The following is a 57,671-nucleotide window of genomic DNA, read 5'->3' as shown; positions in this document are numbered from 1 at the left end:
TCCGAGAGACGAAGCCATAAAGCTTATGCAGGAAATGGGCGAGGACTACAAGGTTGAGCTTATAAGAGACCTTCCTGAAGACTCTGTAATTTCTTTCTACAAGCAGGGCGAGTTTGTAGACCTTTGCAGAGGACCGCACCTTCCTTCCACTAAAAAAGTAAAGGCATTCAAGTTGCTTAGCATTGCCGGAGCATACTGGAGAGGCGACGAGAAAAACAAGATGCTCCAGAGAATATACGGAACATCCTTTGAGAAGAAAAAAGACCTCGACGACTACCTCAACATGCTTGAGGAGGCGAAAAAGAGAGACCACAGAAAGCTCGGCAAGGAACTTGACCTGTTCATGATTTCAGAGCTTGGACCGGGCTTCCCGTTCTTCCTTCCAAAAGGCACTGTGCTTAAAAACAAGCTGCTGGAATACTGGAGAGAAATGCACAGAAAAGCAGGCTATGTAGAGATAGAGACTCCTATGATACTCAGCAAGACTCTATGGGAAACTTCAGGGCACTGGTACCACTACAAGGAGAATATGTACACTCTAAGCATAGACGAAGAGGATTACGCCATAAAACCTATGAACTGCCCTGGCGGAATGATTGAATACAAGTCTAGGATGCATTCATACAGGGACTTCCCAATAAGAGTAGGCGAGATAGGCAGGGTCCATAGACACGAGCTTTCAGGAGCGCTTCACGGCCTTATGAGGGCAAGAGCTTTCACTCAGGATGATGCCCACATATTTATGCTTCCTGAGCAGATAAAGGACGAGATAAAGGGCGTTGCAAAATTAATAGACGATATTTATAAGACTTTCGGCTTCAAATACCATGTGGAGCTTTCAACAAGACCTGAGGACTCCATGGGAACAGACGAGGAGTGGGAAATCGCAGAAAACGGCCTCAGGGAAGCCCTTGAGGAAATGGGGCTTGAATACAAGCTCAACGCGGGAGACGGCGCCTTCTATGGGCCTAAGATAGATTTTCACCTTCAGGATTGCATAGGCAGAACATGGCAGTGTGGCACAATACAGCTCGACATGCAGCTTCCTCAAAGATTCGACCTGACATACGTGGGAAGCGACGGCGAAAAGCACAGGCCTGTAATGATACACAGGGTTGCCTTCGGAAGCATCGAAAGATTCATTGGTATACTGATAGAGCACTTTGCAGGCAAATTCCCTGTATGGATAGCTCCTGTTCAGGTAAAGATACTTCCTATATCAGACAAGTTCATGGAATACGCCCAAAAGCTTCGTGATGACATGTTTGCACAAGGCATAAGAGTAGAGATAGATAGCAGGGCTGAAAAGATAGGCTACAAAATTAGAGAGGCGCAGCTTGAAAAGGTGCCGTACATGCTTATCGTAGGTGAGAAGGAAGCTGAATCTGGCAATGTGTCCGTACGTTCAAGAGACAAGGGTGAGCTTGGAGCAATGGAAACTGCAGACTTCGTAGAAATGGTTCAGGAAGAGGATAGAAGCAAGACAATGAACGAGTAGAAGACATGCATTAATTTGATTATTGCGTTTACTAAGTGTTGACAATGCGTGATAATGATGATATGATTATAAATGTTGAAAAACAAAGTAGGAGCTTCCGCTTCTCACCTTGCACCAAGGGCAGCAGGGTTAATACACAAGCTTGGATTATTTTGCCTGCGGTATCATGTGATTGCTGCAATGGTTGAATTTTGTGTATATGCGGATAGCTTTTGCTATCCGCTTTTATATTTCATGGATATATATTGAAAATCGGGGGTGTTCATTATCAAGGATCTACAAATCAATGAACAGATAAGAGAAAAGGAAGTAAGGCTCATATCTGAAACTGGCGAGCAACTAGGCATAGTGGCAACAAAAGAGGCACAGAGAATTGCAAGCGAAAAGAATCTGGATCTTGTAAAAGTCGCGCCTGGAGCGAAGCCTCCGGTTTGTAAGCTTATTGATTACGGCAAGTATAAATACGAGCTTGCTAAGAAAGAGAAAGAATCTAAGAAGCATCAGAAGATTATAACAGTTAAGGAAATAAGACTCAGACCGAGAATTGAAGGGCACGATCTTGAAACCAAGGCTAAGATGGCCGCCAAGTTCCTTGAAAAGGGTGATAAGGTGAAGGTTGTTGTTAGGTTCAGAGGAAGAGAGCTTGGCCATAGAGAGCATGGTATGGAAATAGTTGAGAAATTTGCTGAAATGCTATCTGATTTTGGTGTTTATGAAAGTAAGCCAAAATTTGAAGGAAATAATCTGGTTGCAGTGCTTGAACCAAAAAATCAGTAAGACAATTGAGAGGAGGAAATTAGCATGCCAAAGATGAAAACTCATAGAGGAGCAGCTAAGAGATTTAAAAAGACAGGAACTGGTAAACTCAAGAGAAATAAAGCTTTCAAGAGACATATCCTTACAAAAAAATCTGCTAAGACTAAGAGAAACCTTAGAAAAGCTGGCATAGTAAGCGACGGCGACATGAAGAGAATAGCTGTTCTATTACCTTATCTTTAATATTAGTTTTTAAAAAGGAGTGAGAAAGACATGGCAAGAGTTAAAAGAGGAGTTAACGCTCGTAGAAGACATAAAAAAATACTAAAGCTTGCAAAAGGATTTAAAGGTGCTAGAAGCAAACTCTTCAGACCAGCAAACGAGTTTGTACTTAAGGCGCTTAGACATGCTTATGTAGGCAGAAAGCTTAAGAAAAGAGATTTCAGAAAGCTTTGGATAACAAGAATAAATGCTGCAACAAGAATGAACGGAATGTCGTATTCTAGATTCATAAGCGGCCTGAAGCTTGCTGATGTTAACATAAACAGAAAAATGCTTTCTGAAATGGCTATACACGATCCAGAAGGATTCAAGCAGCTTGTTGAAGCTGCAAAGCAAAAGCTTAACGCATAAATAAAATATGCAAGCCTCTTAAACAAAACGGGGGCTTGTTTTTTATTTATTAAATTGTGGTAAATACAACAGTATAGTGATAACATCTATTATGGGAAGTCGTTTTAAAGTTGAACTAAGTTTAATCGTGAGATTTTCAATCTGATGCAATATCTCTGTGACAATTAAGAGGTGAAATAATTGGCGAGCATAATAAAAAAAAGGGAGAAAAAAGCAAGTGCGCTTTCCCCGGCACAGATAGTTGTAGTTGGATTCGCCGTGACTATACTAGTGGGAGCAATGCTTTTAAATCTTCCCTTTGCAAGCAAGAGTGGTGAGAGTGTGGGGTTCATAAACGCACTGTTTACTGCCACATCGGCCACATGCGTAACGGGACTTGTAGTTGTCGATACAGGTACATATTGGACAAATTTTGGAAAAGTAGTAATAATAGGACTCATACAGGTCGGCGGACTGGGCTTCATGTCCATGGCGACCCTTTTTTCGATGCTTATAGGCAAGAAGATATCTCTTCGTGAGAGACTGATAATACAAGAGTCTCTCAACCAAAACGATCTTGCAGGACTCGTCCGCCTTACAAGGCACATACTCATAGGTACATTCATAATAGAAGGTATAGGTGCGCTGCTTCTTTCGAGCGTATTCATACCAGAAAAGGGAATTGCAAAAGGTCTGGCATATGGATTATTCCACTCAATTTCGGCATTTTGCAATGCAGGATTTGATCTTGTTGGAAACGGCAGATCGCTGACTCCTTATGTAGACAATATTACAGTAAATCTTACAATATGTTCACTTATAATACTTGGAGGACTAGGATTTACTGTTATAGCGGATGTTCTCCAAAAAGGAAAGGCCCAGAGGCTGTCACTCCATACGAAGATAGTGCTGACAATGACTGCGGTTTTGATATTGGCAGGATTTGCGCTATTTTCTCTATTTGAAGCTGGCAATCCATCAACATTAGGCGGACTGTCGGCAAAGGGCAGGGTGCTTGGAGCACTATTCCAGTCAGTAAGTCCAAGGACAGCGGGCTTTAACACCATAGACCTTGCTGCCATGACTGACAGCTCCAAATTCTTGACTATAATACTCATGTTTATAGGAGGCTCGCCGGCATCTACTGCAGGCGGAATAAAGACGTCTACATTCGCGTTGCTTGTTATCGCGATAATAACGCTTATAAAGGGCAGGGAGCATGTGGAGATTTACAAGAGAAGCATACCATATTCCGCTATAACTAAGTCTTTGGCGGTTTTCGGGCTTGCCATGACTCTTGTAGTAACTGTCACTATGATACTCAATATTACTGAAAAATTCGATTTTTTGGACATACTCTTTGAAGCTGTGTCAGCATTTGGAACGGTGGGGCTAACATTGGGAATAACGTCAGGCCTTACGTCAATAGGCAAGCTAGTGCTCATATTTACGATGTTTGCAGGAAGGGTTGGAGCGCTTACTATTCTTATTGCCCTTGCCAGCAGAGAGAAAAAGACTTTGTTAAAATATCCTGAAGGCAAAGTTATAGTAGGGTAGAAAGGGGATAAAGTATGAAAAGGCAGTTTGCAGTAATAGGGTGCGGAAGATTTGGAGCATCATTAGCCAGGACGCTCTATGCGCTAGGGCAGGAAGTTATGGTGGTTGACAGAAGCGAGGAGAGGATTCAAAACATATCTGACTTTGTAACGTATGCAGTCCAGGCCGACGCCACTGATGAGAAGACTCTTAAGTCGCTTGGCATTAGGAATTTCGACACGGCCGTAGTAAGCATAGGCTCGGATATACAGTCATCAATAATGGCTACGCTCATGGCTAAGGAGCTTGGAGTCAAATATGTGCTTTGCAAGGCTCAAAACGAGATGCAGGCAAAGGTACTCTACAAGATTGGAGCCGACAAGGTTGTTTTTCCTGAAAGGGACATGGGAGTTAAGGTTGCCCACAACCTGGTTTCGCAGAACGTACTGGAGTATATTGAGCTGTCCCCGGACTTCTCTATAGTGGAAATAGTATCTCCAAGGGCATGGGTTGGAAAATCAATGAAGGATCTGGACCTTAGAGCCAAGCTCGGCATAAACGTAATGGCAGTAAAGCATCCTAATGGCATAACCATATCACCGCCAGCTGATAAGATTCTCAATGGCGAGGACATTCTGGTAGTAGTAGGCAGGAGCGAAGTCATAAACAAGATAGAGGCTATGGAGTAGATGTACATCGAGATAAAGAGCAAGGACAACGAAAGGTTCAAATACGTAAAATCACTTCTCAAGAAGAAGCATAGAAATCTGGAAAAAAAATTCATAGTCGAGGGACACAGGATAATAAAGCAGGCGCTCGAGGTTGAAGCTGAGGTTGAAACTGTAATGTTCACAGAGGAATATCTCAGGAGTGAAGAGCATGAGCAGCTTCTCCTGAAACTGAGTGGAGCAGGGGTGCGCATTTTCAAAGTGGCAAGACCGTTGCTCGATGAGCTTTCTGACACGCAGCATTCCCAGGGGATAATTGCGGTTGTCAGGTTGAATGAGCATGATCTCGAATCCCAGCTGCCAAATGCAAACTTCATTCTCGTGCTCGATCGTATACAGGATCCGGGCAACATGGGGACGATTATAAGGACTGCTGATGCGGCAGGTGTGGACGCTGTTGTGATGCTCAAGGGCTGCACAGATCCATACAGCTCAAAGGTGCTCAGGTCTACAATGGGCTCTATATTCAATATGAAGCTGTTGCTTGCTGACGAGAGCGAAGCGACATTGAAATTCATCAGGCAAAGCGGCTTTGAATTGGTTTCGAGCATGCTGGAGACGGATACATACTATGATGAAATAGAGTTTAAGAAAAAGACGGCACTTGTAATAGGCAATGAGGGCAGCGGGATAGAGGACTGGATACTGAAGGAGTCCGACGTTCATGTTAAAATACCCATATATGGTAGCGCCGAGTCGCTCAATGCTGCTGTTGCAGCTGGAATCCTAATGTACAGGATAGCAGGATTCATATATTGTAAATAAAAATTCTATATGTTATAATTACAAGAAATTGATAAAATAAATGCCATGAAAAAGAGAGTATCCAATGTGTTTTTGAATAAGAGAGGAGCTGCCACAGGCTGTAAGCACTCCCAAAAAGCATTGGTGAAGTTCGCTTTTGAGCATCAAGGCTGAAAATTCAGTAGGCCTTGGCGTGGGGTGCGCGTTATGCCCGCAGGAGTGGCCCTGATGGAAGAAGTTGCATCGAGGCTATTAGAGTGGTACCGCGAAGAACATAAGCCTTTCGTCTCTAAATTGAGATGAAGGGTTTTTTTATTTGAATACGCATAAAATACTGCGAAAGGGTGAATAAATTGAAGGAAAAACTATTGGCACTTAAGGAAGAATTGGCTTCCAGCATAAAGGGCTGCGTAAGCATCGAAGAAGTGGAGAGCATAAGGATAAACGCTCTGGGCAAGAAAGGAGAAATAACTGCTGTACTTAAGGGAATGAAGGACCTCTCGGATGAAGAAAGACCCCTGATAGGAAAGATTGCCAACGAGGTCAGAGAAGAGCTGGAGGAGCTCATAGCAGCAAAAAAAAGCGAGCTTAAAAATGCGGAAAAGTTAGTGAAACTCTCGGCAGAAACTATTGACGTTACAATGCCATCAAAGCAGATAAGGATAGGCAGAAGGCACCCTATAACTCAGGTTTTCGACGAGCTCAAGTATATATTCACAGGCATGGGCTTCAAGGTGGCTGAAGGCCCGGAAATAGAGACTGTATACAACAATTTCGACGCTCTCAACGCTCCTAAGAACCACCCTTCAAGGGACATGAGTGATACGTTCTATTTCGACGAGAACATGCTGCTCAGGACACAGACATCACCGGTGCAGGTAAGGACCATGCAGGTAATGAAGCCGCCTATAAGGATAATATCTCCGGGAAGGTGCTTCAGATCGGACACTCCTGATGCTACACACTCACCAATGTTCCACCAGCTAGAGGGACTTGTTGTAGACAAGAACGTAACTATGGCTGAGCTTAAGGGAACACTTCAGGCTTTTGCAGAGCTCTTCTTCGGACCGGGCACAAAAATCAAGTTCAGGCCTCACAACTTTCCATTTACAGAGCCAAGTGCGGAGGTAGACGTTACATGCTTCAAATGCGGCGGCAAGGGATGCTCAATGTGCAAGGGCGAAGGCTGGATTGAAATACTTGGGGCCGGAATGGTTCACCCGAATGTACTCAGAAACTGCGGCATAGACCCAGAGGAATACAGCGGCTTTGCATTCGGCATGGGCGTCGACAGGGCAACTATGCTCAAATATGAGATAGACGACATAAGGCTGCTCTTCGAAAACGACATGAGGTTCTTGAACCAGTTCTAAGATTCCATATTAAAGCCAAGGGAGGAAGTTATAAATGTTAGCACCATTAAAGTGGATAAGAAATTATGTTGATATAGATACAGATGTGAAGCAATTGGCGGACATGATGACTATGACAGGCTCGAAGGTTGAAGCTGTAAAGCTGCCTGGAGAAGGGCTTAAAAATGTAGTTGTCGGAAGAATTGAAAGAATAGAGCAGCATCCAAATGCAGACAAGCTTGTAATATGCCAGATTGACGTGGGCAGCGAAATTCTCCAGATAGTAACTGGAGCCAAGAACGTATGTGAAGGCGACTATGTGCCTGTTGCGCTTGACGGGGCGGTACTTGCGGATGGACTCAAGATAAAGACAGGCAAGCTAAGGGGAGAGCTTTCGCAAGGCATGCTGTGCTCAGCTCAGGAGCTTGGAATATCAGAGCACATGATAGAAGAATGCAAAAGAAACGGCATATATATAATTGACTGGGAGGACAAGCTCTCAGAAGGCGACATAGTAGGAAAAGACGCACTTGAGTTCCTTGGAATAAACGATGCAATAATTGAATTCGAGATAACTTCAAACAGGCCGGACTGTCTTTCCATGATTGGAATAGCAAGAGAAGTAGCTGCCACAACTGACAATGTGATGAAATATCCGGAGATTGAAGTGGCTGAAAAGGGCGGGCAGATAAGCTTCAACATAGACATAGAGTCAGACGAACTCTGCCCGAGATACGCAGCCAGAATAGTAAAAGACATAGTTATAAAGCCGTCTCCTTACTGGATGCAAAGAAGCCTTATAGAAGCAGGAATGAGGCCTATAAACAACATAGTAGACATAACCAACTATGTAATGCTTGAGACAGGACAGCCTCTGCATGCCTTCGACAGAGACAAGGTAAGCGGTGATACAATAGTTGTAAGAAAGGCGGCAAGCGGCGAAAGACTTGTGACGCTCGATGACAAGGACAGAGAGCTTGACAGTGATATGCTTGTAATTGCCGACAGGGAAAAGGCGCTTGCACTTGCCGGAGTAATGGGCGGAGCCAATTCGGAAATAGACTCTTCAACAACAACCATACTTATAGAAAGCGCAAATTTCGCAAAAGACAGCATAAGAGCGACATCAAAGAAGCTGGGCCTAAGGTCGGAGGCATCCTCAAGGTTTGAAAAAGGGATAGACCTTGAGAGAGTGGAAATGGCGCTTAACAGGGCTGCACAGCTAATAGAGGAGACTGAATCTGGAGTCGTGCTAAGCGGCTATGCTGACAACTACAAAAATAAGGCCGTGCAGAAGACTATATCGGTTTCGGTTGCCAGGATAAACAAGATACTCGGCGAAGACATAAAGGTGTCTGAAATGGCTCAAATGCTCGAGAAGCTCGAGTTCAAATGCAGCGTGGACGGCGATATGCTTGAAATAACTGTGCCTTACTTCAGGCTCGACATGGACATTGACGCTGACGTGGTTGAAGAAATAGCGAGGATGTACGGCTACGACAACATAAGCTCGAAGATGATATACGGTACAACTACAATGGGCCTTAAAACAGTAGGACAGCGCTTCGAGGACAACATAAAGGATGCACTTACAGGCATGGGCGTCAATGAAATACTGACATATTCGTTTGTAAGCCCAAAAGGCGTGAGAAAGATAAACCTGCCGGAAACATCTATAAAGAACAACTTCATGAAGCTGCTAAATCCTCTGGGAGAAGAGACCAGCGTCATGAGGACAACCCTCGTACCTAACATAATGGAGGTAATAAGCACAAACTACTCCAAGAAGGTAGAGGAGTTCTTCGGCTTTGAGCTCGGTAACACTTTTGCAACAGCAGACGGCGCTTTGCCGGTTGAGAAGAAATCACTGTGTATAGGCGTTTATTCAAAGGACAGCGACTTTTTCGTGCTAAAGGGCATTGTAGAGGGTCTTTTCGAAAAAATAGGACTGGCAAAGTATGAAATAGTTCCTGAAAAGCACCATCCTACATTCCATCCAGGAAGATGTGCTAACGTTCTATTTGGCAGTTACACAATAGGAACATTTGGAGAGCTTCATCCAGATGTCCTTGAAAACTATGGCATAAAGGAGAGAGTGTATATTGCGGAGCTTGATTTCGAGCTAATGCTTGCGCTTTCCAGGGAAGCCAAGACATACTCTCCGCTTCCTAAATATCCTTCAATAGAAAGGGACATAGCGATTGTCGTGGATGAGTCTGTATTTGTCAAGCAGATAGAGGATATAATTCGCGAGAATGCCCAGGGACTCGTAAGAAGCTTCAGGCTCTTTGACGTGTACAGAGGAGAGCAGGTCAAGGAGGGCTCCAAGTCTGTAGCCTATACAATAGTGTACAGAAGCGACGAGAAGACGCTTACTGATGAAGAGGTGGAAAAGGTACACTCGAAGATAGTAAAGGAAATCGAAGCAAGGCTTGATGCAAAGCTTAGGGACTAGAGTCGTCTCAATATTCACAAAAAATATCTGGCATAATGACAATAATGGCTTTAATTTTAAATGGAAATAAAATATAATTAAAGGTATAAGTAGTATATGCCAAGGGGATGATGTAGTGAATAAGGTTTGCATTAAAATAAATGGACACGAGTACAATATGTGCGGCAGCGAAACAAAAGAGCACATGATTAGGATAGGCAGTTTTGTGGATGAAAAGATGCAGGAAGTTATAAGGTCCAACCACAGGCTCAGTACTGCCATGGCTGCTGTCCTTACATCACTTAACATAGCCAACGAGCTTTTCAAGAAAAAGGACGAGCTTGATTCCATAGCCAGTAAAATCAAGGGGCCGCTTGAGGACCTTGAGGCTGCGCAGACTGTTGTTGAAAAAATGGGAGAATCCCTTGACGAGAAGCAACAGACAATAGAAAGGCTTGAGACCGAGATTTCGACGTATGATGAGAAGCTAAAGCAGTATCAGCTCGAAGTCGAACAGCTTCAGCAGGCCAAGCAGCAGCTGCTGGACCAGATGCAGGAAAAGGAAAAGAAGGTATTGGAAGCCGAAGAAATAGTTACTGATTTCCAAAACAGACTCTATCAGCTTCAGATGAAAGTGGTACACTTAGAAAAAGAAGCGTAATAACAGCCTCCAGAATGATTTATATCTTTCTGGAGGTTTTTAGCGTACAAATATTTAATGGGGGTTATAATTTGAAAAAAATCGAGATACTGTCGCCGGCAGGTTCGTTCGAAGCTATGATTGCGGCGGTCCAAAACGGTGCTGACGCTGTATACCTTGGCGGAAGCGAGTTCAGTGCAAGAGCCTTTGCGGGCAATTTCGGAAGGGAAGAGCTTCTAAAGGCCATTGAATACTGTCATATAAGGGGAGTTAAGGTATATTTGACTGTCAACACACTTGTCAAGGAGGCTGAAATAGAAAAATTCATAGAGTACGTTGAGTTTTTGTATGAATCGGACATTGACGCGCTTATACTACAGGACATTGGCATGGCAAGCCTTGTAAGAAGGCATTGGCCGGATTTTGAAATACACGCAAGCACGCAGATGAGCGCACATTCCCTGGAGGATGTAAGGCTCCTTGAAAGCATGGGATTTTCAAGAGTAGTCCTATCAAGGGAACTCTCGATTGAAGAGATCTCGCACATCAGCAAAAACTGTGGCGTGGAGATTGAGATTTTCGTGCATGGCGCCCTGTGCATATGCTACTCGGGGCAATGCCTCATGAGCAGCATGATAGGCGGAAGGTCAGGCAACAGGGGGCGATGTGCACAGCCGTGCAGAAGAGAATACAGCCTGATAAGAGCTGACGGCAGCAAGGTCAATGCAAAGGGTAGCTACCTCATGAGCCCGCAGGACGTTTGCACTGCTGATGAAATTGCAAGGCTTGCCGAGTCTGGAGCGGTATCGCTCAAGATAGAGGGCAGGATGAAAAGGCCGGAGTACGTCGCAGTAGTCACAAAAATATACAAAAAAGCCCTTGAAAGACATGCAAGGGGCGAAAGCATCCTTGCGGACAGGCAGTACATAAAAGACTTATACTCCATATTCAACAGGGGCTTCACAAAGGGATACCTGTTCGGTAAAGTCAATGCCCAGATAATAAATACGCTAAAGCCCAGCAACGCAGGCGTATACTTGGGCGAAGTGGCCTATTACGACAGGCAGAGAAAAAAACTCGGAATAAAGCTAGAGGACGGGCTTTCAAAGGGTGACGGACTCAGCCTTGGAGTAAGCGTGGGCAGGATACTCACGGGCCGCATAATAAAGGATCATGCATATGCAGGCGAGAGCATCGAGATTGACTTTATAGGAGAAGCTGCTGACGGTGAAAAGATATACAAGACCTCGAATGCAAGTCTTCTAAAGAGCGCAGGGCAGTCTTATGAAAACGGCATTGAGTCAGTCAAAATACAATTGAGCGCACGCTTCGAAGCGATGCTGGGCGAATATCCCAAGCTCACGCTCACCGACAGCGACGGAAACAAGGCAAGCGCTCAGGGAAGCAAGGCGGCAGAAAAGGCCCTGAAGGTTAGCCTTTCGGAGCAGAAGGTCAAAGAGCAGCTGGAGAAACTTGGCAATACGCCATACAGCATAAATGACTTCCATATGGCTTTGGAAGAAGGCTTAAGCATGCCTGTCAGCATTATAAACGAGATGAGGCGCGAAGCCGTTGAACAGCTAAACGATATGAGAGCTGTAAGGCACAGGGGGAGAACTTCAAGAGGAGTTTCGGCCATATACGAGGCTGGAGCCAGCGGCGGAAAAGGACTTGGAAAGAACAGCCCTAAGCTCAGAGTGAAGGTCAGAAATGCTGAGCAGCTCAAGGCTGTTCTTGGAAGCACTAACTTTAAAGACATAGAAATGATATATTATGAAAGCATTGAGGAACTGGCAGATGCGATTGAAATTGCCAGTGCTGCCGGAGCAAGGCTTGTGTGTTCGCTGCCAAGGATAATGAGAAACTGGGAATATTCTGGTTTCAAGAGATTAATGGGGTCGGGAATTGCGGATTTCCAGACTGGCAGCCTGGGCCAGCTAAGGGTTGCATGCGAAAACGGCATGACAGCGCACACAGACTACAGCCTCAACGTATTCAATTCATTTTCCGTAAATGTGCTGAGCGGATATGGCGCCAAGACGGTATGTCTGTCTCCTGAGCTTAGGCTGGATGAAATCTCGGAAATAGCAGAGCGCAATGAAGCTGATGCGGAACTCGAGGCGCTGGCATACGGACGAGTCCAGCTCATGATAAGCGAGTACTGTCCTGTTGGTACGCTTGACGGCTCATGCGGGGAATCCAGAAAAAAAGCAGCATGCAAAAATGATTCCACATACCTGCTGGAAGACCAAAAGGGCGAGAGATTTCCGGTTTCAAAGGACGGCTCGTGCAGGAGCATTATATACAATTCCAAGGCGGTATGCATGCTTGACCATCTGGAGGAGATGCACAGCAGCGGCGTAGACGTCTTGAGGATAGACATATCGCTCGAGGAGCCAAAGCTGGCCGCTGAAATAGTCAAGGCCTACGCAAGCACAATAAAAAATGGCTACAGGCTTGATGCAAAGGCTCTTGAAGTATATGCCAGCCTTAAGGAGCAGGGAATAACTAAAGGCCACTATTACAGGGGAGTAGAATAAGCAGCTATAGGGTATATATTAAGCAATAATTTGAAAGGAGATGGAAGAGTTGAATAGATTCAGAAGCAAGCTCATAGGATTCTTATGCGCATCAAGCCTGTTTTTCCAGCCTGGATTTGCAGTGGACGCGGCAGATATCAGCGGCCACTGGGCTGAAGGTGAAATAAGGACATGGCTTGAAAAGGGATACGCGAAGGGATATGATAACGGCGAATTCAAGCCGGATTCATCAGTTACAAGAGCCGAATTTGCGGCTTTCATGAACAGAACGCTGGGACTTAGCGATATAAAGGCAGTGAGTTTCAAGGATGTCGCTGCAGGCGACTGGTTCTACGCTGACATGCTCAAAGCCAATGCCGCAGGCTATATAGCAGGCTACGAGGACAACACCGTAAGGCCTTATGCCCAGATAACAAGGCAGGAGGCGGCGCTCATGATTCAAAGGGCGCTCAAGGTGCAGCAAGAAGGCTATGCAAAAGAGGCAGCCGGATTCAGCGACTACAGGAGCATAGCACCATGGGCTGCAGAGGCTGTGGGATACTGCTTCAAGGAAGGCATAATAAAGGGCTATCCGGATGGCAGTTATATGCCGGAGAGGAGCATCACACGGGCTGAAGCTATAAGCATGCTTGATGCGTGCACAAAAGTCAGAGACAGACTGCGTGAAGAGGAGCAGGAACAGCCGCAAGAGCAGGAACAGGAACAAAACGGAGTACCTGAAAGCTCGACATCTCACAGGGCTTTCTACATCCTTGAAAAGTGGATGTCCGGAGGGGATGCCTACGTGAGATTTGTGGAATACGGTGTGGAAGGAACTTTCAGTGCCAAGGTGAGAAACCTGGAGTACAGTCAGGTAGATGAGGAAAGGCCGTATGTTGCCAGGATTAGAAGCGGAGAGATAGAATTCGTAAAGCCAATAAACTCCAAGCCGTTTGACAGCATATACGGCAAGGTTGTTGAAAAGAGCGGAGACTTCATAAAGTTGGATACGACGCCCGAGAGTACGGATAATGGCGAAGAATTTACAAATATAAGTCTTTCGGGAAGCAGTACGCTTGTATACGAGGAGTCTGGCAGGAAGACATCTGCAGCTGTAGGCAAGGGAGACTTCTTATGGGCAATAACCGAGGATACAATAAGAGCCAGAGTTGTTGAGGTGCTCACCGAGGATGAGATGGAGAGCGACCTGGATACTCCGCCATACAGCGACGGTTACTAATAATACAAATAAACAGTAAACACCTCGCATGCTTATACTGCTGCGAGGTGTTTTTGAACAATCTAGAATGCGTCCTTGCTGCTCAGCAGTTTTGGGCGATTTTTTTCTGAACTACAGCTATTCGGACGCTCTATTACTATGGCAACCTGCCTTGCTGTTATTTCGAGCGAATCGTCAGCGGCAGATTCACTTGCTGAAGGCTCCTGAGTTGCTGGGGCCTGAGCATTTTTAATCTGAATATTTCCAGAAAGATTTGGTTCTGATTCCGGAGAAGCCTTTCTCTTTGGGGAATGCCTGGGATTTTTTCTGTTCATAGCCTCAATTATTATGAAGTCGAACAACATGGCGGAGCCCATGAAAAACACCACGTAAGTGACGTTCCGGGAGCTTTCCATAATCCACGGATTCATTATAAGTGACGCAACAAACAGCGTCACAAGGGAAGCCGTAACGAGGAATATCAAGTTGAAGCCCAATTTGAGTATTCTGCTGCTCCTGCAAAAATCATCTTTGAAGCTGTATATGTATGATAAAAACAAAAAGGGATATATGTAAAAAAACAATTTCAAATATCCGCCAACAGATGAAGGATCAAAGAAATATTTAAAGCTCAAAATTGAGTAGGCGGCAAAGCCTATGAATGCGAATACTCTAAATATAAATCTGGAAAAACTTGTCCGGCTCTGTCGTTTTGCTCTTCTTTTTGAAAAGCCCATTAAAGAGATCCCCTTTCGATGTCTGATTATATATATATTACAACAAAATGCAGTTTTTTTAAATCCCGCTATAGCCTCAAGTTGAAAAATAAGCCGGATTTAGCCGAAAAATGCCTCGGCAGGATATCACGCTTGCCATTGTGATCACGAAAGCGTAAAAAAATTTGAATTCAAATGCCAAAATATGATAGTCTTATGGTGAACTATTAAGCATATACGGAGGAATTTCAGACAATTATGAACAGCAAAGCGTTAAGCGTTTTAGAATACAACAAAATAGTAGGCATGCTAGTGGATAAGACAACATCGTCGCTTGGCGCAAGGCATGCCAGAGAAATAATGCCTTCTTCAGAAATGGAAGAGGTGCTGCACATGCAAAGGGAGACTAGCGAAGCTCAATCCATGATACTAAAAAGCGGCAACATACCGCTTGGAGGCATACACGACATAGAACATCTTGCAAAAAGGGCACAGCTCGGCTCTTCGCTTGATCCAGGCCAGCTGCTGATGGTATGCGACTGCCTGAGGGCCGCAAGGAGGATAAAGGGCTTCATTGCCAAGCACTCCCCGGAGGCGTACGGGCTAATGCACATGCTGGCCCAGGAGCTTTCTGTGTTCAGGGATATTGAAGAGGACATAGAAAACAGCATAGTCGGAGAAAATGAGATTGCTGATACTGCAAGCCATGAGCTCAAGGGCATAAGACGGAGAATAGTCCAAAAAAACGAGGATATACGGTCAAAGCTGCACTCTATTATAACGTCAGCTTCATATCAAAAATATCTTCAGGATGCAATAATCACAATAAGGGGAGACAGATTCGTTGTGCCTGTCAAACAGGAATACAAATCTAGCGTCCAGGGAATAGTCCACGACCAGTCATCCTCGGGGGCTACGTTGTTCATCGAACCCATGTCCATAGTCAATATGAACAACGATCTGCGCGAGCTCAGACTCAAAGAGAAGGAAGAAATAGAACGAATACTACAAGCGCTTTCAAACAGAGTGGGTGAGTTCGCTGACGAGATAGCCGCCAATTCCCACACTTTGGGCAGAATTGACTTCATATTTGCAAAAGGCAAGCTGTCCACTCAAATGCGGGGAATTGAACCGGAAATAACCACTGAAAAATATATCAGAATAAAAAACGGAAGGCATCCGCTCATACCGGGCAACGTAGTTGTGCCTATAAACATATGGCTGGGAAGAGATTTCGACACACTCGTGATCACAGGACCAAACACAGGAGGCAAGACTGTTACGCTAAAGACCGTAGGCCTTTTTTGCCTAATGAGCCAAAGCGGCCTCCATCTGCCGGCAGATTTTGGAACTACAATGGGCGTGTTCGAGCAGGTGTTTGCCGACATTGGTGACGAGCAAAGCATAGAGCAGAGCCTTTCAACGTTCTCGTCACACATGAAAAACATAGTCCAGATACTCGAGAATGTCACTTCGGATTCCCTGGTGCTCTTTGACGAGCTCGGAGCCGGCACGGATCCGGTTGAAGGAGCTGCGCTTGCTATGGCTATACTCGATTTGCTGCATGGTCTGCACGTAAGGACCATAGCTACTACGCACTACAGCGAGCTCAAGCAGTACGCCCTGACAAAAGCCGGAGTTGAGAATGCGTCTGTGGAATTTGACGTTTCAACGCTGAGTCCTACCTACAGGCTGCTGATTGGAGTGCCGGGAAAATCAAATGCATTCGAGATATCAAAGCGGCTCGGCCTTGAGGACTACGTCATACAAAAGGCCAAGGAGCTAATAGACGCAGAAAATATAGAATTCGAGGATCTGCTGCAGGAGATAGAGCAAAAGAGACAGCAAGCCGAAACCGACAGACTCAGGACACTATCGGAAAAACATGAGGCTGAAAGGCTAAAGGAAGAATACCGTCAAAAATACGAGAGCATAAACAGGCAAAAGGAAAAGATAATATCCGATGCCAAGCGCGAGGCCCAAAAGATACTAAAGAGTGCAAAGGAAGATTCAGAGGAGCTTGTAAAAAAACTCAGGGAAATTGAAAAAGCCGGCTATTCAAAGGAAATGAACAGAAGAATAGAGCAGGTTAGAGGGGATATCAAAAAATCCATGGGCAAGCTCCAGACAGGAGTCGATGAGATAATAATCCCCAAAATAGCAAAAAAAGAAATAAAGACGCTAAAGCCTGGAGACGAGGTAAGAGTCATAACACTTAGCCAGAATGGTAATGTCCTTTCGTGCGACGACAGAAAAAAGGAAGCACTGGTCCAGATTGGCATAATGAAGATGACTCTGCCATACGCATCGCTCGAGATGGCAGTGCAAGAGACCGGCGGCAAAGGAAGCACCGGGGCCGGACGGATAATGAAGCGGAAGGCCGAAAGTATAAAAACTGAAATAGACCTGCGCGGGATGAACCTTGAAGAGGCCATATACGAACTGGACAAGTATCTCGACGATGCATATATTTCAGGCCTCGAGAGAGTCACTATAATACACGGAGTGGGCACGGGCGTTTTAAAGTCAGGCATTAAGCAAATGCTAAAAAGGCATGCTCATGTCAAAAGCAGCAGAGATGGAGAATACGGGGAAGGCGGCATGGGAGTCACCGTAGTGACTCTTAAATAAAATTAATTAATAGTATGAAACAAGTATAACTATAGCAATTAAAAATCTGTTAGAATGTCAATATTAAAATTATAAAGGGGGAGAAAATATGGACATGAAGGAAATTAAACAGCTTGCAATAAAGAGGATGAATGGCTTGTGCAATGTATGCAAGGAATGCAACGGTGTTTACTGTGCAGGACAGGTGCCTGGAATGGGCGGAACCGGAACGGGAGATTCATTCAAGAGAAATTTTGAGGCTCTCAAAAATGTCAAGCTGGTGCTGAGGACAATTCATAGTGCTAAGAACCCTGACATGAGTATAGAGGTGCTCGGGGAAAAGCTTGAGCTGCCTCTTATATGTGCTCCGGTTACAGGAAGCGACATAAACATGGGAGGTTATCTTAGCGAGCAGGAGTACTGCGATGCTGTCGTGTTTGGCAGCAAGAAGGCAGGAACAATAGCAATGGTGGGAGACAGCGGCAAGAGCGAGTTCTACGTGGCAGGACTTGACAGCGTGAAGAGAGCCGGAGGCTATGGAGTAGCAATAATTAAGCCAAGAGAAAACGACGAGGTTATAAAAAGGCTTGAAATGGCTCACGAAGCGGGAGTCAAAATGGTGGGCATGGACATAGACGGAGCAGGCCTTGTTACAATGGCACTTTTTGGACAGCCTGTGGGGCCAAAGAGCATGGAAGACATAGCAGCCATCAAAAAGGCCACCAAGCTGCCTTTCATACTCAAGGGAATAATGAGCGCAGACGAGGCCGTGCTTGCAGCTGAGGCTGGAGTGGACGCAATAGTTGTATCAAATCACGGAGGAAGGATACTCAACCATACGCTGGGAGCGGCCGAGGTGCTGCCTTCGATAGCCAGAGCCGTAAAGGGCAGGGTGACTATACTTGCAGACGGCAACGTGAGAGAGGGAGCCGACATACTCAAGTATATTGCGCTGGGAGCGGATGCAGTGCTAGCTGCAAGGCCTATGATATGGGGCGCAGTAGGAGGCGGCGAAGACGGAGTCAAAGCCGTAATAGACAATTTCAAGAGCCAGCTTTACCAGGCAATGCTGCTCACAGGCTGCAACAGCGTTAAAGACATAGACGAGAGCAGGATAGTAAATCTCAACGCAATAAAATAGTTTGGAGAAATGTTTTGATGAAGCAAGGCAGCAGGAGGATTGCAATGATTACAGGTTCAATAAAAAGAGGGATTAAGCAGGGAATTGACACAACGCTGCTGCTTGCAAAAGTTGTAATTCCGGTTTACATGCTAGTCACGGTACTGAGTCACACACCGGTGATGGCAATGATTGCAGAAATATTCAAGCCTCTTATGGCTCTTTTCAATCTGCCGGGTGAAGCAGCAATAGTGCTGGTGCTGGGCAACTGCCTCAATTTTTTTGCGGCGCTAGGAGCGATGAGCGCTATAAACCTCACGGCCCCACAGATAACAACAATAGCACTCATGCTCTCATTCTCGCATGCGCTCTTCATGGAAACGGCTGTAGTGAAAATGCTGGGAGTCAATGAGATAGGAATGACTATAACTAGGCTTGCTATGTCATTTTTAGTTGGCATTATAGCCGGCAACATCGGAGGAGTTCTGCAATGGTTGAAATAGCGAGAGAAGCCGTATTCGGAAGCCTTAGCACAATATTCAAAATAGCTGTCATAGTAATACCGCTCATGGTAGCAATGCAGCTGCTCAAGGACTACAAGATACTAGACAGATTCGCCGATACGCTCAGGCCAATAACAGATTTTTTCGGCATGTCAAAGCAGGCGTCATTTCCCCTGCTTATAGGTCTCGTTTTCGGAATATCATACGGTGCAGGAGCGATAGTACAATCAAGCAGGGAAGGCTCACTTACAAAGCGTGACATAACGCTTGTGGTGCTTTTTCTAGTAAACTGTCATGCGGTAATTGAAGATACGCTTGTTTTCGTGGCAGTAGGAGCAAACGGCTTTATACTTCTTGGGTCGAGGTTGCTTGCAGCAGTAATACTTACATACGTGATGTCAAAGTGGCTTGACAGAACGGATCCGCAGTTCAAGTGAAAATATATGCTCCCGGCTAAACAGGCTGGGAGCGTTTTTTTATAAAAAAATTTTTGAAATAGTATTTGAAACCCTACGGCAGTGGGTATTTAATGATATAAATTCAAAGACAGCAAAGTCGGGGGTGCATGGCATGATAACAATAGAGATTGAACAGATGGCAAAGAGAAAAAGAAGCCATTTCAGAAGAAGGAAGGATTTGCCGGCTGTAATAGAAAGCTTCGGTTGCAGCTCAGTAAAATCCGCAAGGGGAGCGAGAAAACATATAATAGGATTCCTGTTTGTTGCAGCAGGCATTGCAGCAGTCGGCTTCATAAAGCTTAACGGGATCATATAGCAAGCCTGTCCATAGAAATTTTATCTAAAAAAAAAATTATACATATTGACTTGCAAGTTCAAAGCTATTATACTCAGATTCAAAGAACAGCATATCCAAATCTTTTGATTGGAAGAGTAGGCAGGGTGATTGCCAAAGCGAGCCGGAGAAGGTGGAAGTCCGGTGCATAGCCATGTTGAAGCGTATCCATGAAGAGACTGTCTGAAATAGCAGTAGGACAGTACGGTAGCAGCCGTTAAGTGCATCGAGTGAAGGCAGTGATAATCTGTCTTAAGAAGAGTGGTAACGCGGATATAACTTCGTCTCTTGTACAATTAATGTATGAGAACGAAGTTTTTTTTGTGTTCAAATTGCAATTCAAACTAAAAAATGGAAAGGGAAGGTGCAGTATGAAAAAGATGAAAAAAATAGCAGCGCTTCTTGTGGCGCTAATGATGGTATTTTCAATGGTGGGATGTTCGCAAAAGACGTCTCAGGAGCAGGGTGGTTCAAAGGAGCTGAGCAAGCTTGAGCAAATCAAAAAAGATGGCAAGCTTGTAGTTGGAACGAGTGCTTCATACCCTCCATACGAGTTCCACAAGGAAATAGACGGCAAGGACCAGATAGTGGGTTTCGACATCGAGATTGCAAAGGAAATAGCAAAGGACCTTGGTGTAGAGCTTGAAATCAAGGACATGAAGTTCGAAGGACTGCTGGCAGCACTTAACGCCGGAAAGATAGACATCATAATAGCAGGCATGACTCCTACAGAGGAGAGAAAAAAGAGCGTTGATTTCTCAAAGGTATACTATGTGGCAACACAGTCAATAATTGTACAGGCTGACAAAGCTGAATCCTTCAAGACAATGGACGACCTTGCAAAAATGGTCATAGGAGTTCAAAAGGGGACGACTCAGGAGCAGATTGCAAAGGATCTTATACCAGAGCAGCAGATAAAGGGACTTGGAAGAGTTGCAGACGTCGTGCTTGAGCTTAAAAACGGCAAGGTAGACGGTGTGCTTGTTGAAAGCCCTGTTGCAACTGCTTATGTAAAGAGAAACGCTGATCTTGCGGTTTCTGCAATAGACCTTGAAACTGGAGACAGCGGCTCTGCAATAGCAATCCAAAAAGGCGGGGAGGACCTTGTCGCGCAGATAGACAAGACTCTGGACAGACTTATGAGCGAAGGCAAAATTGATGAGTTTGTGGCGGCTGCTACGGAGCTAAACGACAATTAATTCGCTGCTAGGATTTAGTGAATAAAGTCAATAATGGGTATAATATATAAGCAGGCTTTTTAACAGCATTATAATGTGAAAATAAATTTGAAAGGGGAAATAGAAATGAAGGAAAAAGTTGTTCTTGCGTATTCAGGAGGTCTTGACACATCAATAATAATACCATGGCTAAAGGAGAACTACGACCTGGATATAGTTGCAGCATGCATAAACGTCGGACAGGAAGATGACATGGAGCAGGTCGAGAAAAAGGCCATAAAGTCAGGCGCAGTTAAGGTTTATGTTGAAAACGTAGTTGAGGAGTTCGTAAGGGATTACGTGTTCCCTTCAATAAAGGCAAACGCTGTGTACGAAGATAAGTACCTTATGGGAACCTCAATAGCTAGACCCCTCATAGCCAAAAAGCTCGTTGAGATAGCCAAGAAAGAGGGCGCCAAGTATATAGCTCACGGCTGCACAGGAAAAGGAAACGACCAGGTAAGATTCGAAACTACAATGGCTGCGCTTGCGCCTGAGATAAAGGTCATAGCTCCTTGGAGAATATGGGACATAGAATCAAGAGAAGATGCCATAGACTATGCGAATGAAAAAGGAATAGAAATTCCTGTAACAAAGGAAAAGATTTATTCAAGGGATATGAACCTTATGCACATAAGCCACGAAGGCGGAGCAATAGAGGATCCTAAGAATGAGCAGCCAAAGGATCTTTACCTGATGACAAGGACTCTTGAAGAGGCTAAAGACGAGCCAACATATGTTGAGATATACTTCGAAAAGGGAATACCAACTAAGCTGGATGGCAAGGAAATGAGCCCTGCAACGCTGCTTGCCGAGCTTAACAGAATAGGTGGAGAAAACGGCATAGGCGTTACAGACATACTTGAGAACAGGCTTGTGGGCATGAAATCAAGAGGAATTTACGAGACTCCGGGTGCCACTATACTAATGAGCGCACATAAGGACCTTGAGCACCTTTGCCTTGACAAGATGACATACCAGTACAAGCAGATGATAGCCCTCAAATACGCAGAGCTTGTATACAACGGAACATGGTTCTGCAGCCTCAAGGAGGCAATGGACGCCTTCATAGACAAGACTCAGGAGACGGTTACAGGCTGGGTTAAGGTCAAGCTATACAAGGGCAATATAATATTCGCGGGAATGGATTCGCCTTACGCGCTCTACGAGCACAGCATATCTTCTTTCGGAGCGAGCGATTTCTACAACCAGAAGGATGCCACAGGCTTCATCAACCTGTTCAACCTTCCATTCAAGATAGAAGCAATGATGAAAAGCAAGCAAGAAAAATAAAAAGGTGGTCATGTGATTATGAAGCTATGGGGTGGAAGATTCAAAAAAGAAGAGAGCAAGCTCATGGAGGACTTCAACAGCTCGCTTTCATTCGACAAAAGGCTCTATAGAGAGGACGTAAAAGGCAGCCTGGCACATGTCAGCATGCTTGTCAAATCTGGCATACTCAAGAAGGAAGAGGGCACAGTCATATCAGACGGCCTTACCGGACTCCTAGAAGACATAGAAGCAGGCAAGCTTGAAATAGGTGGAGACTATGAAGATATACACTCCTTTATGGAGTCAAATCTCATAAAGAGGATAGGAGACCTTGGCAAGAAGCTTCATACTGCAAGGTCGAGAAATGACCAGGTGGCTGTAGACATGAGGATGTTTGCCAAGGACAACGCAAAAATGCTCGAAAGCGAGCTTCAGGAGCTGCTTGATACAATCAAAAAGCTGGCTGATGCCAACAATGTTATAATGCCGGGCTATACGCACCTTCAAAGAGCACAGGTTGTTACCTTCAAGCACCATATGATGGCCTACCACAGCATGTTCTCGCGTGACAAGAAAAGAATAGCAAATGCCATAGAAATTCTTGACGAGAGTCCGCTAGGATGCTGCGCGCTTGCAGGCACGACATATGACATAGACAGGAAGCATACTGCCAAAGAGCTAGGATTCAAAAAACCTGTGGACAACTTTATGGACGGAGTCAGCGATAGAGACTATCTTTTGGAGCTGTGCTCGTGCTTCTCCATAATAATGATGCACATGAGCAGGCTCAGCGAAGAGCTCATACTCTGGAGCAGCCAGGAGTTCAAGTTCATAGACATGTCAGATGAGTTTTCAACTGGCAGCAGCATAATGCCTCAGAAGAAAAATCCTGACGCCGCAGAGTTGATAAGAGGAAAGACGGGCAGGGTTTATGGAAGCCTCATATCGCTGCTTACGACAATAAAGGGCCTGCCGCTTGCATACAACAAGGACATGCAGGAGGACAAGGAGCAGTTCTTCGATTCGCTTGATACTGTGACTGCATGCATAAGGGTTATGAGCGGAATGCTATCAACTCTCAAGGTCAACAGCGAAAACATGAAGAAGGCTGTAAAATACGGATTCCTAAATGCTACAGAGGTTGCAGACTACCTTGTAAACAAGGGAGTGGCATTCAGGGATGCGCACGGCATAGTAGGCGAAATAGTAATATACTGCGAAGACAAGGGTTGCGCAATAGAGGAACTTTCTCTGGACGAATTCAAAAGATTCAGCCCTGTATTTGAAAATGACATATTTGAATTCATAGACTATGACAATATACTGAAAAAAGGCATAAAAAAATATCTATAGTTAAAATAAGAGAAAATGAAGGTTTTTTACCTTCATTTTCTTTTCATGCTTGATTTTATGTCGTTTTTTATATATCATTGTAATGTTATTTTTTATATGAATATAAGAGAATATGTCGGCCTTTGATTTTAAAAGGCGTGATTCACAATATACGGGAGGGAATCTTAATGCGAGATTACAAACAAGACGTCGTTGAACTCTTGGCGTCGAAGATAGATCAACTCGAGAGGGCAGAGATAGCCGAGCTCATAGAAGTGCCGCCTAACAAGGATATGGGGGATTATGCGTTTCCGTGCTTCAAGTTGGCAAAGGTTTTCAGGAAGGCGCCAAACATGATAGCTGAAGACATAGCGCAGCTGCTTGAAAAAAATGAGGCTGTTGAAAAGATAATGCCGGCCGGCGGGTATGTCAACTTTTTCGTTAACAAGGCGTCAATGGCGGAGACCGTTATAAAGGAAGTGCTATTAAAGGGAGACAGTTACGGAAACAGCGACTACGGCAAGGGAAAGACTGTAATAGTCGAGTTCTCGTCGCCCAACATTGCAAAGCCATTCCACATAGGCCACATAAGAAGCACGGTTATAGGCAATTCGATATACAAGCTGCATAAGGCCATGGGATACGATGCTATAACTGTAAACCATCTTGGCGACTATGGAACACAATTCGGCAAGCTTATAGTGGCAATAAAAAGGTGGGGCGACCTCCAGGTGATACAGCAAAATCCTATACAGGAGCTACTGAAGATATACATCAAGTTCCACGAGGAGGCCGAAAAGGAGCCGGTGCTTGAAGACGAGGCCAGAGCGTGGTTCAAAAAACTCGAGGACAAGAACGAGGAAGCTGTCCAGCTGTGGCAGTGGATAAGGGACGTTTCGCTCCAGGAATTCAACAGGGTGTACGGTATGCTGGGCATAAGCTTCGATTCATATGCTGGCGAGAGCTTCTATTCAGACAAGATGGACAAGGTAGTCAAAGTAATGGAGGATAAAGGTCTCCTCAAAAAGTCGGAGGGCGCCGACATAATAGACCTTGAAGAGTATTCAATGCCGCCGGCGATAATAAGAAAGAGCGACGGTTCGACCCTGTATATAACAAGGGACATAGCTGCTGCAGTATACAGGAAGGAGAACTATGACTTCTTCAAGAACATATATGTAGTGGCTTCTCAGCAGAACCTTCACTTCAAGCAGTGGATTAAAGTGCTTGAGCTGATGGGGTATGACTGGGCTGGCGACTGCGTGCACGTGCCGTTTGGGCTTGTAAGCCTTGAGGAAGGCACTCTTGCCACAAGAAAGGGCAGGGTTGTATTCCTTGAGGATGTCCTGAACAAGGCTGTAGAAAAGACTATGGAAATAATAAGGGAGAAAAACCCGGACATAGATAATGTTGATGAAGTTGCAAGACAGGTTGGAATAGGAGCGGTAATGTTCCAGGAGCTATACAACAACAGAATAAAGGACTACGTGTTCTCATTCGACAAGACGCTTTCATTTGAAGGAGAGACAGGACCTTATGTGCAGTACACTCACGCCAGGGCGTGTTCCGTACTGAGAAAGGCCGGTTCTTATGACAAGTCTGCCGTGGATTACAGCGTGCTTACAGGCGAAGACGAATTCAGCGTAATCAAGGAGCTTGAGAGGCTTCCTGGGGCTATAGAGGATGCATGCGCAAAAAATGAGCCACACATAGTCTCAAGATATGTTATGGATCTTGCAAAGGCATTCAACAAGTTCTACCACAACAACCAGATAATAATAGAAGACGAGAAAGTCAAAAATTCAAGGCTGGCGCTTGTTGACGCAACAAGACAGACAATCAAGAATTCTCTGGCTCTGCTTGGAGTGCAATCGCCAGATAGAATGTAGAATGCCATGCAGACTAAGATAATAAAATCTATTGAAAGCGCTTTTTGCATAGACGACGAATATGCAAGGGACTTGTTGAAGCTGCTTGTCAAGTCGCTTGCAACTGATTCGGCAACAGGCGCTACTGTGCTTGATCACGCTAGGCTCAAATGCGAGCAGGTTTACTACAAGTTTTATGGCGTTCAGCCAAGAAAGCTTGAGTATGCAATTTTACCGATGATACCCTTGATTGCATCAAACAAGAAAACAAGGGGGCTTTTAACTGAAGAGCTCTCAGGCATAGTGGATGCCAGCAGCGACAAGGTCAAACGCTCAGACATTCAAATTGCATATCTGCTCGCTGCATTCTCATATAACAGCATGCTGAAGAACAGAAAGCTGGAGCTGGCCAATCTGACTGAGGGTATGCGGAACATGCTTTTGGATTGCAGCGAAAGGCCGGAGGGCACCCCGGAAATAATTGCCTTTGAAAAATCAAGGATATATGCAATACAAAAATTGGACAGGCTGCAGAGGAAAGACAGGGAAGGCATAAGCGGAAAGACTCCGATAGACGGGCTTATGCAGGTGCTGTTTCAGCTTTTCATAGAAGATTGCGAAGAAAATGATGCAGAGCTGTCAAGCTTCAAGGGTTTTTATGCAGGAGCCCTTGGAATGAACGGAACATTTGAAGGCGGCAGTTTCATAAAAAGCCTCTGTGAATACGTATACAAGCTCAGAGAGGGATTGATTAAGAAGGAAGGCTTTGGCAATGTTGGTTGCGATCCAAGAGGCCTTGTGCTGCTAAAGGAAGGCGAATGCTCAGAAGATCCGATACTGGGAAGGGTATGCGCAAAAACAGTCCGTCTGGACGGCGATGTACTAAGCATAAGACTGGATGCAAAGTCGGGCGAATATGTATTTAGGTTTAAAAGGAAGCAGTAGCTTAAAGCGCCAGAACTGAGAGCCATAAAAAGGACCTTCAATGAAGGTCCTTTACTTTTAGGTTTATTTTTCCAGAAAATGCAAAAATTCATCCTGGGTGGAATTAGTCAGAAAGCAGAGTTCTTCCAATATATTTTTTCTCAAGCTTGAAAATTCATCCAGCTTAGTGTTCTCGTATGTAAATTCAAGGGATTTGAGTATCAAGAGAAGGTCACGCTTTGAGATGTTTTCTATAGAGAGCTCGTTAAATGTTTCCATAAAATGTTTTCACTCCTTTGGCTGCATCGACCCAGTGGCAGAATGCTTATTCACAATAAATATTCTACCATAAACTCAACGCCTTTTGTAATTGTAGAGACATAAAATTATAAGAATTTCGACTTTGAATTTAAAAGGAGGCCTCCCTGGAATTATTCGCTCATTCCAAAGAGGCCTCTTTAATAATATATATTTATTTTGCTGATATGGTGTCGGCTTTTCCGTATGCTCTTTTGAGTATGTCAGCTAGCTCTGTAACTAGAGGCATTCTTGGATTTGCAGGAGTGCACTGGTCCTCGAAGGCCTTGTCAGCAAGCTCGTCTACTTTTGCAAAGAATTCTTTTTCACCTATGTTGCAGTCTTTTATTGTCATCGGGATGTTGACTTCCTTCATTAGGTCTTTAACTGCCGCTATAAGAGACTTGACACCTTCTTCAGTAGTAGCTGATTTCAGGCCCAGAGCCTTGGCTATCTGCGCATATCGCTTGTCTGCCACAAATTCCTTGTATTTAGGGAAAGCTGCAAACTTAGTAGGCATTGAAGCATTGTACTCTATTACGTGAGGCATGAGTACCGCATTTGCCCTTCCGTGAGGTATGTGGAATTCTGCTCCAAGCTTGTGAGCCAGCGAGTGATTTATGCCAAGGAAAGCATTTGTGAACGCCATTCCGGCCATGCAAGAGGCGTTGTGCATCTTCTCTCTGGCCTCTCTGTCGCTGCCGTCCTTGTAAGCCTTTGGAAGATATTCGAATACCAGCTCGATGGCTTTTACAGCAAGGGCGTCAGTGAAATCCGTAGCCAGCACGGATACATATGCCTCTATTGCGTGAGTCAGCACATCAAGGCCTGTATCTGCTGTAACACTTGGCGGAACAGTCATGACAAAGTCAGGATCAAGTATAGCAACGTCAGGAGTCAACTGGTAGTCGGCAAGAGGGTACTTCATATTGTTCTTCTTGTCTGAAATTACCGCGAAAGCTGTAACCTCTGAGCCTGTTCCTGAAGTGGTAGGTATAGCTATCATCTTGGCATGATTGCCAAGAGTAGGGAATTTGAAGGTTTTCTTCCTTATGTCAAGGAACTTGAGCCTTAGGCCATCAAAGCTTGTTTCCGGGTGTTCATAGAACAGCCACATTCCTTTGGCAGCATCCATTGCCGAACCTCCGCCCAAGGCTATTATAGTGTCAGGCTTGAATTTTCTCATCAGATCCGCTCCGGCCATTACAGTTTCAACACTCGGATCAGGTTCTACATCTGAGAATATTTTTATAGTTACAGGATTCATCCTTTTTCTTAGATGGTACATAACCTTTTCAACATATCCAAGATCAAACATCATCTTGTCAGTGACTATCACAACTCTCTCTATGTCGTCCATTGCCGAAAGGTACTGAACAGAACCGAATTCATGGAATATCTTTTCAGGTATCTTGAACCACTGCATGTTCACTCTTCTCTTCGCCACCTTTTTTATGTTGATCAGATTTGCAGCTGAAACGTTGTCTGTAGTGGAGTTGTTTCCCATAGAGCCGCAGCCTAGAGTTAGAGAAGGTATTTTGTTGTTGTATAGGTCTCCTATAGCTCCATGAGTAGAAGGAGCATTAACTACAAGTCTTCCAACCCTAACCTTCATGCTGAAATCAAGTATAATATCGTCGTTGTTCGAGTGGATGACAGCAGAGTGACCAAGGCCGCCGAACTCTGTCATTTCAACTGCGCGCTGAATGCCTTCCATGCTGTTTTTAACCTTAAAGCATGCGAGTACAGGGCTTAGCTTTTCGCGAGAAAGCGGATTTTCAGGACCTACGCCGTCAAGCTCTGCAACGAGAATCTTAGTGTCTTCAGGAACACTTATTCCGGCCAAGCTGGCTATCATATATGCGCTCTGTCCGACAATAGCCGCATTTACAGCTGTTTTGTCGGCATTTAAAACTGCAGATTCAAGCTTGGCTATCTCATCTTTTTTGACAAAGTAGCACTTGTAATGCTTCATTAGACCTACGGCCTCGTCATATACTTCCTCGTCGATTATTACAGCCTGTTCAGAAGCACATATCATTCCGTTGTCAAATGTTTTTGAAAGTATAAGGTCTGTAACCGCCTGTCTAACGTCAGCACTCTTTTCGATGTAGCATGGCACGTTTCCGGCGCCAACACCGAGTGCCGGTTTGCCTGAAGAGTAGGCAGACTTGACCATTCCAGGACCTCCGGTGGCAAGTATGAGAGATACGCCACTATGCTTCATAAGCTGATTAGAGGCTTCGATTGAAGGCTCTTCTATCCACTGTATGCAGTTTGCGGGTGCTCCGGCCCTTATGGCAGCGTCCCTTACTGTCTTGGCGGCTTCAACAGAACACTTCTGGGCTGAAGGGTGGAAGCTGAATATTATTGGATTCCTTGTTTTCATAGATATTATTGATTTGAACATTGTAGTCGATGTTGGGTTGGTGACAGGTGTGACTCCTGCTATTACTCCAATAGGCTCGGCTATGTGTGTAAAGCCTTCCTCCTCGTTTTCATAAACAACGCCCACAGTCTTGTCGTCTTTTATGCTGTTATATATATATTCTGTGGCAAAAAGATTCTTTGTCATTTTATCTTCGTATATACCCCTGCCTGTTTCTTCAACAGCCATCTTTGCCAGGCTCATGTGTGAATCAACGCCAGCCAGTGCCATCTGCTTGACTATTTTGTCTACAGCACCCTGGTCAAGCTTTAAAAATTCCTCTCTGGCATTAGTCGCATTTTTTACAAGCAAATCAATGCTCATTTTTACAGCATCGGCGTCATTTTTTATATTCTTGTCGACACCGACAGCTTTTTTCTCGTTAGCCATTACAATACCCCCTGAAAGTTTGATAGTTATTTAACCAAGTAATTGTATTAATGATACTATCGATTCAGTATATTGTCAACACAAATAATATGCGTAAAGCCACAAATGACTAAAAACAACAATTAAATAGTATGTCACATTGAATAGATATTAATGGAGACTACATTGCATTGGATATTTTTTCACAATTGTTTTTTATTTTATACATAACGGGCGGGATTGCAAGGTTTCACTGAAAAACATCTGCCAGCAGTGCGGAGACAATATTTTGTGGACTTTTTTTATACACAATACAATCCGGGAAAACGTATGTACAGTAAAAGTGCACAAAAAAGAGAACATCTATAATACTATAGATGCTCTCGTATATAATGCATATTTATTTTTGTGGTTTACTCTTAAACATATCAAACATTATCATTAGGATATATTTCGCTGAAATGTAATAATGAAGTTATATGATTTAATCGATTGATACATCGCCACCTGAGTCAACAGTGAATTCAACCAGGACATCGCCGTTGTCTGTGTCCTCGATAGTACCTTCTATATCAGCGTCTTCGAAGTCATCAAGTATGTCATCTACTATGTCCTGAAGATATCCGTTTATGTCGGAATTAGTAAGTTTATCCCATTCATCGAGGTAATCGTCTCCCGCAAATGTTATATCAACCAATATGTCGTCTTCATCGCCATCAAGGTTTATGTCGAATTCGATATTTTCGAAATCTGAATAGTCATCATTAAGCTGGTCTTCTAAATCTGACAAATCTGCGCCATCAGTCGACACATCGCCGCCTGAGTCAACAGTGAATTCAACCAGGACATCGTCGTTGTCTGTGTCTTCGATAGAACCTTCAATGTCAGCGTCTTCGAAGTTATCAAGTATGTCATCTACTATGTCCTGAAGATATCCGTTTATATCTGAGTTTGAAAGGGCATCCCATGCATCCAAGTAGTCGTCTCCAGCAAAAGTGATTTCAACCAGTATGTCGTCCTCGTCGCCGTCAAGGCTTATGTCGAATTCTATATCCTCGAAATCGGAATAGTCATCATTAAGCTCATCTTCAAGGTCGTTCAAATCGTCTTTTGATGATTCAGCGTCATCAAGCTGCTTCTTCAAATCCGCAATTTCAGCTTTAAGTCTGTTAATTTCAGCATTTTGCTGCAGTATCGTATTATTCAGAACCGCAACATTTGAACCGGGCTTATCAGTAATAGTGATCGATGAAGTGGCACCGTCCCAAGCTACATTCTTGCCTAGAATTTCAGAAATAGCTCTGACTGGAACGTATGTACTGTCGTTCATTATGAAAGGTTCAAGCGGCATTTGTACCTGCGTGCCATTTGCCACTATCTTAATGTCACGATACCACGCATCCACTGTCTTTTTCAGTACAGAGGCGTGGGAATACTGAGCTGCCGGCAGTATCAGGATACTAAGCATTACAACAAATGCAACTACCATTTTTTTCTTTTTGAACATACTAATCCCTCCTGTTGTTTTGTAAACATGCAATTATTATACTATCATAGTATAAACATCTCCTTTAATTATACCAATAAAAAGTAATAAATCTGTGATATATAATTTTTTTTAAAGCATTTCGATGAAAGCTTCAATTCTTGTTGAAAGTTGTCCAATGTCAGACTGCGAATAGTCGGTTTCAATTGCCATATAAGGAGTATCCTTGTTCTGGGCGACCTTTCTTATTACGGCTGTTTCTACATTGTAGGTATGGCAGGATTGAAGAATGACATCAACAACACCATCTATTTTGTACTCGTCAATGTATTGAGATATCATACTCTGCCTGTGCCTGTTGGGGCTCATGCAGGCACAGCCTGAAGTCAGGTATCTTTCTGCAAGTGCATCAATAGGGTCTTTGTTTTCGCTCACAAGATCGTCAATATCCTTTGCGGAAGAGCAGTTTTCAAAACATACGACGACCCCGCCGTTTTCTTCAATCAGCTTTATGACCTTTTCGGTAGAATCTCCTAGTGGAGAGCCTGTAACTAGTATTCTCTTGGCATCATTCGGCACGCTGCTGCCGCTTGCATAGTATTTTTCCTTTATTCGCTTTGTCAGTTCTCTTATATTTTGGATTTCAACGTCCTTGTCTGCTATGTAGAGAGTTCCCTGGAGAACCCGTCTCATGTCAAAACCCCAGATGGGAGGGGGGCACAGTTTTCCAAGCTCGTAGAATTCTCTTTTTGCTTTTCTCTCCTCGTTTCTAATTCTTATGGTTCTTCTTATGTCTTCTGCAGTTATTTTAACGTCAAGATTCCTTTCAAGAGCGTCTTTAAGTCTCAACAGCTCGCTTTTATACAGGCTGCGGGCGTCTTCTCCTTCAGGTGTCTGCGGTATGTAAACTACATGGATTGGCTTTATATCGCCGAGCAGCTCATACATCTTCTTTTTGCCGTCGCAGGTAGTTTCACCTATCAGCATGTCGGAAAAGTAAAAGTAAGGGCACTTGTCAGTAACTGCAAAGCCGTAGCTTGATTTTATGAGAGGGCATATGTTTCTAGGAAGGTGTTTTTCACCGTCGGGGATAGTCTCTTCATGCATGCCGCAAAGCCATGCAGAAACAGCACCAGAAGCCGCAATAAGCTCCCACGGAGCAAAGCCGCAGTATACACCCACAACCTTCCTTCCATTATCCTTGAGCTCCTTGATTTTCAAAAAACCGTCCCGCCTTGCATCGCTGAATTCCTGAATTTTCTCCATTATATCCACTTTAATTAAAACCTCCATCATATTTTAAAATATAGTTGTGCAAATGCTATGAATGCTATTCGTCACAATAAATTGTAGACATAACAAGGCAATCAGTCTAATTGAAATAATAAATGAATTTAACGGCGGATATAAAATATCGATATAGTAAAAAAGCCAAGGGGACGGTTCTTGTGGCAAACGAGCTACAAGAACCGTCCCCTTGGCTTTTTCGGGTTGCAGTAAAATTGTAGTCAGATAATACAAAACGGCATCAGAAATCACAATATGATCTCTGATGCCGTTGATTTTACTGGTCGGAGTGACAGGACTTGAACCTGCGACCCCTTGACCCCCAGTCAAGTGCGCTACCACCTGCGCTACACCCCGATAGTTAGTTTGAATTCATATACATATTATAAGCATTTAGGTTTATTTTGTAAATAGCAAAAGAAAACAGAGGAAACGCATTTGCTTTTGGGTATATAAACAAGAAGATATTTTGGTGTTCTGCCATGAGCATGTAAAGGGGTGATAACATGGTCAAGGGCGCAATATATATAATAGCGGCAGTGTTTAGTTTGTTTGCTGTCACGTCAATTGCAGATATAATAAGCGGACTTTATGAAAAAAAGCTTGGAATGGCGAGCATGCAAACCTTGAATGAAACATATGACAACAGTTCGGACTTCGAATATGAAAAAGCATATCAGCTTAGCGCTGATATTTCGGAGTTTTCCAAGAAGGCAGTATGGCTTAAGGCGGATCTGGAGAATATAGCGAGCGTGGCGGCGAGTGCAGCCTTGCAAGAAAGCGCCAAGGCGCAGGAAAAGCCCAAGACCGCCATGACTAGCAGCCAGTATCTTAGACTGGATCTTTCTCAAATCAGCGGATATACTAAGAGCGACATTGACAAGCTGACAGTTGGCACTTCGCTTGAGGGCCTGGGTGAATATGTGATAGCGGCAGAGCACCTTCATGGAGTTAATGCGCTTTTCATAATTTCAGTGGCGCAGCATGAGTCGCAATTCGGAAAATCAAGGATTTCAAAGATGAAAAACAACCTTTTTGGGATAGGGGCGTACGATGCGACTCCTTACAGAAGTGCAAAAAGATTTGCATCAAAGCAGGAAAGCATAATGAAATTCGCCAGCCTGATAAGAACTGGTTATTTCTCAAAAGGGGCTTTAAGCGTTGAGGATATAGGAGCAAAGTATGCATCTGACAAGAACTGGTCTACAGCTATAGCTTCGCTTATGCAAAAGAATGCCGTGCTTATTGAGGGAGGCAGATAGCCTATCTGTTAATATTTTTTATGAACTGGCTCTTTTCAAGCTGATTCTTATACTCAATAACCTTCTCCAGTTCGCTTTGGGCCGAGCTCAGCTCGGTAGAGAGCGAATCCAGCTGGGCTTCGAGTGTTTTGTTTCTTGCTTCGAGCTTCTCGCATTTTTGCAGCAGAGCCCTATTGCTATCTCTGATTGCGAAATATCTTGAGCTTGCCTGTACATAGAGCAGAGAGCTTGCCAAGAGCAGGGATATCAGCAGTGAGAGCGCGAGAAATCCGGCAAGCTGATTTACCTGGAGGCTTCTGGGCCGGCCGCTTATAGAGTAGAAATGTATTGTGATTTTTTCGCTTACGATTCTGTCCTTTATTCGCTTCATTAGGTTCACCTCTTCAAAAATACTGATTAGTTAATATTTAGCCACAGAAGACGCTTTTTAATCAAATAGAAAATTATCGGGGGTCTGGAACATGATAAAAAATGACAAGGTTAAGCTGGGGTACCAAAAGATAATAAGCATGGGCAACACGACAATAATATCAAAGGATTGCAGAATAGTGGGCAATATCTCGGGAAACTGTGATATCACTGTGGCAGGAGAGGTGTATGGAGACGTTACAACCGAGCGAAGCGTCATAACAGAGGAAAATTCAATAATAAGAGGCGACATAAAGAGTACGGGGGCGTTCATTAAAGGCGAGGTGCGAGGCAGCATAAGAGTCGATGGAAATCTAATAATAGGCGATACTGCAAGGGTTGAAGGCGACATAGAGTACAGGAGCATGTCAATAGAAAAGGGAGCCTTTTTCAGCGGTAAAAGCAGCGTTATAGATGAAGATTCGAAAAAAGAATAGGTAAGCGTGTAATAAAAAAAGGCTGCTGATAGCTCAGCAGCCTTTGCTGTATTCAAATTAAAATGATGCGGCCTTCTGGAGTGCATCTGATGTTACTAGTGAGTTCTCGACAACTAGTATTCCTACTGCGGAAGATACATTTATTGAGCCGTATATGTCGGTTATGTATCCTGATTTGCTATTCTTATATTCAAGATGTAGCTCTTCTATGAATTTCACTATGTTTTGTCTTTCGGCATTTTGGATGTAAGGCGTGTTAACGCTCTTTATGCCTGAAAAACTCTTGAATTGCTCATGGAGCTTGTTCTCGTATGAGAGATGCTCGCGAAGCTTGTCATGGAAATACTCCCTGTTATGGTGAGGAAGGCAGAAAAAGTCTGAAAGAAAATGGCTCACTATGCCTAGCCTGAGCGAAAAAGCATCTATTGAAAGCTGATTTTCGTAGAGGCCGCCGGCTATGAGTTTTTCTATCTGGTCTATAACAAAATCAAAGCTCTGCTCCTTGTAATGCTTCTTGACAGCCAGTGAAGGCCATAGGTCGGGCATCATGTTCCCAAGCGAAAGAAGCTTTTTGTTAAGCGATATTCCAAGCCTGTTTTCTATGTTTTCGCTCATGTGAGCTGATATCACGCTGTGTGTCTGTGCTAGCAACTTACCACCCTCTTTTCTCGATAGTTGTCTGGATTAAAATTGCCTACATCTAATATTTTATGACAATATAAATAAAACCGCAAGTTAAAAAGAATTAAATTCTGGATTTTTGTGACGGCGATAAGGGCGTGGGGACGCTCCGTTTACAGCTAGGCGTTGATTTGCAGTCGGTGCGGAATAATATGGATATGATTTTTTTTTTGTGTTAATATATACTGTGGCTGAAAGTGCCAAGAATTAAAAAGTTTGGCCCGAAAGAGCCAAACCAGAGGTGATAACTAATGAGAGTGGTCATAGCTTCGCTTAACTCTAAATATATACACACAAACCTTGCTATAAGGTACCTTGAGGAATTCTGCAGAGGACTTGAAGGCATTGAAGTTGAGATGGCCGAATATACCATCAACATGGACAAGGACAGGATACTCCGGGGGCTTTTCGACAGGAATGCGGACATTGTGTGCTTTTCATGCTACATTTGGAACATAGAAGCTACACTGGAAATTGTCGGAAATCTGAAAAAGGTGGCTCCTGGAGTCAAGGTGCTGCTTGGGGGCCCGGAGGTGTCTTTCAACCCCAGACAGGTCATGGAAGGATGCAGCTGCGTTGACTATATTGTCTCGGGCGAGGGAGAACTCACCCTGCGCGAGTTCCTGCTCCGCATAAAATGCGGCCTGGATTTGTCTGGAATTGAAGGCCTGACCTTCAGGAGGTCGGGCGAGGTTGTGCAAAATAGCGCCAGGCGCCCCATGGAATCGCTAGACATAGTAGGGAGCCCATATATAGGCGGCAGAATGGATGAATTCAAAGATAAGATAGTATATTATGAAAGCTCGCGCGGCTGCCCTTTTAGCTGTCAGTATTGCATGTCTTCAATAGAAAGAGGTGTCCGATATTTCGACATCGGGAGGGTGAAGAGAGAACTCAAGGTGTTCCTCGACGCAGGCATAAAGCAGGTCAAGTTCATAGATAGAACATTCAACTCAAACGGAAAAAGGGCTGCGCAGATACTAAGATTCCTGATGGAAAACGACAACGGCCATACGAATTTCCACTTCGAAGTGGCAGCGCACACAATAGACGAGGAGCTGCTTGGCATATTCAAGACTGCAAGGAAAGGGCTATTCCAGATAGAAATAGGAATACAATCTCTCAACAGCGACACGCTGAGGGAGATAGGCAGGGGTCAGAATTTCGAAAGGATAAAGAGCGTTGTAACTGAAATTGCAAGGGCTGGAAGGGTGCACCAGCATGTTGATCTAATAGCAGGGCTGCCGCACGAAAGTTTCGAAAGCTTCAGGGAGTCCTTCAACGGAGTATTCGACCTTGGAGCAGACCACCTGCAGCTTGGATTTTTGAAGCTGCTCAGGGGCGCCCCTATAAGCAGGGAAGCAAAGCTTAGCGAACACGGATATGTATATAGGGCAAACCCTCCATATGAGGTTTTGCAGAACAATTATATCAGCTTCGGTCAGCTTGCTAGGCTAAAGGAGATTGAGGAGCTGCTTGAGCTCTATTGGAATTCCCATAAATTCAACCAATCCTGCAGTTACATCATAAAAAACCTGTACGCAGACGACGCTTTTAAATTTTTCGAGGAGTATGCAGAATACTGGCACTACAGCGGCTATTATGAAATCGGTCACTCGAAGGACTGTTTCTACAGGCTGCTGCTTGAATTTTGCAGCTGCAAGGGCTTTGAGCAGCTAGATGTCATAAGGGAGATGCTCAGATACGACTACCTGTGCTTGGGCAAGACTTCCCATATACCAGACTTCATGGCAGGAGAAACCTCTGAGGATTTCAGGGAGTGGAGCCTTGCACTGCTGCGGGATGAAGACAGGCTTGAGGCTCTGATTCCGGGATATGTGCGCGGTGAACATAAGAGCTTTGCACGAAGAGTTCACATTGAGCGGTTTGAATGCGACATTAAAGCCCTTACTGAAGCTAAAAATTCAATAGCGCTGAAAAAACGCCAGGCTGCCTTGTTTGTATATCCTCAGGCGAAATCTGGCAAAGACTCTGAAATATATTTTGTCAACTTGGACTGATTGGAGTGTGGAAATGAAATCTAGAATAGAAAAATACCTGATGGAAATGACAAGAGAAATTTCTTTCATAACAATAGAAAAGAGCGAGGAGTTATTGCTGAGCGGCTATAATGTGCCTGCTAAAGGGCTCGACGTGCCGGTGCTTACAAGCGAGCTTTCCGAGCTTATAAAAAACGGCAAGGCAATAAACGGCATAAGCGCCGCTTCAATAATAAAAGGAATTGTCTACATGCTCGGAATTGACCCGCAGTTTCCAAGCAACGCAGAATACAGGAAGCTGCTTGAAGCCCTTGGTACCGACATAAAAGGCTACATACAAACGCAGGGTGTAAACCTTGCAAATGCCGGAAACCTAAAGGCTGCGGCGGTTTATTTCAAGGCCCTGCTTGAGCTCGATGAAAAAAACATAAATGGAATATACAACTATGCGTTGGTTTGCCAGGATATATCGAAGGATTGCGCCCAAAGAGGTGAAGTAAAGGCTGCGGCCGACTACTCAAAGGAAGCCAGGCAGGCGTTTGAACTGGTCGTTGAGGAGTATCCCGATTTTGCAAAAGGTTATTACAACCTTGGCTTTTATTATTTCAGGGCCGGTGACTACGCCAGGGCTAAGGATACTTGGCAAAAAGCCATAGACAACGGCATAGAAGACGAGTTTATAGGTGAGATAGAAGAGTTGCTTGGCGTATGCGGCGAAAAATTCGACATACAAGACGGCATAAACATGGTGCTTGAAGGAGATCCGCAGGGCGGCCTTGAAATGCTGCTGCCCCATGTAAACAAGCATGGAGGAGACTGGAAGCTGCTGTTTTTCGCGGGACTTGCCTACAGACAGCTTGGGGAGGTTGACGAGGCGCAGCTGTATTTTGGCGACATATTAAAGCTGGATCCCCAAAATGCAGACGCAATGGTCGAGCTGGGACTCTGCAGCGCTGTGAAAGGTGAGTTGGACGAGTCGCTTTCCTATTTTAAAAAAGCACTCGAATTGCGACCAGACAATCCGGAAATACTATGCAACATAGGCATGACGTATCTGAGCATTGGAGATTTGCAAAGCGCTCGCGAGCATATATTGAGATCATATGAGCTTGATCCTGAGGATGAAATTACAATAGAGTGCATGAAAGAACTTGAAAAAAACGAAAACAGATAGAAGTGAACCTCTCCCACCAAATCAAGATTTGGAGGGAGCATCCCGACTGCTTTAACAGCCGAGCTTTCTGACTTGAATACAGTAATGCCGCGCACAAGTCCTCCGATGGTGCTGGAGGATAACAGCAAAGGGGTTATATGGCTTTGACAAGACTAATTAACGAAGCCAGAACGCACCTGGTTCTGGACGCAAGCTCTGGAACTTTAGCCATAGCTTGCGACCTGTCCTTTTCAGGACAGGTTTTTAGTATTGCTCCTATAAAGTATCTCGCACCTATGTTATAGGATGCGTTGAGATCGGCGTGATATTTCTTGCCAGTCTTGAACTCACACAGGTCTTGCTTGGCGTTTCGAATCACAGCTCCGCTGCCATCGAAGGCGAGCTTTGACGTGTTCGCAGCGACAACCCTTGAGAATCTTATGCCAAGGGAATGAGCCTTGTGCTTGACCTTGTCTTGGATTCTATTTTTGGCCCAGTGCTGAAGCTTGAGCCTGAGCTTTTGGACTTTGCTGGTTTTGCCCCTTGGGTGTTTGAATTTGCCAAGATACTCAAAAACTATCGCAGTGGCTCCATATTTTTGGGCAAACGCCACTATCTTGTTTACGGTGTCTTGGACTATTTGCTTTTGAAGGTTGTTTATTTTTCTCCAGTGGTTGGGGAGCTTGTTTTTGCTGTTTATGCACGACTGCTGCTGAGCTTTCTTGAGCCTGCCCAGTCTTGAAAGCATTCGGTCTTTTTCTACAGGCTGGTTTATGAACAACCTGCCTATGACAGTTCCATCTGCTTTCATGGCACAGCAAACAGCAGTGTTTGTAAGTCCCAAGTCCACTGCGATTATAGTCTGCTCGTTAGGTTTTTTGTCGCAAAGCGTTACTGTGGCCTTGCATGGCGTGTGCAGGTAAAACCTCCTGCCTTTCTTTACAAGGGAAGGGCTGCATTCCTTGTAGCCGACAAGCCTTTTAAGGCTGTCGCCTTTGAAGGATATGTCCTGCCAAACCCAGTCGCCACCCTTAAAGACCTTGATGCTTGCCGAGTTCTCGCCAGTTCGGATGAACATGTTCTTCTTGTAGAAAACGGGGAAGGCGTAATGGCTGTAGCTCAGCGTCGGCGGCTTGTCCTTTAGTGTTTTGCCCTTGGCTTCGAACTCTGCTTTTTTAAGCTCCCAATTGGACAGGTTTGACCTGTGGCTCTTGACGATGCCGTAGGCATCGGCTATAGCCGACCTCCTGAAATAGCTCGGGAACTTGTAGAAAAGCTTGTCGAACTCGCCGTACCTTTGATTGGGATTGTCGGCGGTCTTATGCATGAGAAGCTCTGCAAGCGGCACCACGCTTTTTACGGTAGTGCATGCGGAAAGCGAACTCCATTCAGCATCTATGACCTTTATTGCAAACGAAAGGGCACTTCTGTAAATGCCAAGCGTGTCCACAAAGGCGTCGCATCTGGTTGTTATTTTGTTTTTCAGTGTTTTTGACACCTTCATGAACTCACTCCTTTCGCTGGAAATCGAAACAGCTTTATGCTATAATTATACCAAACAAACGTTTGGTTGTAAAGGAGGAGTTTCCATGAATGATGATTCTTACAGCAAAAACAGGCATGCATGCTTTAAGCTGACATACCATTTGGTTGTAGTGACAAAATACAGGCACAAGTGCATAACGCCAGACATGCTTTGGATGATGCAGGAAATCACGCAAGGCTTCCTTGAGAATTGGGGATGCACGCTTATCGAGTTTAATGGGGAGGCTGACCACATACATTTGCTTTTTGAGGCTACGCCACAAGTGCAGCTCTCAAAGTTGGTTAACAGCTACAAGACGGTCACCTCTCGGGCGGTCCGCAAGGAGTTTTCAGAGCATCTTGCCCAGTATTACTGGAAGCCGTATTTTTGGAGCAACAGCTACATGGTCCTCTCCACTGGCGGAGCTACGATTGAAACTATAAAAAAATACATCCAACAGCAGGATGTTCCAAAACAGCAATGAAAAAACGGGCTAACCCCGCCTAAATCAATAGATTATAGACGGGGAATGCGCCCGCAAAGATTTTGTTCAAATGTTTAAAAAAAGGACAACCTTAATTCGAGGATGTCCTTTTATATTTGAATTAATCGGGTATAAACATCATATTAGCTATACATGCGGCTTCACTTCAAATGTTTATTCGATGAAGCATGTGTGAAACCGGAGCATAAAGGGGGACAGCGCATTGGGCACGACAAATATTATACACAATTCACATGACATATACTTTAAAAAACCTTTTGGAGCCATGACATGCGGACAGTCTGCCGTTCTTAGAATAGCCGCAAGCGCTGAAGAGGATGTCAAAAACGTATGGATTGTAATGCATGAAGAGGGCGCCCATGGAGTCTATGAAGAGATTGCGATGCTCAGGGAAAATCAAAAATCGGGAATTAATATTTTTTATGCGCAGATAAATATGCCATTCAGGACGGGCATCATGTGGTATTATTTCAAGATAGAAGTTTCAAACGGTGTATTCTTTTACGGCAACAACAGCCATCAGGCAGGCGGAGTCGGACAGATTTACGCCCTTCAGCCAAAACCATATCAAATCACGGTGTATTCCGAGGAGTTCGACACGCCGGCATGGTTCAGACAAACTGTGGTCTATCAGATATTTCCTGATAGATTTTTCAATGGAAACGAAGGCAAGAAGATATACAACAAGAAAAACAACAGTCTTATATACTCGCATTGGGACGATACGCCGTTTTATGTCAAGGATGACAAGGGCGAGGTGCTCAAGTGGGATTTCTTTGGAGGCAACCTCAAAGGGATAATAAAAAAGCTGGACTACCTGAAAAAACTGGGAGTCGGCTGTATATACCTGAATCCCATATTCGAATCGCAAAGCAACCACAGGTATGATGTATCGGATTACAGGAAGGTTGACGGCATGCTAGGAGACGACGTCTTGTTCAAGAAGCTTGTAAACGAAGCAAGAAAGAAAGGCATATCAATAGTGCTTGACGGAGTGTTCAGCCATACAGGCAGCGACAGCATATACTTCAATATGTACGGCAGGAACGACGATTTGGGAGCCTACCAGTCGAAGGATTCCAAATACTACAGATGGTACAAGTTCGAATCGCATCCTGAAGCATACAAGAGCTGGTGGGGAATAAAATCGCTTCCTGAGGTCAATGAGCTTGACGAAACGTACATAGATTACATAATAAGCGGAAATGACAGTGTGCTGAAGCATTGGACGGGAATGGGAGTAAAGGGTTGGAGGCTCGATGTGGCAGACGAGCTTCCGGATGAATTCATAGAACGCTTCAGGGATACGCTCAAAAAAATAGATAATGAGGCTGTTCTCATTGGAGAGGTCTGGGAGGATGCATCCAATAAGATAAGCTACGATAAAAGGAGGACATATATTCGAGGCAAAGGCCTGGATTGTGTAACCAACTATCCCTTCAGGCGCATAATGCTGGATTTCATGTTCGGGGAAAAAAGTTCAGGAGAAACGGCGCAAATGCTTATGAGCTTGTATGAAAACTATCCCTCCAAGGCGTTTTATTCGAATTTGAATCTGATAGGCAGCCATGATGTTCCAAGAATACTCACGTTGCTTGGAGGTGCTCCCGAAAGCGAAAATATGAGCACGACTCAAAAATATAAGTACAAGCTGGATTCAAGCATGAGGCAGCTGGGACTGAAAAGGCTCAAACTGCTGAGCCTTGTTCAAATGACTTTTCCGGGAGTGCCGTGTATATACTATGCCGACGAGGCAGGCGTTGAGGGCTATGAAGATCCCTTTAACAGGGCGGCGTACCCTTGGGGGAAAGAGGATATTGGATTGCAGGCATGGTATAAACATTTTATGCAGCTCAGGAATGAAAATGACGCATTCAAGGTGGGAAGCTGGAGACCTCTTGAGCTTCCGGATGACGTGTTTGGATTCACAAGAAGCACTGCCGGCGGAAGTGGCATTTTCGGAGAAAAGGCTGCTGACCAGCTTTTTATAGTGCTCATAAACAGAAATCCGTCAGGTATATCCAGTTTTGAAATCAAGCTTGATGAGTGCGATTCAATGGTTTTTGAAGAAATTCATACTGGTGAAGAGTTCTTGTGTAGTGCGGGAATTCTTAAAATTTCGCTCGAAGGTTTCTCGGCCAAAATACTAAAGAAAAAGGATTAGAAGGGGTTGCTCATATGAAGGCAAAAAGCGTTGATTATATATTTCCGGATGATTTTTTTGTATATCTGTTCAATGAAGGCAGATATTATCACAGCTACAATATAATGGGGGCGCGGCTGGCAAGCCATAATGGCAAAAACGGCACTGTTTTCAACGTCTGGGCACCCAACGCCAAAAGCGTAAGCGTTGTGGGGGACTTCAACGGCTGGAACGGAAAGGGCTTTGAAATGAAGAAGGTTAAGAATTCCGGCATATGGAACATATTCATAGAAGGGCTTTCTGAAGGGGATATATACAAATACGAGGTGACAGCAACAGCCGGCCGGAAGATTCTCAAGGCGGATCCATATGCGCTTTGCTCCGAAAAGAGGCCGAATACGGCATCTGTAATAAAAAAGCTAAACGAGTACGAATGGAATGACGAGTCGTGGGAGTCCGCTAAAAAGAAAGAGACTTCGTATGACAAGCCGGTCAACATATATGAGTTGCACATGGGCTCGTGGATGAAAAAGCCGGATGGAAAGTTCTACAGCTACCGCGAGCTGGCCGACAAGGTGACTGACTATGTACTGGAGATGGGATATACACATGTAGAGCTGATGCCTATAATGGAGCATCCGTTTGACGGGTCCTGGGGTTACCAGGCTACAGGGTATTTCAGCGTAACGAGCAGGTACGGCACCTCCGATGATTTCAAATACTTCGTGGACATATGCCACCAAAGAGGCATAGGAGTGATACTCGACTGGGTTCCGGGGCACTTTTGCAAGGACGAACACGGCCTTTTCAGGTTTGACGGGACGCCGACATACGAATATTCAAGTCCGCTCAAGGGGGAACATCCAGAATGGGGTACAGCCAATTTCGATCTTGGAAGACCTGAAGTGATAAGCTTTCTTATATCAAATGCTGTTTTCTGGTTTGAAATGTTCCACATAGACGGTCTGAGAGTGGATGCGGTAGCAAACATGCTATATCTAGACTACGGCAGGCGCGACGGTCAGTGGGAGCCCAACAGGTACGGCGGCCGAGAGAACATTGAGGCGATAGAGTTTCTCAGAATGCTCAACAAGACGGTGTTCAGTTACTATCCTAATGCTCTCATGATAGCCGAGGAATCGACGGCCTGGCCGCTTGTGACAGCTCCCGTGCACATTGGAGGGCTCGGCTTCAACTACAAATGGAACATGGGCTGGATGAACGATATGCTCGAGTACATGAGCCTGGATCCGGTCCACAGGAAGTGGAACCACAACTTGATAACCTTCTCGCTGACTTACGCGTTTTCTGAAAACTACATACTCCCGCTTTCTCACGACGAGGTTGTGCATGGGAAATACTCGCTTATAGGCAAGATGCCAGGGGATTACTGGCAGAAGTTTGCGAACCTGAGACTGCTGCACGCCTATATGGCTGCGCATCCCGGCAAGAAGCTGATGTTCATGGGTGGAGAATTCGGGCAGTTTGTGGAATGGAACTACTCGCGCGAGCTCGAGTGGTTCCTGCTCGAGTACGACATGCACAGCAAGACAAAGCACTATGTTGAAAGGCTCAACAAATTCTATAAGGACGAGAGGGCGCTGTGGGAGGTCGACCACGACTACAGCGGCTTTGAATGGATAGACCTGCATAACTATCAGGAGAGCGTGGTGGCCTTCATGAGAAAGGGCAGGAAAAAGGAAGATTTCTTAATCGCAGTATTCAATTTCACGCCTATGGAAAGGCACGGTTACAGGATAGGAGTGCCATACATGGGAGAGTATGAGACTGCGCTATGCAGCAACAGTGAAGAATTCGGAGGCAATGGAAGGTGCATGTGCAGCGAGTTTTCCGCAACGCAGACTCCGTGGCAAAGCCAGAAGCATTCGATAATGCTCGACCTGGGTCCGCTGAGTGCAGTGTTTATAAAGCCTAAAAACATAGTCATACCAGAAGGTGAAACCGGAGCTCCCCAAAACGGAACAGACAGGAAAAACGTTGGATTTTCAAACTATCATGCAAGATAGTTGTTTTAAGCGGGGTTTTATGTGGATATATATCTATTGTGGGATTGTAAGACCTTGTATACAGCAATCATTTTATGGAAGGAGATAGTGCAATGATCAAAAAGAAAAAAGAGGTTATAGCCATGATACTTGCTGGGGGGCAAGGAAGCAGGCTGGGGGCTCTCACAAAGACAAATGCAAAGCCTGCGGTTCCTTTCGGTGGAAAGTACAGGATAATAGACTTTACACTGAGCAACTGCTCGAATTCTGGAATATACACAGTAGGCGTACTGACGCAGTATCAGCCGCTGACGCTTAATGCGCACATAGGCATAGGCAGCTATTGGGACCTTGACAGGAAGGATTCGGGCGTTACCGTACTTCCTCCTTATGTAGGCAGAGATGGAGGACGATGGTACAAGGGCACGGCAAATGCGATTTACGAAAATACAGATTTCATAGATGTATACGATCCGGAGTATGTAATAATACTTTCAGGAGACCACATATATAAGATGGACTATTCGAAGATGCTCAAGTACCACAAGGAAAAAGGCGCTGATGCTACGATTTCCGTCATGGAGGTGCCATGGGACGAGACGAGCAGATTTGGCATAATGAACTGCAACGACGACAACAGTATATACGAGTTTGAAGAAAAGCCGGAAAAAGCAAAGAGTAATCTGGCGTCCATGGGGATATACATTTTCAACTGGCAGAAGCTGAAGAAATATATGGCAGAAGACGAGCAGAACATAGAGTCCGACAATGACTTTGGAAAGAACATAATTCCTACCATGCTGGCTGATGGCAACAAGATGTATGCATACAGATTCAAAGGCTACTGGAAGGACGTGGGCACAATAAAAAGCCTGTGGGAAGCAAACATGGACCTTCTAAAGGATGACAATGAACTCAATCTCTATGACAGAAACTGGAGAATATACTCGGTTAACCCAGTGAGTCCGCCGCATTATGTAAGTCCCGATTCATGCGTCAAATCATCGCTTCTCGACGAAGGCTGCATAATTTATGGGAATGTGGAAAACTCAGTGCTGTTCCCGGATGTCTATGTGGCCAAGGGAGCCAGGATAGTGGATTCCGTTATCATGTCAAACGTGAGAATTGAGGAGGGCGCCGTAATAGAGCGTGCTATTGTAGGTGAGGACTTGATTATTAAGGCCGGCCAAAAGATAGGAAGCATTGAATCTGAAGACATTACACTATTCACAGAATAAATACGCAGGAGGTATATCATGAAGGATGTCATGGGAATAATCAATCTCGGGGAATCAGAAGAGAACATAAAGGCACTCACATACCACAGGCCGATAGCGTCTATACCCTACATTGGAAGGTACAGGATAATAGATTTCATAATCTCAAATATGGTGAACGCCGGAATAGAAAACATAGGCATTTTTACAGGAAGCAAGTTTGGGTCGCTAGTCGATCACCTGGGCTCGGGCAAGGCCTGGGACCTTGACAGAAAAATAGACAGGCTGTATGTGCTGAGCCCTGAATTCCAGAGTCTTAAGCCCTTCTACCAGGAAGGAGACATAAGGAATTTCAAGGATCATCTGAGCTACATAAAAAAAAGCAGGCAGGAATATGTAATGCTCTCCAAGAGCTACATGGTCTTCAACATGGATTTCAAGGATGCTGTGGAGTTCCACAAGGATTCAGGAGCTGACATAACTATACTCTATAAGAGAGTTACTGAAAAAAAAGACTTTTTCATAAACTGCGATACACTCAATCTTGATGAAAATAAAAGGGTGCTCAGTATCGGAACAAACACCGGTTCCGGCCCATGCCCCAACATATCAATGGAAGTCTACATCATGAAGAAGGAAATGCTCGTGAACATGATAGAGGACGCGATATCCTTCGGGGATGCAAACTATCTCAAAGAAATGATTCTCAAAAAAATATACGACGGCAATACATATGTAAATGCATACAAGTACAAAGGGTATCTTGCTTGCATTAATTCACTCATGAACTATTACGTTGAGAGCATGGAGATATTGAATCAGGAAAACTACCAAGAGCTTTTCACAGGCCATGGGCTTATATTCACAAAGGTAAAGGACGAGGCTCCGACAAAATATTCTGATTCCTGTTCCGTCAAAAACTCGCTTCTTGCGAACGGCTGCATTATAGAGGGGCATGTTGAAAACAGCGTGATATTCAGAGGTGTGAAGATCAAAAAGGGTGCAGTAGTAAAAAACAGCATAATAATGCAGCGCTCTGTGATTGAAGAAGGGGCTCTAATTGAAAATGTAATATTGGACAAAAGCGTCACAATAACTGCCAACAAACATCTCATGGGTGATGAGAAAAGCCCTATGGTTGTAAGGAAGGATTCAGTTATATAGCAAAAGCACGATACAGGGGGTAATAAAATGACACGAGTTCTCTTTGCAGCATCTGAAGCATACCCTTTCATAAAAACTGGCGGACTTGCCGATGTGGCTTTTGCTCTTCCAAGGGAGTTAAGGCGCTATGGCGTAGATGCAAGGGTCATAATCCCAAAATATATGGACATAAAGGAAGAATTCAAGAGCAAAATGAAGTTCATCAAGAGCTTCAATGTGCATGTGGGCTGGAGAAACCAGTATTGCGGGATACTTGAATGCGAATACGAGGGTGTGCCCTTCTATTTCGTAGACAATGAATACTACTTTAAAAGACATGGAATATACGGCCATCATGATGAAGCGGAAAGGTTCGCATTCTTCTCAAGGGCTGTGCTCGAATTTATCGCCAACACAGATTTCAAGCCGGAGGTCATACACTGCAATGACTGGCAGACAGGCATGGTTTGCGCCCTAAACAAGCTGCAGTACCGCTGGAGGCAGGATTTTGCAAACATAAAGACGGTTTTCACAATACACAACCTAAAATACCAAGGCATTTTCGCCCGCGAGATGATGAGTGAACTTTTCGGCCTTGGATACGAGCATTTCAATCCGGATGGCCTCGAATACAAAGGCGCGCTGAGCTACATGAAGGGAGGGCTTGCATACAGCAACGCCATTACGACCGTAAGCGAAACGTACGCCGGCGAAATCCAAAATCCACATTTTGGAGAGGGGCTTGAGGGAGCACTTCAGAAGAGAAATGAGCACCTTTTTGGGATACTAAATGGAATAGACTACGACATATATAATCCCAAGACGGATTCTGACATAATCGAAAATTATGATGCCTTTACTGCAACTGAAGGCAAGCTCAAGAACAAGCTTCACTTGCTCGATGAGCTCGGGCTGGAAAAAAATGCAGATATACCTGTGATGTCAATGATTACAAGGCTTACAGAGCAAAAGGGGCTTGACCTTGTAGAGTGCGTATTCGACGAACTTCTTTCAAGGCACAGGATAAGCATTGCGGTGCTCGGCACGGGAGACAGAAAATACGAGAACCTAATCAGGCATTATGCAGCGAAGTATGAGGGGAGAGTTTCAGCCAGCATTAAATTTGACAATGCCCTGGCACAGAAGATATATGCTGGTTCAGACATGCTTCTCATGCCTTCCAGATTCGAACCGTGCGGACTGAGCCAGCTCATAGCCCTCAGATACGGCACTCTCCCTATAGTGAGGGAGACGGGGGGGCTTAAGGACACGGTGGTTCCATACAACAAGTACACCGGAGAGGGCAACGGTTTTAGCTTTGCGAATTACAATGCGCACGAGATGTTGTATACTATAATAAGGGCAGTCGATACATATATGGACAAGCCGGTTTGGGATATGCTTGTAAGGAATGCAATGAGAGATGATTTCAGCTGGAATAAATCAGCCTTAATGTACAAAAGCCTCTATAAAAGGCTGTTATAGCAACTTAGCAAGAACAAAGCAAGTCGTTTCAAGACTTGCTTTGTTTGAGGTTTATAGGGGGGATTGAAATGAACATCAGCAAGGAAAAATTCAAACATGATTTCATAGAACAGCTTATGGCGAGAAGGGCCAAGAGCGTCAAGGAAGCTTCCGACTGGGACAAGTATTCTACGCTTGGGGGGCTTGTCAGGGGTTATCTTGCTAGAAACTGGATAAATACGAACGTCAGATACTGCAATTCAGATTCCAAGCAGATATACTACTTCTCAATGGAATTCCTTATGGGAAGACTGCTTGAGAACCACCTCATCAACCTTAATATGCTTGATATATGCAAGGAGGGTCTTGAGGAACTTGGAATACGCCTGGATGACATATTGAATGTTGAAAAGGATCAGGGCCTTGGCAATGGGGGCCTTGGCAGGCTGGCTGCATGCTTTCTCGACTCGATGGCATCCATTGGAATCCCCGGACATGGCTGCGGGATAAGATACAAGAGAGGTTTTTTTGAGCAAAAAATAGTAGACGGCTATCAGGTGGAAATGCCAGAGAAGTGGCTCGAGGAAGAAAATATATGGGAAATAAAACATCCGGAAAAATCAGTTGAAGTGCGATTCTGGGGCAACGTAAAGCCGGTGACTGTCGACGATAGGCTCGAATTCCTTCACGAGAATTACGAACCCATAAATGCAGTTCCTTATGACACACCCATAGTTGGTTTCAAAAATAACACGGTGAATACTCTCAGGCTGTGGAGCGCAGAACCGGCAAGGAAGAAATTCGACTTCAACCTTTTCAACAAGGGAGACTACCTAAAAGCAATGGAGTACAACTATCTAGTGGAATCCATTTCAGAGATGCTCTACCCCAACGATTCGCATCCAGAGGGCAAGCTGTTAAGGCTAAAGCAGGAGTATTTCCTGGTCTCGGCAGGACTGCAGAGCATAGTCAGAAGCCACAAGAAATACAAGAGAGCAATCAAGGATTTTGCGCAACATGTGGCCATACACATAAACGACACCCACCCCTCGCTTGCCATACCAGAGCTAATGAGAATATTAATGGACGATGAGAAACTGGGCTGGGACGAGGCTTGGGAGATTACGACAAACGTCATATCGTATACGAATCACACGATAATGTCCGAAGCTATGGAGAAATGGCCGATAGACATGCTCAAAAGTCTTCTTCCGAGAATATACATGATAATATACGAAATAAACGAGAGACTGTGCTCGGCAATATGGAAAAAGTACCCGGGAGAATGGGATAGAGTGGCGCGCATGGCAATAATAGCCGAGGGCTATGTAAAGATGACATACCTGTCAATAGTAGGCAGCCACAGCGTAAACGGCGTAGCAAAAATACATTCAGAGCTTCTAAAGGATGAAGTGCTGCGTGATTTTGCGCAGTTTTATCCGGACAGGTTCAACAACAAGACAAACGGAATAACCCACAGGAGATGGCTAATACAATCGAATCCGGAGCTTTCAGAACTGATAAGCGACAGCATTGGTGATTCATGGATCAAACACCCGAGAATGCTCAGAAAGCTTATAGAACACAGAGAAGACCGGTCATTTCTCGACAGGCTTTTTGAAATAAAGCAAAACAATAAAAAAAGGCTTGCAGAGTATGTAGGAAAAAACTATTCAATAGAGCTGAATGTAGACTCTATATTCGACATACATGCAAAAAGGCTGCACGAGTACAAAAGGCAACTGCTCAACGTGCTCCACATAATGCACCTTTACAACATGCTCATTGAAAATCCTCAAAGCGCCATGCTTCCAAGGACATTCATATTCGGTGCAAAGGCGGCTCCAGGCTACAGTGCTGCAAAAAAGATAATAAAGCTGATAAACACTGTGGCGGACAAGGTCAACAGCGATATAAGGGTGAAAGACAAGCTCAAGGTCGTGTTCATCGAAAACTACAGCGTTTCACTTGCGCAGCTGCTTATACCAGCGGCCAATATCAGCGAACAGATATCCACAGCGACCAAAGAGGCTTCCGGAACGGGCAATATGAAGTTCATGATGAATGGGGCTATAACAATTGCCACACTTGATGGAGCTAACATAGAAATGCTTGAAGAGATGGGCCGCGAGAATATCATAACATTTGGGCTGGAAAAAAACGAAGTGCTTGAGCTTTACAGCAACCAGACATACAGACCCAGGGAACTCTACAGTAGGGATGTGCGGATAAAAAGGGTTGTGGACCAGCTGACAAATGAATTCTTACCTGCAAGCAAGGATGAGTTCGCAGAGGTTAGAGATCTGCTTTTGGCTGATAATGAACCGTATTTCATATTGAAGGATTTCGCCGCATATCTTAATGCACATGAAACTGCTGAGATGATATACAGGGACAGATACAGCTGGCAGAAGATGTCGGCTACGAATATCGCGTGTTCGGGAAGGTTCTCTAGTGACGAGACCATAAGAGAGTATTCGGGTGAGATATGGAAAGTCAAACCTACAATCATATAGCTTTGCGGAGGGGTGGAATTGAAGAAAATAGCATATTCATTCGAGATGCGCAACCTCGACAGGACGTCGATTGAGTCATACGGAATTCCAGGGGCTATTCTAATGGAGAATGCGGGACGAGCTGTATACGAGGAGATAGAGGAAGTTTCCGCCAAGGGAGAAAGAGTGCTCATAGTCTGCGGCAGAGGCAACAATGGAGGCGACGGCTATGTAACAGCAAGGCATCTTCATAACAACGGATACGGTGTGAGCGTTGCCTTGATAGGAAGCAGGGATGGAATAAAAGGTGATGCGCTCCTAAATCTTGAGATAATAGAAAGTATGGGCATTAGGCCGCATTGCATAGCCACAGCAGAAGATTTTGCAGCTCTGCTTGAGCAAGGGTTCCATATAATAGTGGATGCAATATTTGGCATAGGCATAGACAGAAGAGTTGGGCAGCCCTTTGCCGATATAATCGAGCTGATAAATTCCTGCACGAAAAAGAAGCTTGTGGTTGCGCTCGACCTGCCCTCGGGACTGAATACCGATACGGGCGAAATAATGGGAAGTGCAGTCCAGGCTGATATCACTGTGACCTTCGGGGCGTTAAAGCCGGCAAATATATTCAATGAAGGTATCAACCTTTGCGGAAAAACAGTTCTTGCAGACATATCAATACCAAGAGAGCTGCTCGAGGCCCAAAGCAAGAGCCTGCTTAACGCTTTTTTTTCGGCCCGAATTCTTAGGCGAAGAAAGGGAAATTCTCACAAGGGCACATACGGCAAGATTGGAATAGTGGGCGGCTCCCAGAATATGCCGGGAGCTGCAATACTCTCTTCCAGGTCTGCAATGCGAATGGGCAGCGGAATCGTCAATGTGTATGCAGATACTGAAACATTCGGCGCCTTATCAGGCAGCACTCCCGAGGTGATAGTCATAAAATCTGACTACTCAAAGCCTAAGGATCTGCTCTTGGAGCTTTCGCGGCTTGATGCCGTGCTCATAGGCCCTGGATTCTCAAGGGAAAAGGGAAGGAAAGAGCTTCTGTTTGAGACGCTAAGGGGCTATGCTGGTCCGATTGTAATAGACGCGGACGGTCTGAATCTCCTGCAGGGAGAACTCGAGGCGCTGCGAGGCAAGAATGCTATAGTAACGCCACACATAGGAGAAATGGCCAGGCTTGCAGGCAAATCGAGCGAGCAAGTGAGCCATAATTGCATGGAGGTTGCTAGTGAATTTGCAGCAGAATACGGATGCACAGTTGTGCTAAAGAGCGCCTCTACTGTTGTTGCGCTCCCTGGCGGTGAAATTTATGTCTGCTCAAACCCGAATCCTGGAATGGCGACAGCCGGAAGCGGAGACGTACTCTCAGGAGCTATAGTCAGCCTCTTGGGGCAGGGCTACGAGCCGCGGGAGGCTGCGCTGCTTGGAGTGCATATACACAGCATAGCAGGCGGTATTGCACTTCATAAAAAGGGCGAATACGGACTAGTTGCAGGAGATATAGTTGAGGAAATGCCAGAAGCCGTCAAAGGGCTGTTAGGCCTTAAAGACGGCTTCTAGTAGGGCTCTTGCGAGCATTTCAGTTCCTGGAACAATTTTCGAGTTTATCTTTACAGCCACAGGATTGGCCGCGTCGAAGGCAAGCACCTTGGCGCCGCTTGAATCCTTCGTCTCAAAGAGAGAAAGCCTTAGCACAAGCTTTCTCGAATGGGCGGCAACCGAGAAGCTGCCGGCATGGATTTCCACGGGCAGATTTATATGTTCATCTGTGGAGTATTCGAAATATAGTGTCTTGCCCCTGATATACGAATTGTCCATGAAGAGCCTGATTGTTTCGCCGGCCGCAGTTATGCAAAATGAGCTGCTCAGCCGTATTTCTTCAAGTTTTTTTTGAACTTTGCCATGCAGAACAGCGAGATTCATTATGTCATCATAATTGTGCAGAAGAATTTTCTTTTTTAAACTTTCGCAGGCAGTTTTTTCATACTCATCATACATCAAAACGCTGTCTCTAGAGGAAATGGAGTCATCACGTGCGATGCCCATAGCCTTCTCAATTTCCTTAAGACGGCAGCTTTCAAGGCCAAGTGAGCGGGAATGCGGCCTGACAAGCCTCAGAACATCTATTCCGCAGTCTTTTGATATTTCATAGCCCAGGTTGTACTTTTCATACCTTCTGTTTAAAAATGGTATGTCGAATGAAAATCCGTTGAACGTTATATGGCCCTCAAATTCGCTCAGGAGTTCCTTGAAATAGAAGAGGATCTCTTTTTCATGCGATCTTTTTTTTGCCAGAAACTGAGTAGCTATGGTATCATTTTTTCTGTTGAACAGAATGCCAATTAGTACGACATTGTCTGAATGGTGGCTAAGCCCCGTAGTTTCAATGTCGAATACACAGTAACCCTCGGGAAGAGCTACCTGAATTGCGGCCTTGCTTGATATTATTTCCATGGCATTATCTCCTGTTTGCGGATTGATTAAAATGAATTTTGGTTATATGATTTTATCATAAAATAAAAGCACTTTGCCACATATTGGCGGAGTAATTTCTAATTATCGGGACGGGATCAACGTATGAAAACAACAATGCTTGATGAAAATCAAAAAAGAGCGGCAGAACATTTTGAAGGAGCTTGCATAGTAGTTGCAGGGCCCGGTTCGGGCAAAACCAGGGTCATAGCATCAAGGATTGTAAGGCTTATAGAAAAAAATGTCGAACCCGAAAAAATTGTGGCTATAAGCTTTACCAGGGCTTCTGCGCTTGAGATGAAAAACAGGTGCATTACAATGTGCCAGCAGAGCAGCAGGGTCAATTTTGGAACCTTCCATTCTGTTTTTTTCAAAATACTCAGGAGTTTCAGGGGCTTTACACATGAGAGCATAATAGATGAAGACGAAAAGCGTAGAGCCTTAAGACGCATCATGGCAACCCACAGCATTGAAAATGCTCAGGATGACGAGCTTTTGGAATCCCTGATAACGGAAATGTCGTATATGAAAAATGACCTGCTTGAAATTAAGGAGTACAAACCGCTGAATATGGCGGCGGCCGATTTCAAGCGTGTCAGCACGTCATATGAAAACTACAAAACTAGTATGGGCAAAATCGATTTTGACGACATGCTGGTTTTAACATACAAGCTTCTCCTGGAAAATCCAGATGCGCTCGAAACTATAAAATCCAGATTCAGATACATACTCATCGATGAATTTCAGGATATAAACAGGGTCCAGCTCGAAGTTTTAAAGCTGATTGCAGGCAGAGAAGGGAATATATTCGCAGTCGGCGACGACGACCAGTCGATATATAGCTTCAGAGGGGCGAGGCCTGAATTCATGTATGAATTTGAAAGTTTTTTTGCCAAGCCGGAAAAAATAATACTAGACATCAATTACAGGTCATGCAAGGAGATTATAGAAACTTCAAACAGGTTGATTATGCACAACGCGGCAAGAAACGACAAATGCATGAAAAATTCAAGAACCGAAAGCGGGCGTATACATGTTGAAACGCCCAAGGATTCTCTTGAGGAGGCGCAGCTGATTTCGCAGGATATACTTACAACCATAAAAGCGAACTCCATGAAATACGGTGATTTTGCAGTAATATACAGGACAAATACGCAGTCAAGAGCGCTTGTGGATGTTTTCATGGACTACAATATACCATTTTCCATAGCGGATAGAGTAGTCTCGGTATATGATCACTGGGCAGCGCGAGATGTCATATCGTATCTTAAAATCGCATGCGGTGTCGGGAAAATCGAAGATTATGCACGGATTGTAAACAGGCCTTTCAGATATATATCACGTGAAGCAGTAAGTATCGCGAAAGGGAGCGATGATTTCACGGCAGCACTTAAAGGCAATTTGAACCTGAACCTACTTCAGAAAAAAGCGATTGAAACCCTTGAACGTGACATTGTTATGATTTCACGCCTAAAACCCTCAGATGCAGTGTCCTATATCAGGACATCTGTAGAATACGACAGGCATATAATCGGCTACTGCAATGACAAGGGTATAAAAAGCGAGGGAATATTCGAGGTGCTCGATGAAGTGGAGGAATCCGGAGGTTCGTTTTGCACTGTGGGCGAATTTGTCAGACACATAGACAGGGTCAAGGAGGAGCTGGCGCTCCAAAAGACAAGGAAAAAAAACAGCTCTGACTGCGTGACCTTTACGACTATGCACGGTGCGAAGGGGCTTGAATTCAAAAGGGTATATGTAATTGGAGCCGTAGAAGGAATATTGCCTCATGAAAAAGGACTTGACAGCGGAATTCTGGAGGAAGAAAGACGTCTGTTCTATGTTGCTCTTACTAGGGCAAAGGATAGCGTGCTTATAAGCGCTCCCAAGGTGAAGTACGGAAAACCATCGCAGGAGAGCAGATTTCTCGAGGAGCTGCTGGAATATTCGGAAGCAGGTGCGATGACAGGAGAATATATATACCACAAGAAATTCAAGCTTGGGAAAGTGCTCGGCAGCGACAACGGGATAATGCGAGTAAAATTCAAGGAAGGCATTAAAATGCTCGATTATATGTTGTGCCTTAAAAACAGAATAATAACAGCATGGAATAGGGAAGGACAGGACAACGGACAAAAGAAATAACTCCTTGATAAAATGCGGACAAACATGATTATCTTCCCGGATAATGGATATCATAATCAATACAGGATATTATTGCATGGGAGGAGTTTAAATGGAGAAGGTCAATGAAGGGAAATCTTATGTAATTGTGGCGGTTATACTTGCGGCAGCTCTAATAGCAGCGTCGCTCATAGTAACGCAGGGCTTTGTGAAGGTCAAGGCTTCGCAGAACACATTGTCAGTAAAGGGCTCAGCCAAGAAGGAAATCAAGTCAGATTTTGCAGTGTGGACGGGAAGCTTCTCGGTGCAGTCAAGCCAGCTTTCAGAGGCATACAGCATGCTCACTGGCGATGCCGCCAAGGTCAAAAAGTATCTTGTTGACAGCGGAATACCGGAAAAGAGCATAGTCTTTTCAGCCATAAGCACGAGTACTTACAATGAAATACTTCCAAACGGCGTATACTCCAACAAAATCGAAGGGTACAGGCTGTTCCAGAGTATAGAGATTAAATCGGCAGACATCGACAAAATAACAGAGCTTTCTAGGGAATCCACGGAGCTCATCAACCAGGGCGTGGAATTCCAGTCAATACCTCCGCAGTATTTCTATACTAAGCTTGCAGACCTGAAAATAGAGATGATAGAGCTTGCGGCAAAGGATGCGCAACTAAGGGCAGAAAAACTTCTGGCCGTTACAGGAAGTAAGCCAGGAAAGCTCCGCGCAGCCAGGCTCGGAGTATTCCAGATCACACCTCCTTTTTCAAACGAGGTTTCTGATTACGGCATAAACGATACAAGTTCAATAGATAAGGAGATAACAGCTGTGGTAACCTGCGACTTTGAAATCGACTAATATCACGCTAATGACGAGTGCAGACTGAATGCTTGTTTGGAACAGCGACTGCAGCATGACATGGGGGAGTATATATGGACGAAAAGGAACTTGAAATTAAAGAGAAGGAACAAGTAATCAGGATGATGAAAAACGTAATAAAGCAGATGGCAAAGGAGATAGAGCGGCTAAAGCACGAAATTGAATCGAGGAACAAGCTGGAGGCCGAGTTGCCGAGGAAAAACAAAAGTCAATAAATTTTCTGATTATAGTATTGACAGACAACAAAAATAAAATTATAATAGCATACAAGAGAAGTCAGAATATTATAAAAGTTGTGACGGAGACAAAAATACCTATCAGCATTACCCCAGAGAGCTAATGGCCGGTGAAAATTAGCGTGATGTCAGGTATATAATGATCACTCCCGAACTGCCAAGTCGAAAGCCCAGCAAGTAGACAAGGCCGGATGCCACCGTTACAGGGCTAAGGTTAAGGCTGTTGCCCGACCGTAAACCAAGATGTGCTTATTGCCATGAACTAGGGTGGTACCACGAGGATATTATACCTTCGTCCCTATGTCTATGATTCCATAGATATAGGAGCGGAGGTTTTTGTTTGTCCGGCATATTATTTGGATGATTTCAGCAGCCTAACGAATTTATAATAGAAAATTTCAGAAAATTGAAAAAATTCGTACAGGGGGGTTATTATAATGGAAAAAATGTTAAGCTTAAAGGTTGAAAGTGGAATGGAAACACTGCTAAGGGTTGTAGGGGTACTCAGAAGAAAAGAATTCGACATAAAAAATCTTCAGATGGATTTTTCGCAGTGTGGAGCTTCAAGCCTGCTCATAACGCTGAATGAGGGTGAAAAACAAGGACTAAAGCAAGCAATAAAACATATGGAAAAGCTTGTTGATGTATATGAAATAACAGAATTCAAGGGGGAAAACTAAAATGGCAAAAATGTACTATGAAAAAGATGCAGATATGAACGTATTAAAGGGCAAGAAGATAGCAGTAATAGGCTACGGCAGCCAGGGCCACGCCCATTCACTCAACATGAAGGAGAGCGGGCTTGACGTTGTTATAGGACTTCACGCAGGCAGCAAGTCGGCGGAGAAAGCCAAGGCTGCAGGTTTTGAGGTTATGAGCGCAGCAGACGCCGCCAAGGCAAGCGACGTAATAATGATACTTATACCTGACGAGAAGCAAAAGAGCGTGTATGAAAGCGACATAGCGCCGAATCTGAAAGCTGGAAAGGCGCTTGTATTTGCGCACGGCTTCAACATACACTTTGGACAGATAAACCCGCCTGAGGATGTTGACGTATTCATGGTTGCGCCAAAGGGACCAGGACACCTTGTAAGAAGGGTATACACAGAGGGCAAGGGAGTGCCTGCGCTTTTCGCGGTGCATAATGACGCTACAGGCAAGGCAAGAGACATGGCAATGGCGTATGCAATGGCCATAGGCTCTGCCAGAGCGGGCGTGCTTGAGACAACATTCAAGGAAGAGACAGAGACAGACCTTTTCG

The 57,671-nt window shown here is 44.6% G+C and carries 48 protein-coding genes, 1 tRNA gene and 3 other annotated features (1 of these 52 running past the window's edge); of the genes, 39 read left to right on the top strand and 10 right to left on the bottom strand.

What is annotated here, in order from left to right:
- The 12 genes from thrS to GT589_RS04670 form a co-directional block, all read left to right on the top strand.
- Positions 1-1,498 carry the 3' portion of a threonine--tRNA ligase gene (gene thrS / locus GT589_RS04725; RefSeq protein ID WP_293396752.1) on the top strand. Its footprint begins 419 nt before the window's first position, so 1,498 of the gene's 1,917 nt are visible here — the last part of the coding sequence; its start codon lies off the left edge, out of view; its stop codon occupies positions 1,496-1,498.
- A 258-nt stretch (positions 1,499-1,756) separates the two neighbouring features.
- On the top strand, positions 1,757-2,275 hold the full coding sequence (infC, locus tag GT589_RS04720) for a translation initiation factor IF-3 (protein ID WP_442952076.1): 519 nt from the start codon (positions 1,757-1,759) through the stop codon (positions 2,273-2,275).
- A gap of 24 nt (positions 2,276-2,299) precedes the next feature.
- Positions 2,300-2,497, top strand: coding sequence for a 50S ribosomal protein L35 (rpmI, locus tag GT589_RS04715; protein WP_025435205.1), 198 nt, complete (start codon positions 2,300-2,302; stop codon positions 2,495-2,497).
- A gap of 30 nt (positions 2,498-2,527) precedes the next feature.
- Entirely contained in the window at positions 2,528-2,887 is a 360-nt protein-coding gene (gene rplT / locus GT589_RS04710; RefSeq protein WP_293396745.1) for a 50S ribosomal protein L20, read from the top strand.
- Between the two features lie 180 nt (positions 2,888-3,067).
- The gene (locus GT589_RS04705) at positions 3,068-4,423 is read left to right on the top strand and encodes a TrkH family potassium uptake protein (protein ID WP_293396742.1); all 1,356 of its coding nucleotides are present in this window, start codon (positions 3,068-3,070) and stop codon (positions 4,421-4,423) included.
- A gap of 14 nt (positions 4,424-4,437) precedes the next feature.
- The gene (locus GT589_RS04700) at positions 4,438-5,091 is read left to right on the top strand and encodes a potassium channel family protein (protein ID WP_293396739.1); all 654 of its coding nucleotides are present in this window, start codon (positions 4,438-4,440) and stop codon (positions 5,089-5,091) included.
- On the top strand, positions 5,092-5,895 hold the full coding sequence (locus tag GT589_RS04695) for a TrmH family RNA methyltransferase (protein ID WP_293396736.1): 804 nt from the start codon (positions 5,092-5,094) through the stop codon (positions 5,893-5,895). It abuts the gene before it with no gap.
- Positions 5,896-5,931: 36 nt separating this feature from the next.
- Positions 5,932-6,168, top strand: a binding site (T-box leader).
- Between the two features lie 59 nt (positions 6,169-6,227).
- Positions 6,228-7,247 (top strand): phenylalanine--tRNA ligase subunit alpha, encoded by a 1,020-nt coding sequence (pheS, locus tag GT589_RS04690; RefSeq protein ID WP_293396733.1) that lies wholly within the window; start codon positions 6,228-6,230, stop codon positions 7,245-7,247.
- A gap of 34 nt (positions 7,248-7,281) precedes the next feature.
- Positions 7,282-9,681, top strand: coding sequence for a phenylalanine--tRNA ligase subunit beta (gene pheT / locus GT589_RS04685; RefSeq protein WP_293396730.1), 2,400 nt, complete (start codon positions 7,282-7,284; stop codon positions 9,679-9,681).
- A 115-nt stretch (positions 9,682-9,796) separates the two neighbouring features.
- Positions 9,797-10,321 carry a cell division protein ZapA gene (gene zapA / locus GT589_RS04680; protein WP_293396727.1) on the top strand — a complete coding sequence of 175 codons (525 nt, stop codon included), beginning with the start codon at positions 9,797-9,799 and terminating at the stop codon, positions 10,319-10,321.
- A 71-nt stretch (positions 10,322-10,392) separates the two neighbouring features.
- A complete protein-coding gene (locus GT589_RS04675; protein WP_293396724.1) occupies positions 10,393-12,840 on the top strand; it encodes a DUF3656 domain-containing U32 family peptidase in 2,448 nt (815 codons plus the stop codon).
- Between the two features lie 49 nt (positions 12,841-12,889).
- A complete protein-coding gene (locus GT589_RS04670; protein ID WP_293396721.1) occupies positions 12,890-14,059 on the top strand; it encodes an S-layer homology domain-containing protein in 1,170 nt (389 codons plus the stop codon).
- 62 nt (positions 14,060-14,121) lie between these two features.
- Here GT589_RS04670 and GT589_RS04665 read toward each other — a convergent pair whose 3' ends face one another.
- A complete protein-coding gene (locus GT589_RS04665) occupies positions 14,122-14,598 on the bottom strand; it encodes a hypothetical protein (RefSeq protein ID WP_293396718.1) in 477 nt (158 codons plus the stop codon).
- A 414-nt stretch (positions 14,599-15,012) separates the two neighbouring features.
- On the opposite strand from GT589_RS04665, the gene GT589_RS04660 reads away from it, so the two are divergent.
- The 10 genes from GT589_RS04660 to GT589_RS04615 all read left to right on the top strand — a co-directional run bounded on the left by GT589_RS04660 (position 15,013) and on the right by GT589_RS04615 (position 26,413).
- Positions 15,013-17,385, top strand: a complete 2,373-nt coding sequence (locus tag GT589_RS04660; RefSeq protein ID WP_293396715.1) for an endonuclease MutS2 — start codon at positions 15,013-15,015, stop codon at positions 17,383-17,385.
- Positions 17,386-17,473: 88 nt separating this feature from the next.
- A complete protein-coding gene (locus tag GT589_RS04655) occupies positions 17,474-18,505 on the top strand; it encodes an alpha-hydroxy-acid oxidizing protein (RefSeq protein ID WP_293396712.1) in 1,032 nt (343 codons plus the stop codon).
- 44 nt (positions 18,506-18,549) lie between these two features.
- Positions 18,550-18,987 (top strand): nucleoside recognition domain-containing protein, encoded by a 438-nt coding sequence (locus GT589_RS04650; RefSeq protein ID WP_293396709.1) that lies wholly within the window; start codon positions 18,550-18,552, stop codon positions 18,985-18,987.
- On the top strand, positions 18,975-19,424 hold the full coding sequence (locus GT589_RS04645) for a nucleoside recognition domain-containing protein (RefSeq protein ID WP_293396706.1): 450 nt from the start codon (positions 18,975-18,977) through the stop codon (positions 19,422-19,424). The genes GT589_RS04650 and GT589_RS04645 overlap by 13 nt, the downstream gene beginning before the upstream one ends.
- A gap of 133 nt (positions 19,425-19,557) precedes the next feature.
- Entirely contained in the window at positions 19,558-19,761 is a 204-nt protein-coding gene (locus GT589_RS04640) for a hypothetical protein (protein WP_293396703.1), read from the top strand.
- Positions 19,762-19,856: 95 nt separating this feature from the next.
- Positions 19,857-20,071: a binding site (T-box leader), on the top strand.
- Positions 20,072-20,150: 79 nt separating this feature from the next.
- The gene (locus GT589_RS04635; protein WP_293396700.1) at positions 20,151-20,978 is read left to right on the top strand and encodes an ABC transporter substrate-binding protein; all 828 of its coding nucleotides are present in this window, start codon (positions 20,151-20,153) and stop codon (positions 20,976-20,978) included.
- Positions 20,979-21,083: 105 nt separating this feature from the next.
- Positions 21,084-22,289, top strand: coding sequence for an argininosuccinate synthase (locus GT589_RS04630; protein WP_293396697.1), 1,206 nt, complete (start codon positions 21,084-21,086; stop codon positions 22,287-22,289).
- 18 nt (positions 22,290-22,307) lie between these two features.
- Positions 22,308-23,621, top strand: a complete 1,314-nt coding sequence (argH, locus tag GT589_RS04625) for an argininosuccinate lyase (protein WP_293396694.1) — start codon at positions 22,308-22,310, stop codon at positions 23,619-23,621.
- Between the two features lie 167 nt (positions 23,622-23,788).
- On the top strand, positions 23,789-25,489 hold the full coding sequence (gene argS / locus GT589_RS04620) for an arginine--tRNA ligase (RefSeq protein WP_293396691.1): 1,701 nt from the start codon (positions 23,789-23,791) through the stop codon (positions 25,487-25,489).
- Positions 25,490-25,495: 6 nt separating this feature from the next.
- Entirely contained in the window at positions 25,496-26,413 is a 918-nt protein-coding gene (locus tag GT589_RS04615; RefSeq protein ID WP_293396688.1) for a hypothetical protein, read from the top strand.
- A gap of 63 nt (positions 26,414-26,476) precedes the next feature.
- Here GT589_RS04615 and GT589_RS04610 read toward each other — a convergent pair whose 3' ends face one another.
- From GT589_RS04610 to GT589_RS04590, 5 genes are all read right to left on the bottom strand, one after another.
- Positions 26,477-26,671, bottom strand: coding sequence for a hypothetical protein (locus GT589_RS04610; protein WP_293396685.1), 195 nt, complete (start codon positions 26,669-26,671; stop codon positions 26,477-26,479).
- A 193-nt stretch (positions 26,672-26,864) separates the two neighbouring features.
- Entirely contained in the window at positions 26,865-29,507 is a 2,643-nt protein-coding gene (gene adhE, locus GT589_RS04605) for a bifunctional acetaldehyde-CoA/alcohol dehydrogenase (protein WP_293396682.1), read from the bottom strand.
- Positions 29,508-29,970: 463 nt separating this feature from the next.
- Entirely contained in the window at positions 29,971-30,993 is a 1,023-nt protein-coding gene (locus GT589_RS04600; protein WP_293396679.1) for a stalk domain-containing protein, read from the bottom strand.
- Between the two features lie 111 nt (positions 30,994-31,104).
- The gene (locus GT589_RS04595; protein WP_293396903.1) at positions 31,105-32,238 is read right to left on the bottom strand and encodes a double-cubane-cluster-containing anaerobic reductase; all 1,134 of its coding nucleotides are present in this window, start codon (positions 32,236-32,238) and stop codon (positions 31,105-31,107) included.
- A 302-nt stretch (positions 32,239-32,540) separates the two neighbouring features.
- Positions 32,541-32,616 (bottom strand) — tRNA-Pro (locus tag GT589_RS04590).
- Positions 32,617-32,765: 149 nt separating this feature from the next.
- Here GT589_RS04590 and GT589_RS04585 point away from each other — a divergent pair.
- On the top strand, positions 32,766-33,521 hold the full coding sequence (locus GT589_RS04585) for a glucosaminidase domain-containing protein (protein ID WP_293396676.1): 756 nt from the start codon (positions 32,766-32,768) through the stop codon (positions 33,519-33,521).
- Between the two features lies 1 nt (position 33,522).
- On the opposite strand, the gene GT589_RS04580 is transcribed toward GT589_RS04585, so the two are convergent.
- Positions 33,523-33,891, bottom strand: coding sequence for a hypothetical protein (locus tag GT589_RS04580; RefSeq protein ID WP_293396672.1), 369 nt, complete (start codon positions 33,889-33,891; stop codon positions 33,523-33,525).
- Between the two features lie 91 nt (positions 33,892-33,982).
- Here GT589_RS04580 and GT589_RS04575 point away from each other — a divergent pair, with 91 nt between their 5' ends.
- Entirely contained in the window at positions 33,983-34,366 is a 384-nt protein-coding gene (locus tag GT589_RS04575; protein ID WP_293396669.1) for a bactofilin family protein, read from the top strand.
- A gap of 57 nt (positions 34,367-34,423) precedes the next feature.
- Here GT589_RS04575 and GT589_RS04570 read toward each other — a convergent pair whose 3' ends face one another.
- Positions 34,424-35,017, bottom strand: a complete 594-nt coding sequence (locus tag GT589_RS04570) for a zinc dependent phospholipase C family protein (RefSeq protein ID WP_293396666.1) — start codon at positions 35,015-35,017, stop codon at positions 34,424-34,426.
- Between the two features lie 281 nt (positions 35,018-35,298).
- Here GT589_RS04570 and GT589_RS04565 point away from each other — a divergent pair, with 281 nt between their 5' ends.
- Both GT589_RS04565 and GT589_RS04560 read left to right on the top strand, forming a co-directional pair.
- Positions 35,299-37,068, top strand: coding sequence for a B12-binding domain-containing radical SAM protein (locus tag GT589_RS04565; RefSeq protein ID WP_293396663.1), 1,770 nt, complete (start codon positions 35,299-35,301; stop codon positions 37,066-37,068).
- 13 nt (positions 37,069-37,081) lie between these two features.
- On the top strand, positions 37,082-38,221 hold the full coding sequence (locus tag GT589_RS04560) for a tetratricopeptide repeat protein (protein WP_293396660.1): 1,140 nt from the start codon (positions 37,082-37,084) through the stop codon (positions 38,219-38,221).
- A 133-nt stretch (positions 38,222-38,354) separates the two neighbouring features.
- Here GT589_RS04560 and GT589_RS04555 read toward each other — a convergent pair whose 3' ends face one another.
- Positions 38,355-39,704 carry a transposase gene (locus tag GT589_RS04555; RefSeq protein ID WP_293396656.1) on the bottom strand — a complete coding sequence of 450 codons (1,350 nt, stop codon included), beginning with the start codon at positions 39,702-39,704 and terminating at the stop codon, positions 38,355-38,357.
- 85 nt (positions 39,705-39,789) lie between these two features.
- Between GT589_RS04555 and tnpA the strand changes: the two genes are divergently transcribed.
- From tnpA to GT589_RS04515, 8 genes are all read left to right on the top strand, one after another.
- The gene (gene tnpA, locus GT589_RS04550) at positions 39,790-40,209 is read left to right on the top strand and encodes an IS200/IS605 family transposase (protein ID WP_293396653.1); all 420 of its coding nucleotides are present in this window, start codon (positions 39,790-39,792) and stop codon (positions 40,207-40,209) included.
- A 223-nt stretch (positions 40,210-40,432) separates the two neighbouring features.
- Positions 40,433-42,394, top strand: coding sequence for a glycoside hydrolase family 13 protein (locus GT589_RS04545; RefSeq protein WP_293396650.1), 1,962 nt, complete (start codon positions 40,433-40,435; stop codon positions 42,392-42,394).
- Positions 42,395-42,408: 14 nt separating this feature from the next.
- Complete coding sequence (gene glgB, locus GT589_RS04540; protein ID WP_293396647.1) at positions 42,409-44,400, top strand: 1,4-alpha-glucan branching protein GlgB; 1,992 nt, start codon at positions 42,409-42,411, stop codon at positions 44,398-44,400.
- A 92-nt stretch (positions 44,401-44,492) separates the two neighbouring features.
- Entirely contained in the window at positions 44,493-45,617 is a 1,125-nt protein-coding gene (locus tag GT589_RS04535) for a glucose-1-phosphate adenylyltransferase (RefSeq protein ID WP_293396644.1), read from the top strand.
- 18 nt (positions 45,618-45,635) lie between these two features.
- Positions 45,636-46,760: a glucose-1-phosphate adenylyltransferase subunit GlgD gene (gene glgD / locus GT589_RS04530; RefSeq protein ID WP_293396641.1), complete on the top strand. Its 1,125-nt coding sequence runs from the start codon at positions 45,636-45,638 to the stop codon at positions 46,758-46,760.
- Positions 46,761-46,787: 27 nt separating this feature from the next.
- Positions 46,788-48,224 (top strand): glycogen synthase GlgA, encoded by a 1,437-nt coding sequence (gene glgA, locus GT589_RS04525; protein WP_293396638.1) that lies wholly within the window; start codon positions 46,788-46,790, stop codon positions 48,222-48,224.
- A 68-nt stretch (positions 48,225-48,292) separates the two neighbouring features.
- Positions 48,293-50,719, top strand: a complete 2,427-nt coding sequence (locus GT589_RS04520) for a glycogen/starch/alpha-glucan phosphorylase (RefSeq protein WP_293396635.1) — start codon at positions 48,293-48,295, stop codon at positions 50,717-50,719.
- An 18-nt stretch (positions 50,720-50,737) separates the two neighbouring features.
- Positions 50,738-52,264 (top strand): NAD(P)H-hydrate dehydratase, encoded by a 1,527-nt coding sequence (locus GT589_RS04515; protein WP_293396632.1) that lies wholly within the window; start codon positions 50,738-50,740, stop codon positions 52,262-52,264.
- On the opposite strand, the gene GT589_RS04510 is transcribed toward GT589_RS04515, so the two are convergent.
- Entirely contained in the window at positions 52,241-53,158 is a 918-nt protein-coding gene (locus GT589_RS04510; RefSeq protein ID WP_293396629.1) for a ribonuclease H-like domain-containing protein, read from the bottom strand. The genes GT589_RS04515 and GT589_RS04510 overlap by 24 nt on opposite strands.
- Positions 53,159-53,281: 123 nt before the next feature.
- Here GT589_RS04510 and GT589_RS04505 point away from each other — a divergent pair, with 123 nt between their 5' ends.
- The 5 genes from GT589_RS04505 to ilvC form a co-directional block, all read left to right on the top strand.
- Entirely contained in the window at positions 53,282-55,321 is a 2,040-nt protein-coding gene (locus tag GT589_RS04505) for an ATP-dependent helicase (RefSeq protein ID WP_293396626.1), read from the top strand.
- A gap of 91 nt (positions 55,322-55,412) precedes the next feature.
- A complete protein-coding gene (locus tag GT589_RS04500) occupies positions 55,413-56,153 on the top strand; it encodes an SIMPL domain-containing protein (RefSeq protein ID WP_293396623.1) in 741 nt (246 codons plus the stop codon).
- A gap of 74 nt (positions 56,154-56,227) precedes the next feature.
- The gene (locus GT589_RS04495; RefSeq protein WP_293396620.1) at positions 56,228-56,389 is read left to right on the top strand and encodes a hypothetical protein; all 162 of its coding nucleotides are present in this window, start codon (positions 56,228-56,230) and stop codon (positions 56,387-56,389) included.
- Between the two features lie 71 nt (positions 56,390-56,460).
- Positions 56,461-56,713 (top strand) — a binding site (T-box leader).
- Positions 56,714-56,847: 134 nt separating this feature from the next.
- Positions 56,848-57,090, top strand: a complete 243-nt coding sequence (locus GT589_RS04490; RefSeq protein ID WP_293396617.1) for an ACT domain-containing protein — start codon at positions 56,848-56,850, stop codon at positions 57,088-57,090.
- Position 57,091: 1 nt separating this feature from the next.
- Positions 57,092-57,671, top strand: a 580-nt coding sequence (gene ilvC, locus GT589_RS04485) for a ketol-acid reductoisomerase (protein ID WP_293396614.1), incomplete at its 3' end; no start/stop codon positions are given.

This window comes from Peptoclostridium sp. (assembly GCF_009881055.1).
GTDB lineage: Bacteria > Bacillota > Clostridia > Peptostreptococcales > Peptostreptococcaceae > Peptoclostridium_A.
Note: the sequence above shows the minus strand (reverse complement) of the source record. Positions and strands in the feature narration are given on the sequence as shown.

Coding starts and splice junctions, on each gene's coding strand:
- rpmI (WP_025435205.1), top strand. CDS start 2,300: ATGCCAAAGATGAAAACTCATAGAGGAGCAGCTAAGAGATTTAAAAAG.
- rplT (WP_293396745.1), top strand. CDS start 2,528: ATGGCAAGAGTTAAAAGAGGAGTTAACGCTCGTAGAAGACATAAAAAA.
- GT589_RS04700 (WP_293396739.1), top strand. CDS start 4,438: ATGAAAAGGCAGTTTGCAGTAATAGGGTGCGGAAGATTTGGAGCATCA.
- GT589_RS04695 (WP_293396736.1), top strand. CDS start 5,092: ATGTACATCGAGATAAAGAGCAAGGACAACGAAAGGTTCAAATACGTA.
- pheT (WP_293396730.1), top strand. CDS start 7,282: ATGTTAGCACCATTAAAGTGGATAAGAAATTATGTTGATATAGATACA.
- GT589_RS04660 (WP_293396715.1), top strand. CDS start 15,013: ATGAACAGCAAAGCGTTAAGCGTTTTAGAATACAACAAAATAGTAGGC.
- GT589_RS04655 (WP_293396712.1), top strand. CDS start 17,474: ATGGACATGAAGGAAATTAAACAGCTTGCAATAAAGAGGATGAATGGC.
- GT589_RS04650 (WP_293396709.1), top strand. CDS start 18,550: ATGATTACAGGTTCAATAAAAAGAGGGATTAAGCAGGGAATTGACACA.
- GT589_RS04645 (WP_293396706.1), top strand. CDS start 18,975: ATGGTTGAAATAGCGAGAGAAGCCGTATTCGGAAGCCTTAGCACAATA.
- GT589_RS04640 (WP_293396703.1), top strand. CDS start 19,558: ATGATAACAATAGAGATTGAACAGATGGCAAAGAGAAAAAGAAGCCAT.
- GT589_RS04635 (WP_293396700.1), top strand. CDS start 20,151: ATGAAAAAGATGAAAAAAATAGCAGCGCTTCTTGTGGCGCTAATGATG.
- GT589_RS04630 (WP_293396697.1), top strand. CDS start 21,084: ATGAAGGAAAAAGTTGTTCTTGCGTATTCAGGAGGTCTTGACACATCA.
- argH (WP_293396694.1), top strand. CDS start 22,308: ATGAAGCTATGGGGTGGAAGATTCAAAAAAGAAGAGAGCAAGCTCATG.
- argS (WP_293396691.1), top strand. CDS start 23,789: ATGCGAGATTACAAACAAGACGTCGTTGAACTCTTGGCGTCGAAGATA.
- GT589_RS04615 (WP_293396688.1), top strand. CDS start 25,496: ATGCAGACTAAGATAATAAAATCTATTGAAAGCGCTTTTTGCATAGAC.
- GT589_RS04610 (WP_293396685.1), bottom strand. CDS start 26,671: ATGGAAACATTTAACGAGCTCTCTATAGAAAACATCTCAAAGCGTGAC.
- adhE (WP_293396682.1), bottom strand. CDS start 29,507: ATGGCTAACGAGAAAAAAGCTGTCGGTGTCGACAAGAATATAAAAAAT.
- GT589_RS04600 (WP_293396679.1), bottom strand. CDS start 30,993: ATGTTCAAAAAGAAAAAAATGGTAGTTGCATTTGTTGTAATGCTTAGT.
- GT589_RS04595 (WP_293396903.1), bottom strand. CDS start 32,238: ATGGAGAAAATTCAGGAATTCAGCGATGCAAGGCGGGACGGTTTTTTG.
- GT589_RS04585 (WP_293396676.1), top strand. CDS start 32,766: ATGGTCAAGGGCGCAATATATATAATAGCGGCAGTGTTTAGTTTGTTT.
- GT589_RS04580 (WP_293396672.1), bottom strand. CDS start 33,891: ATGAAGCGAATAAAGGACAGAATCGTAAGCGAAAAAATCACAATACAT.
- GT589_RS04575 (WP_293396669.1), top strand. CDS start 33,983: ATGATAAAAAATGACAAGGTTAAGCTGGGGTACCAAAAGATAATAAGC.
- GT589_RS04565 (WP_293396663.1), top strand. CDS start 35,299: ATGAGAGTGGTCATAGCTTCGCTTAACTCTAAATATATACACACAAAC.
- GT589_RS04560 (WP_293396660.1), top strand. CDS start 37,082: ATGAAATCTAGAATAGAAAAATACCTGATGGAAATGACAAGAGAAATT.
- GT589_RS04555 (WP_293396656.1), bottom strand. CDS start 39,704: ATGAAGGTGTCAAAAACACTGAAAAACAAAATAACAACCAGATGCGAC.
- tnpA (WP_293396653.1), top strand. CDS start 39,790: ATGAATGATGATTCTTACAGCAAAAACAGGCATGCATGCTTTAAGCTG.
- glgB (WP_293396647.1), top strand. CDS start 42,409: ATGAAGGCAAAAAGCGTTGATTATATATTTCCGGATGATTTTTTTGTA.
- GT589_RS04535 (WP_293396644.1), top strand. CDS start 44,493: ATGATCAAAAAGAAAAAAGAGGTTATAGCCATGATACTTGCTGGGGGG.
- glgD (WP_293396641.1), top strand. CDS start 45,636: ATGAAGGATGTCATGGGAATAATCAATCTCGGGGAATCAGAAGAGAAC.
- glgA (WP_293396638.1), top strand. CDS start 46,788: ATGACACGAGTTCTCTTTGCAGCATCTGAAGCATACCCTTTCATAAAA.
- GT589_RS04520 (WP_293396635.1), top strand. CDS start 48,293: ATGAACATCAGCAAGGAAAAATTCAAACATGATTTCATAGAACAGCTT.
- GT589_RS04510 (WP_293396629.1), bottom strand. CDS start 53,158: ATGGAAATAATATCAAGCAAGGCCGCAATTCAGGTAGCTCTTCCCGAG.
- GT589_RS04505 (WP_293396626.1), top strand. CDS start 53,282: ATGAAAACAACAATGCTTGATGAAAATCAAAAAAGAGCGGCAGAACAT.
- GT589_RS04500 (WP_293396623.1), top strand. CDS start 55,413: ATGGAGAAGGTCAATGAAGGGAAATCTTATGTAATTGTGGCGGTTATA.
- GT589_RS04495 (WP_293396620.1), top strand. CDS start 56,228: ATGGACGAAAAGGAACTTGAAATTAAAGAGAAGGAACAAGTAATCAGG.
- GT589_RS04490 (WP_293396617.1), top strand. CDS start 56,848: ATGGAAAAAATGTTAAGCTTAAAGGTTGAAAGTGGAATGGAAACACTG.